This window comes from Paenibacillus sp. FSL H8-0457, from assembly GCF_038051935.1.
Classification (GTDB): Bacteria; Bacillota; Bacilli; order Paenibacillales; family Paenibacillaceae; genus Paenibacillus_AQ; species Paenibacillus_AQ lautus_A.
In genome coordinates, this window is the sequence record NZ_CP150293.1 from 3,600,319 (window position 1) to 3,657,989 (window position 57,671).

Genomic DNA, 57,671 nt, shown 5'->3' on the forward strand with positions numbered 1-57,671 from the left:
ACCGCATTCGAAGAAGACCAGCGTCTCGTGCCGGATATCCCGAATGGAGGCTCTCCCGGCAGCAGCAAGCGGATGATCCTTATATACATAGAGGCGGATGGGATCTTCAAAGAACGGATAGGATTGAAACGCCGGATTCATCAGCTTGCGGACGAAGGCCAGATCGATGTCCTTGGACGAGAGCTTGCCGGCCAGCTCTTCCGTGGGGCCTGTCGTCAGCTTGAAGTTCATCTCTGGAAACCGTCGGTTGAGCACCATAAGCAGATAGGGCATTAAGTAATTGGATACCGAAACCGTGCTTCCGATTCTGAGCTCATTGGGCATGGACGCTTTGGATTGAAGATGGTGTTTCCCTTTTTGGAAGGTTTGGAGGATCTGCTGAGCATAGGGAAGGAATTGTTTGCCTTTGTCGGTCAGATGAATCTGTTTGCCCAAACGGTCAAACAGCCTGCAGTCGAGCTCCCTCTCCAGCGACTGGATGCGTGCAGTCACCGTCGGCTGGGATAGAAACAGAACGTCTGCCGCCTTGTTGAAGCTGCCGTAGTGGTTGATGTAGACAAAAGCCTCGATATTTTCGATGTTCAAGCTAACACCTCCGGGATCATCATTAAATACACTATTCCAATGTATATAGATGGTTTAAAGACCGCAGTTTCCTTATAAATTATCCTTATCTTAATTGGAAAATTATTGTCAATCCAAATATGCTTATAGATTTTTTTAATGAAAGCATTAATATTTTTGTTTTCCAATGTGTTTAATTGGAATAAACTGCTATACTAATCTCACCTTATCAGGATATGGCCGTATCCTCTGAAGTTTAAATGACCGAAAAAAGGAGTGGTAGCGTTGAATTCAATCCAAGAAGTGATCGTACGGGATGCACATGAGTGGGAACGCGAGGCTGTTGCGGCTGTGATGCTGGAATCCTATCAGCAGTATGCCTTCGATCTGTCTGCGGAGCGATGGGAGGAATATCGGAATTCCATTAGGAGTTCGGCGTACAGCCATGCGCCGCATGCCCGGATCGTCGCCGAGTTTGGCGGGGAAATCGTTGGCAGCGTCCAACTCTTCCTCTCCTCGGAGGCCGCTTACGGAAAACCGGAGATGGGGATTCACTCGCCTATTATCCGCCTTCTTGCCGTATCTCCTGGTTCCCGGGGACGCGGGATCGCCACGCTGCTGATTCAAGAGGCTGCCCGCAGATCGATCCAGCTTGGCGCAACCACGCTGAATCTCCATACTTCCGACATGATGGCCTCTGCGGTGAAGTTATATGAGCGGCTCGGCTTTGAGCGGGCGTATGACACGGATATCATCAACAATGAAACACTTGTCAAAGGATACCGGATCGAACTTCCCGGATCCTTGCTGCTACAAAGCGCCTTATGAAAATAGAGGCCCTAATAATCTGCTTCCTTATGTTCAATGAGATTCTCATCTGTATTATATATATCTTTCTGCAGCAACGCCCTTATCCAATTATGAAGCCGTCCTGAGATTTTTCTCGCGAAAGTTTGGCCAATTCGTAACGACTTCATTATGTCTACTTTAAAGCCCTGAAAACTCTTTAATCCCTTGCTTATAAGAAGACCCGCCCTCAAGAAACCGGGCGGGGTCGATCATGAATGGAAGCAAGATCCTCGGGATGTTCCATGATGTATACCTCATACAGTGTGGGATCCAGTATTTTTCGCATAAGATGCATTACGCCGTCGCCGTTCTTGGGGTCGAAGTCCAGTATTGAAGCATAACCGTTGCGCCGATACATGTCAGCCAGCCAGGGATGCCGCGCGGCTGTCGCTAAAGTAACCGCAGGTGCTCGATGTTGTCCGAGAAGGACGGACCGTTCGACCCAATCCATTAACTTCGACCCAAGTCCCCTCGCTTGGAGCAAGGGATCCACCGCAAACCATTTTATAAAAGGCAGGGCCGTCACGTCCCGGACCTCTCCTTCCAGCGAATAGGTGAGCGTCGCCGCGATTTTACCGTCCTGCTCCAAGACATAGCATTCATTGCGCTGGATATTGGACGCAACGAGTTCCGCCGTGGCGTTGGCGGCAGGCCATTTCAGTTCCAACTTCCGAATCGGTTCATAGGCACGGAAAAGGATATCCCTTACCGTCGCAGCATCTTCCGCAGCTGCCAACCGTATGGTATCGCTCATCGAATATACCCCTTCCATTCTTTCATGATAATATTTCGACAGGAGCGGCTTCCGGGCTTGCGTATTTGCCCTCCCACAAATGGCATCGTACGGCGTGACCTTCCCCGACGCTGGACCACCCCGGCATTTCAGACTCGCAGCGTTCGAAAGCATGCAGGCACCGTGACCGGAACGGGCACCCGCTGATATGAGCCGTTGGATCCGGCAAGTCTCCGCTAAGAATGATCTGCTCCCGCTTGGCAGCGCCCCGTTCCGCCGGGATTGACGATACCAGCGCTTGCGTGTAAGGATGGAGCGGCCTGTCATACAGATCGTGCACATCCGCAATCTCGACAATGTTCCCCAGATACATCACGGCGACCCGGTCACTGACATAATGAACCACGTTCAGATCATGGGAAATAAACAGGTAGGTTAAGGACAGTTCATGCTGCAGGGATTTCAGCAGATTCAAAATTTGAGCCTGAACGGAAACGTCCAGGGCGGACACGGGCTCATCCAGCACAACAAATTCTGGATTCATCATGAGGGCTCGCGCAATGCCAACCCTCTGACGCTGGCCGCCGCTTAGTTCATGGGGATACCGGTTCCTATACGAGGCGTTCAGGCCAATCCGGTCCAGCATCTCCAGCACATCGCGCTTACGCTTCAATCGGTTTCCCAGCTGATTGTACTTCAGCGGCTCCTCCAATAAGCGCCCAACGGTAAATCTCGGATTCAGCGAAGTGTACGGATCCTGAAACACATACTGGATTTCCTGACGCAGCTGTCGTAGTGTCCTTCCCCCCGCATCTGTGATATCACTTCCTTTATAGTGAAGCTCTCCGGCACTCGGCTCAAGAAGGCGTGCTGTCATCCGTCCAACGGTGGACTTGCCGCAGCCGCTCTCGCCGACAAGTCCAAGCGTCTCTCCCCTCCTGATGGACAGCGAGACTCCGCGAACCGCCCGGAACTTCTTGCTGCCGGGCCAGGACTGCTGCGAGTAGGACTTCTCTATGTTTCTAAGCTCTAACAGCGGAGCTTCATACGACAGCATTAGCGTTCACCTCCTCGAGCAGGAAACAAGCAGCCGTATGCTGCTTCCCGACTTGGATAAGCGGTGGCTGCTCCTGCCGGCAGCGGTCGGCCGCGTATTCGCACCGGGAAGCGAACCGACAGCCGGCTCCTCTTTCATGGAGGGCCGGGACGGTGCCGGGTATGGAGTACAGTCGATTGCCCTTTTTCGCGGGAGTCGGAATGGAATTGAGCAGCCCTATCGTATACGGATGGCGGGGGTGATCAAAGATCTCCGATGCCGTTCCATGCTCCACCACTTTGCCGGCGTACATGACGATAATGCGATCACACATATCGGCGATCATGCCCAGATCATGGGAAATGAGCAGAATCGCCGTACCGTCATCCTCGCGAATCCTGCGCATCAAGTCCAGAATCTGGGCCTGGATTGTAACATCCAGTGCCGTCGTCGGCTCATCCGCAATCAAGAGACCCGGGTTGCAGGAAATGGCGATCGCGATCATGACACGCTGCCGCATGCCACCCGACAGCTGATACGGATATTCGTGCAGCAGTTTCTCCGGCCGGGGGAGTCCCACCTTGCGAAACAGCATAATTGCGCGCTCCCGTGCCTCGCTCTTGGAACAGCCCAGATGGAGTCTTAGGCTCTCCGTCACCTGATAACCGACCGTCAAGCCATGGTTCAAGGAGCTCATCGGGTCCTGGAATACCATCGATATTTCCTTCCCTCGAACCCTTTGCAGCCTGCGGTTGTCATAAGCGTGAAGCGGCAGCTTATCCTTGTACCACAGTTCCCCCCCGCTGATCCGCATGGCCGGAGGAAGTAAACCCAGCACGGAAAGCGACAGTATGCTTTTGCCGCAGCCCGATTCGCCGACAACGCCCACGATTTCTCCTTTTCTAATCTGAAGGGACACGTCCTCCAGCACATTCACGGCCGTCCTGCGGGACGTTTGCAATTCGATCCTCAAATTGCGGATATCAAGAACCTGTTCATCCTGTTTGGCTCCCAGTTCCATGCCAATCACCTTCATCCTCTCTTATCCCGGACATCGCGGACCCCGTCGCTTAGGAGATTAAAACCGAGCACGGTCAGCGTGATTACCAGCCCCGGTGCGAGGGTAAACCATGGCGCCTTGCCCAGAAAGCTCTGCGATTCGTTCAGCATTCTTCCCCAGCTTGGGTCCGGCGGCTGCACGCCTAGTCCCAAATAACTGAGCGCGGCCTCCACCAGAATCGCGGTCGAGAAGCTTAAAGCTGCCGTAGTGACGATAGAGGACGCTATATTGGGAAGAATTTGAATAAAAATAATGTTCATGTGACCTGCGCCGATGCCTCTTGCGGCCTTCACATATTCCGCCTCGCGATGCTGCAGCACCCCGCTGCGAATGACCCGCGCAAACGACGGAATGGATAATATTCCGATGGCCAGCATCGTCTGGAACATGCTGGGCTGGTAAATCGTGACGAGTAGCAAAGCGATGAGTATGCCGGGGAATGCAAGCAATGCATCGGTCCCCCTCATGAGGAGCTCATCCAGCCATTTGCCCGCGTAACCGGCCAGGGTTCCGATGATCAATCCTCCGGTCAACCCGATTCCGACGGATACGGCTCCAACCATAAACGCGGTCTGGGCTCCGACCATGACGCGGCTAAGCACGTCTCTTCCGAAGTTGTCGGTTCCCAGCCAATGATTCCAGCTCGGCCCTTGCAGCCGGTCCGCAATCTTCATGACGTTGACGGCGTACGGGGTATAAAACAGGCTGATCAGCATGATTGCAAGCAGCAACGATACAAACGTCATCCCCAGCACCAAACTTAAGCTGTATTTTCTATTCATCATAGCTTAGCTCCTACTTTAATCGGATTTGCGGATCCAGCCAGCGGTAGGACAGATCAACCAAGAAATTAATCGTAATGACGGTAAAGGCAATGATCAGTACCAACCCTTGCACCAGCGGATAGTCGCGGTTTCCAATGGCCGTTATGAGCAGGCTGCCGAAGCCCGGGAGCGTAAATACCTGCTCAATGACCAGGCTGCCGGCGAGCAGCTCGCCAAAATGAATGCCGATAATCGTAATGACGGGCAGCAGCGCATTCTTCAGCACATGCCGGTAATGAACGTCTTTCTCAGGCAGCCCTTTGCTTCGAGCAGTCCTTACATAATCCAAGTTCAGCTGCTCCAGCATCGTCGTCCGCAAGTACCGCACCACGATAGCAATCTGCGGAATCGCGAGCGCGATGGCGGGAAGCAGCAAGGATCGCAGGGCGAATAGCGGATTCTCCGACCATCCGACGTACGTGCTGACCGACACCCATTTGAGGGTAAGGCCGAAGACCAAGATCAGAATGATCCCCATCCAGAACGACGGAACGGCTAGACCGATCTGGGTACCTATCGATACAACCATATCCACGAGCTTTCCCTTGGTCCGGGCTGCCAGTATGCCCAGCGGTATGGCTACGCATACCGTAATTGCCATAGCCAGCACAGCCAGGGAAAACGTGACCGGCAGACGGGCTGCGATTAAATCCAAAACCGGCTCGGAGAACCTTAAGGATTCCCCGAAGTCCAATATCGCAATGCCCTGAATCCAGTCGATAAATTGCTCGCCAAGCAGGCGATCCGTGCCGAGCTTCGCCTCCAGCATCGCAATTTGCTCATCCGTGGCCTCTACGCCAAGAATGGTAAGCGCAGGATTGCCGGGAATGATGCGGAACACGGAGAAGGTCAGCACCACAATAAACAGCATCGTCAGCAGCAGCGTGAACGTTCGTCTTGCATAGTAGTTCATCCGGGCACCTCCAGCCCCCTATTCCGTGAAGTAGACACTCGACAGATCTTGGACATAGAGCGGATACTGCTTGTAACCCGCAAGTTTCTTATTGAGCGCCACATTGGAGTTCGGGTCCATGATGTAAATCGCAGCAGCATCTTCGGCTAGAATTTGTTGGGCTTTCTTATACAGCTCCACCCGTTTCGCATCATCCACTTCGGTTACCGCCGAACTGAGGACAGTATCGAATTCAGGGTTGTTATAATTGAAGAAATTGTTGGATGCATCGGAAATATATTTGTTCAGAATCTGATACGGATCCAGCTTGCCGTCAAGGCCAATGATCGTCAGCTCATAATCGCGGCCCTTATAGATCCGTTCGAGCCATACGGCCCACTCCACCGGTTCGATTTTGACTTTCACGCCGATCTGCTCCAGCTGCGCAGCGACGACTTGGGCCGTATCCACATGGAACTGGTAGTTGGAAGGCACGGAGAGCGTTGTCTCAAACCCGTTCGGATAACCCGCTTCGGCAAGCAAAGCCTTGGCTTTCTCCAGATCGGTGGCATATTGATCTTCGAGACCTTCCTGATAATACTTTGCAAGCACGGGGCTCAGGTTCGAACCGATCTTCGTACCGTAACCGAGCGCAACCCCTTGAATGATTTCATCTTTGTTGATGGCATAATTCAAAGCCTGGCGCACTTTTATGTCACTGAACGGTTTCTTGGCGTTATTGAAGGCAACCAGTTGCACCAGATTTTGCGGCGCGCTCAGGGTGGTATAGTCGTTGGCTATCTCCTCCAGCCGCTCCGTCCCGATCCGCGGGAATACATCCACTTCTCCGGATTTCAAAGCCAGCAGTCCTGCTTCCGCATCCGTAATGATCCGGAATTCGACCTTGTCGAGCGAAGGCACATCCTTCACATAATAATCCGGGAACTTCTCGACAACGAGCCGCTGTCCAGGCAAGTACTCCTTAAACTTGAAAGGTCCTGTGCCGATCGGGTTCTTGTTGCTGTCTTCATACCCCTTCGGAATGACCGCAGAGGTCAATGCCGTCAAAAAGGAGGAGCTGTTCTGCTTCAATTGGATCTCGATTGTGGAAGCGTCCTTGGCCTCAACCGACTGAACGTCCTCGAAAGCCGATTGCAGCGGTTTTCCTGTATCCAGCCCAGCCAAGCGGGAATAAGAATACGCCACATCCTCTGCGGTTACCGGGTTCCCATTATGGAATTTTACCCCGCTTCGCAGCTTGAACGTATAGATCAGACCGTCATCCGACACTTCGTAAGATTCCGCAATAGCCGGATTAAGCTCGCCCTCCTCGTTTGGCTTCAGCAGCCCCTCGAACACATTGAACAGCACTTCATTCGTGCCGGCTGCCACCGCCAGGTGAGGGTCGAGGAAATCAAGATCCTGCAAAATAATGACGACAACGTCGCCGCCCTGCACCTTGGCTCCGGAGGATTGCTCCGTCTTGATTTCCGGTGCCGGGGCAGATGACGTGTTGGCAACGCCGTCGCCGCCTCCATTGGTTCCCCCCTCTGGACTGCCGGTTGGAGCGGCAGCGTTGTTATTGCCGCAAGCGGCCGTAAACAGAATCAATAAAGCCATCGTTAAAATACCCATGCCATGACGCAATCTGCGATTTTTTCTCATAGGTATGACCCCTACCTTTCTTATTTAAGAGATGATTTTGGATGAAACGGATAATCGCTGCGGAAGCTCTTGTATCGATGAAATCAGCTGGACCGAATCCAGCTCCTCGATCCCCAGCATACCGAACCGGTTGATCAGGTAACTCTGCATGCCCGCCCGCTCACTCCCGATGACGTCATCGTAATAGTTATCACCGACGTACAGGCTTTCCTCGGGGGATATCCCGGCGCGCTCCAGCGCTAACTGAAATATCGCCCGATCCGGCTTCTCGATTCCCACTTCCGAAGAGATCACGATCTCATCAAGGAGCGGCAGTAAGCCATTTCTCTCCAGTACATCCCTTGCGGTATGATCCCAATTGCTGATAAGGCCCACCCCGTAGGAGTGCTCTTTCAAGGTCTCCAGTACGGGGCGGGTAAATGGAAACGAACGCCAGCCGACGCACTCCAGCTCCCGCTGAACCTCCATAATCCGCCGGTATTGCTTCGTCAGATCAAAATGCAAGCCCAGCGAGTGATTGAGCACGCCCAAGTACCATGGGAAAAAGGTATCGCGTTCCTTGGCCAGCACCCCCGGGTAATCCCTCATGAAATGTTTATCCGCCAGATGGTACGCCTCTTCGATCCGCTCCTGCGGAATGCTCACCCCTTGCTCCGCCAGGTAGCGGACGTAAACCTGTTCCCTGTCCTGATACACTAATGTGTATCCCAGATCAAACCAAATGAAGTTGATCGCCAATTTCCTTGTACCTCCCTGTCTTATTCATGGATGATCGGCAGCCAAAGCTTCGATGGATGCAGCTCATCATGGTATATCGTCTGAGTCGCCGTCACGAAGTCGGCCTCCGTCGCTTCCCCCGGATTCATCACTCGGTTCGGATTGCGGTCAAAGGTCGGAAACAGCGAGCTTGTGACATGAAGGCGGATGCGATGGCCTGGGCGGAACACGGCTGCCGTCGGCCCAAGCGATATTTCGTATCGGTGCACTTCACCCGGCACAACTGCCTCCGGAGCCGATAAACCATGGCGGTAGCTCGCTCTCACGATGCCCTCCGCGATATTATAGGAACGCCCGTCCGGGTACGCATCGACAAGCTTTGCGACAAAATCCGTATCCTCGGCCGAAGTGGAAGCATACAGCTCAACCGTTACCTCCCCGCTAAGAACCAGCTCCTCCTGGAGAGGCTCCGTCGAATAGACCAGCACATCGTTCCGAACCTCATTCGGTATCTGATTGCGAGGACCCATCGGCGTTAAATCGGGCACGGCGCCGGATCGGCCGCCGAGTGCGGGTACCGGGATCGAAGGATGGTACACATACGTGTCCGGATACTCCTCAACCGGCGCGCTCGTGGTCAGCGTTCCGTCACCATGAATCGAGTTCGCTCTCGACGAGCTGTGAAGATAATAAGCCGTATCCTGAGCTTCGGCTGGAGGCCACTGCTCCGCTTCGTGCCAGGTATTGCTTCCCATCCGAAAATAGGTGACCGAGGCCAGTTCATGAAACGGCTCCTTCCCTTTCAGCCAACGGTCAAACCACCGGAGCTGCAGTTGATCTACCCGGTTGGCCGCTTCCGGTCCGAAATCCAGCTCCCCGACATATCTCGACCACGGCATGTGAAACCACGGCTCTATGTACAAATACTGATGTGCCTTTGCGTTCTCCGTGGCCCCCCGCTTACGGATCCCGGTGAAGTTCTCGATTGTCCCGTCAATAAAAATGTCGTACCACCCGCCAATATGAAGCGCAGGCACCTCGACCGATTCATACTTTTCCTTCAAGGAAGTAGCATGCCAATACTCGTCACGGGACGGATGCCTCAGCCATTCCAGATAGTAAGGTGCGAGCTCCTTAACCGACTCGGGCGGATCGTTCAGCGGCAATCGCTTGTAAAAGGAAAACACGTCCCCGTATAACGCCGACAGCTCGGCTGCCCAGTCCCCGCGTCCGCGGCGAAGCGCGGTGTCCTGGGCAGCGAACAACATCCACGATTGCTGCAAGGCCAGGCTCAGGGCACCGTTTCGGTAGGCTTTGCCCTGATAGGAGTCGGAGCCGATCATAGCCGGTGCGATGCAGGCCAGATGAGGCGGCCTGCTGGTGGCCGCCAGCCACTGCATGGCACCCGCGTACGAGAATCCGTACATGCCGACCTTCGGTATGGCGTACGGAAGCGAGGCTGCCCACTCAATGGTGTCATAGCCGTCCTCTGCCTCATGTATGTATGGATGAAACGCTCCCTCCGAGGACCATCGGCCTCTGGCATCCTGCACGACCACTACATATCCATGCCGGGCATACCAGCTCGGATGCGCGTAATTCATCGTCTGCGCATCCTCCCTGTTGTACGGAGTTCGCAGCAGCAGCACAGGATAAGACTTGTCATCATTGGGCCGGTAAACATCCGCATACAGCCGGACGCCGTCCCGCATCGGAACGGGAATGCCCCGTTCCGTTCGGATTGAATCTTGAATGGACATCGATATTTCACCTTTCCGACAGAAAATAAGGATACAAAAAGAGATGCCGCGCTAATCTTCCGATTAGCAGCAGACATCTCCAGTTGACTGGTAAATGGCATTATTCCGACAATGACAATTGGTTTTGTGTGATATCGTAACGCAGTTTGTACGTCTCGTCAATAACCTATTTTCGCTGGCGTGTTTCCTCAAGTCAGCGATTCATATAATGAGCAAGTTACGGGTTGACAACGGCGGCATTGCTTATTAACATTCAGTTAAGCTTATATAGCCCATTATTCCGATCTTGATAATGCCAGATTAAGTCTACCAGTCAACTGGAGACACTTTTCCCCGATCTTTGGAGGAAAGTGTCTTTTTTTATTCATCCATAAGGAGTGAAGACCGTGACCCGGAAGAAAGAAATCAAATTATCGGCTTACCTTGTAGGCACCGGCATCCACGCCTCTTCTTGGCGGCGCGACGATGCTATGCCCAGGGCAAGCATCGACATCGATTATTACCGAACGCTTGCCCAAACTGCGGAACGTGGCAAATTCGACATGGTGTTTCTGGCCGACAGTCTGGCCATTAACGAAGAGTCCCATCCTAACATCCTGAACCGGTTCGAGCCTATCACACTAATCTCCGCCCTGGCGGGCGCGACCTCCCGCATCGGGCTGGTCGCCACGGCTTCCACCTCTTACGTGGAGCCCTTCAACCTGGCGCGCCAGCTGATGTCCGCAGACCATATCAGCAAGGGGCGGGTAGGCTGGAACATCGTCACAACCCGGGACTTATCCGGTAACACGGCACGGAACTTCGGCGCTGCCGAGCATTATGAGCTGGAGCATCGCTACCTTAGAGCTGCCGAGTTCGTAGATGTCGTTCGCGGCCTCTGGGATTCGTGGGAGGATGATGCCTTTGTCTTCGACAAGTCTTCCGGACGCTTCTTCGAGCCGGATAAGCTTCATCGCCTTCAACATCAGGGCGAATTCTTCTCCGTGGAGGGGCCGCTTAACATCGCGCGCTCCCCACAGGGGCAGCCGGTTCTGGTCCAAGCCGGCAATTCCGCTGCCGGTCAGCAGTTTGCCGCAAACGTGGGCGAAGTGATTTTCGCAATTAAATACAATTTCGAAGATGCACGGGAATACTATCAAGCCTTCAAACAGAAGATTGCGGCTTCCGGCAGAAATCCGGATGACGTATCCATTGTCCTTGGGATCTCGCCGGTCATCGGCGCGACAGAGGACGATGCGCTGCGCAAGCGCAAGCAGTTTGAGGAGCTGCTTACGGATGAGACGATTCTGGGTTTTCTGGCGGATTATTTTAAGGATGTCGATTTTACCGGCTTCACGCCTGAAACCACCGCAAAGGAAGCCGGCCTGGACATACTGCAGGCGAGGAATCCGGACTATCCCAAACATCAGCCCGTCATCGCAAGGGAGAATCCTACGCTGCGCGAAATCTATTCGCTCATTATCGGCTCCTTCAGCGGGGACCACTTGGTCGGTACGCCGGAGAAAATCGCGAATACCCTGGAACATTGGTTCAAGGAAGGCGCCGCGGATGGCTTCATGCTCATGGCTCCCGGCCTTCCCGATGGGCTCGAGGATTTTGTGGACGGGGTTGTCCCGCTCCTACAGGAACGGGGACTGTTCCGGCGGGAATATACCGGAACCACGTTGCGGGAGCATTTCGGTCTGACGATCCCTCCCAACCGCTTCCGTACAGCGTCTGAGGCGCAGGCTGCCACGCGTTAAGCGCTAGCGTTGATCGATAGGACCGACAGATAACCTCCATGCCCCGATCGTTGGAGGAGTCATCGCCCAGCATGCTAAAGCGCCCACCCGTAGTGAAACGGGGGGCGCTTCTTTGTACCAGGCCAATGTGATGATACCGTTGGCCGTTTTAATTACTCCATTAGAATAGCCGGACTACACCGGCCCCCTCTGACGGTCCAATTTCATCTTCGTGAAAAAGAAGCCAGTCAGCTTACGGACTGGCTCGATCAGCTTCTTATGATTGCAGCGTTCCTGCCGGTTTCCCGGCTAAACTTCCGGCCTTCTGCAAGGCCTGCTCCAAATCGTCAATAAGATCCAGCGAATCCTCGATGCCAACGGACAGTCGGATCAGATCCGGCGTTATGCCGCCGGAGAGCTGCTGCTCCGGCGACAGCTGGGCATGGGTCGTACTGGCAGGGTGAATGACCAACGATTTGGCATCCGCGACATTGGCCAGATGGGAGAACAGCTCCAGGCTGTCAATAAATCGATTGGCTGCCTCAAACCCGCCTTTTAAGCCGAAAGTAAAGATAGAACCTGCGCCTTTCGGGAAGTAGGTTTGACCCAGTTCATAGTAAGGGCTTGATGCAAGTCCCGGGTAATTGACCCAGGCCACTTCGGGATGCTCGTTCAGATACTGCACGATGCGATTCGTATTGGACAAATGCTTCTCCAGCCGCAGCGACAGCGTCTCGAGTCCTTGCAGCAGCAAGAAGGAGTTGAACGGGCTGATGGCTGCCCCGATGTCACGCAAAAATTGAACGCGCAGCTTCGTAATATAAGCGGTCTCGCCGAATTTCTCCAGGTACCGGATACCGTTATAGCTTGGATCAGGCTCCGTAAGCCCCGGGAATTTGCCGCTCTCCCAATCAAACCTGCCGCCGTCCACAATCAGGCCGCCGATGGTGGTGCCATGGCCCCCGATATATTTCGTCGCCGAATGGACAACGATATCGGCGCCATGCTCAATCGGTCTGATCAGATACGGCGTTCCGAAGGTGTTGTCTACGATTAATGGGATTCCATGTTCATGGGCTATATCCGCAATGCGCCTGAGGTCCGGTACGTTGAGCCCCGGATTTCCAATCGATTCAATGAAAAGGGCTTTCGTATGCTCGTTGATGGCGCGCCGGAAATTCTCGGGATCATCCGGGCTGACAAACGTCGTCCGGATGCCAAGCTTGGGCAGCGTGACGGCAAGCAAGTTGTAGGTTCCGCCATAAAGGGTGTTCGCGGCTACAATCTCATCGCCGGCCCCTGCAATATTAAATATGGAATACGTGACGGCCGTCGAGCCCGAGGCCACAGCGAGCGCGCCAGAGCCACCCTCCAAGGCAGCTATTCGCTGCTCCAGTACCTCATTCGTCGGATTGCTGATTCGGGTATAGGTGTTCCCAGGCTCTTCAAAATTCAGCACAGCGCGAGCGTGCTCCGTATTCTTGAATACAAAGGAAGAGCTTTGGTAAATAGGTACCGCTCTTGCGCCCGTCACCGGATCCGCCTCTTGCCCAGCGTGCACTTGCAACGTATCGAATCTCCATTTTTTCGAAAGGTTCTGCTGATCTGTCACCATGGTTCATCTCCTTTTTCTCCTATACAAACCAAAAGGAGACTGAAGGCATGGTCCCCTAGGGAACCCCTTCAGTCTCCAGTATTTCTGGTCAACTCCGTATACAGCACTTATATCCAATTATTCCTACTTATATAGTAGTTATATTGTACTTCCAACCGTACAACGTGTCAATGTGATGCGTTCAGCGGATCCTTAATCGATTATCATGGCATTCTTAGTATGATCCTTATCCCTTGACCGCTCCTAAGAAAGCACTCTTCACAAAATACTTCTGGAGAAACGGATAAATACACAGAATGGGCATAGTCGCAATCACGATTGTAGCATATTTGATCGTTTCTCCGATGTTTCGAGCTTCTCCTACACCTGCTCCAAAAGAAATGTTATCCGTCCCGTTGTTGATCAAAATCTCGCGCAACACCAATTGTAGCGGATACAATGTACGATCTTGTATGAATAGCGATGGGATAAACCACATGTTCCATTTGTCTGCCGCCGTGTATAGCATAATTACGCTAATGACTGGCATGGACAACGGGATCACTATTTTTAGAAGCACGGTCAAGTGATTGGCACCGTCGATCTGGGCCGACTCCTCAAGTTCAACAGGCAACGACAAAAAGGCGGTTCGCAAAATAATCAGGTGAAACGTATTTACCGCAAACGGAAGGAGCAGAGCCCACATGGTGTTCATGATACCCATATCATTTACTACAAGATAGAACGGTATGAGCCCAGCATTAAAGAACATCGTTACGACAATAAACAACATTAGGAACTTGCCCCATATGAAATTGCGGCGCGATAGCACGTATGCCGCCATAATCGCCATCGTTACATGTAGAATGAGACCTCCGCCAACCAGTCGAAGCGTGTTCCAGTAGCCCGACCAAACCGCCGGATTGCCAAGCGCTCTCTCGTAAGCCAGTGTACTAAAACCGGCCGGTTTCCACAGCAGTCCCTTTCTAGCCATAAGCAGGTCGCCATCGCTGAACGAGGCGAACAAGACGTAGATCAATGGATAAAGCGTAACAGCAACCAACGTGGTCAGCAGAAAGTACATGGCAATGTCAAGTATACGGTCGGATATACGCATAGGGTCCCCTCCTTACCACAGACTGTTTTGGTTTGTTTTTCGGGTTAGCGCATTGGCGATAACAAGCATCAGGAGATTGATTGCAGAGTTAAACAATCCAATGGCCGAACTGAAACTCCAGTCATTGTCGAGTAAGCCTTTACGATAGACGAACGTGGAAATAACGTCCGCCGTTTCATAGATCACTGGATTATAAAGCAATAATATTTTTTCGTACCCTACATCCATCAAATGACCTACCCGCAAAATAAACATGATTGCAATCGTCGGAAGAAGCCCTGGCAGCGTTATACTTCGAATTTGCCGCAAGCGACTTGCGCCATCTATACGCGCTGCCTCGTATTGCGCCTGCGGGATCGTCGACAGCGCTGCTGCATAAATAATCGACTCCCAACCGACCCGTTGCCAGATTTCGGACATCACGTATATGCCGCGGAACAGCCCTGGCTGCTGCAACAAATCCTGTCCATCTCCCCCCGTCAAAAACGTAAAGGCGAGATTCGCGACGCCGCCGCTCTGGGTTAGATCCTTGACCAAGCCGCAAACGACGATCAGCGAGATAAAATAAGGCATGAACGAAACCGTCTGCACGAATGATTTGACATATCGCGAACGAACTTCGTGAATCAAAAGCGCCAGTACAATCGGAGCTGTAAAATCGAACACCAGGGAGTAAAGGCTTAACAGCACGGTGTTCCGAAACAAGCGCCAGAAATAGTGGCTGTTAATAAAAGATCTGAAATGTTCCAATCCGACCCATTCACTTCCCCAAACCCCTTGAATCGGTGAATAATCTTTAAATGCGATAACCGCGCCGTACATAGGCAAATACTGAAACAAAACATAATAGGCGACGATTGGAATAGCGAGCACATAGAGCCATTTGTTACGATTAAAATCTTTGGCGACTCTTCTGATCATCGGTTCAGGAAACGGTCGTAAGCAGCCTGTTGAATTTCTAGCGCGCGTCTGATACCAAGAGACTCCAACTTCTCCGTAAGCTCACGAAAAGCTTCATCCGCCGGTTCTGAACCCAGAATGACCTTTAGTGTGATCTCGTTGACTAGCGTGTCGACATCAGACATAATGCGCGCAAATTCGTTCGATTCCTCAGATGTAATCGACACGGGCGGAAGTACGTGCTTAAGGTTGTCCGTTTTCCAATTGTCGTAATTGTGGTCCTCATTCGTCACGGCCAATTTACCGATCAGCTCCTTAGATTCCACGTACGGACCTGGATTTACGGTATGGGTGTAGAGCGTCAATGCTTCTAGGTAGGACAGATTGTCCGGGTTACTCGTGATTAATTCTGTCAGCTCCGGTTTGCCGCCTTTCCAGTTGAATGACTGTCCTTCGATTCCATAATTGAAAAGCAGGTAGCCCTCTTCTCCGTAGGCGTAATCAAGCACTTGAACGGCAAGCTCTGGATGCTTGCTGCTGGCGGATATCGCAGCAGACGCTTCCGCCCCGTACAACCACGCTTCCTGTCCAAATTTCGGAGTCTCCCCTTTTTGCAGCACGGGATAAGGCGCGAACACGAAAGTCGCTCGCGGATCTCCATCCCTAAGAGCAGCCTCCCATTTGTCGATATTGGCACCCGAGGAGACGGTTGCTCCCGAAGCCCCTGTCATCAGATTCGCATCCTGCGTTTTTCGGTCGTTCTGCGTAAAGTTCGGGTCGAGCAATCCTTCTTCGTACCATTGATTCATTGTTTTCAAAAACTGTATATATCCAGGCTGCAGCGGACCATACAACACTTTCCCGTCTTCGTGATAAAAATCGCGAATGACGCCGAACGCCCCGATAAAAGCTCCATCCAGAAAACCTTGCAGCGCATGGGTTTGGCTGCTGAAAGTCAATGGTGCACGTACGCCTTTTCGCTCCTTGAACGCGATCAACACTTGGTGCCATTCATCGATTGTTGTGGGGACTTCCAAATTTAGTTCCTGAAGCCAATCCTTGCGCAGCACCGGACCTGCCCACTGTGTGGTCATGCCGCCTTCTTTAAGAAACGGAAATGCATAATAGTCTCCGTTGTCCGTTTTCACCAATTTGTCGATATCGGGATGCTCCTGTAAATACTTTTTCAAGTTCGGCGCATGCCGGTCGATGAGTTCGTTCAGTCTTAAAATATATCCGTCTTTCAATGCCTTTTCAGGTCCACCTGACACACCATCCAGCCAATTATATTCGATAATGTCGGGTAAATTTCCTGAAGCAAGCATTACGCTGAACGATTCCTTTGCCTGTGTTGCAGACACCTCAGAAAACCGAATCGGTACCCCGATCCGTTTCTGCCATTCCTGATAAAAAGGAATATCGTTAACGCTCGGTTTGAGCGTCGTCTGGCTTTGCAGCCAGTACGTCAGTTCGGCCCCATTTTGGATTGGGTAGACAGCCTGCCCGTCTACCGTTTCACCGTTCGAAGAACGGCTTGCCGATTCGGTGATTTGATCGGAGACTTCATTCCGTCCCGAGCAAGCTGAAATAAGGATCAATATCACCAGCACAAGCGGCAGAACGGCAACTTTTTTAATGGTCAACATATCTGGTTACTCCTTTTGAGCATGGGTTTCATACTTGAAACGATGGGCTCGGTTTGATAATATTCATATTAAACAGGGATGATTAGTCGATTATAATAACAAAAAAAGAGGGGTATTGAATAGGGACTGACCCCCGTTTGTGAGACAGGGATCAAAACACCTTGCAAGTTTAAGCAGCCAGTTGCCGGAAATGAAGCGGCGACTGGTTGTTTAGTTTTGTTTGAATGCGAATTGAGTTATAGTAAGTAATGTAGTCTCGAACGGTCTGCTCGACGATGGCTGTCGTCGTACAGGTTAAACCTTCGAGATAGAACGTTTCAGACTTTAGCGTGGAATGAAACGATTCAATGGGGGCATTATCAGCGGGCGTACCCTTGCGGGACATGCTCATGGTAATGCCTTTTCCCTTCACAGCTTCTTGATAGGCCTGAGATGTGAAGACGCTGCCCTGGTCGCTATGGAGCATAGTGCCTGGCAGAGTGGGCAGCTGACCCAGCGTGTCCAGGACAAACCCGGTGTCTTGCTTGTCAGAAATACTGTACGCCACAATCTCTCCGTTAAACAAGTCCAAGATACTCGACAGGTATAACGTTTTTCCGCCAAACGGCAAATACGTAATATCTGTAACGAGTTTTTGCATGGGGGCATCGGCTGCAAACTGGCGCTTTAACAAGTGCTCTGCGATATAAGCTGGCTGCCCAGTAGGTTTGCGTTTCTTCACTTTGACACGACATTGGAGCCCCTCGCGCTGCATAATCCGCTGCACGCGTTTATGGTTTATCTTACGCTCCATCCGAAGCAGAGCCGTGATCTTCCGGTATCCATAACGAAATTTATGCTGACTACAGAGTTCTCGAATCGTCTCTACCATGTGATCTTTACATGGGTTCTTGTAGGCGTTCTTCCAGCGATAGTAGGTGGAGCGAGAAAGCCCGATCCATGCACACGCTTGAGTTACACTGATTTCTCCTCGAACAGACTCCACCCACTCCACTACAGCCTTTGGCGACACCTCCTTTGCATTTCCACGAACTTTTTTAGCAGATCTAATTGTTGCTTCAGAAACCGATTTTCCGCCTGTACCTTCTCGAGTTCTGACGTATATTCAGGGCCTTTACCGTAGCTGTATTGTTTACCGACAGGTTGCTCCAACCGGTTCCATTGGCCGCTGCGATACCATCTCATCCAGGTCTCCACTTGTGTCTTATTTCGTATGTTCAGTTGGTCCATGACTTCTTTCACTGGAATGCCATCCAACCTCATTTCAATAGCTTTCTTTTTCACTTCTACTGGATAGCTGACTCTTGTTGCCAACGCAAAAACACCTCCAAAGTTGTCCCCATATCTTACGACATGGTTGCATTCTCTTGAAGGTGTTTTTTAATTTGTCTCACGTTATGGGGTCAGTCCCATATGATCGAATACCGCAATAGCGTTTTTCTTTGTACCTCCGAAATCACGCTCGGATTAATAAGTGGGAAATGGAAGCCTTTGATTTTAAGTCATTTATCGAAACAAACCTACCGGTTCAACGAACTTCAGAAGTTGATGCCCGGAGCTACGCAAAAAATGCTGACGGTGCAGTTAAGAGACTTGGAAAACGACGGATTAATCGCCCGGAAAGTGTATGCGGTAGTTCCGCCAAAGGTCGAATATTCGCTAACCCAATTGGGAGAGGCGCTCATGGTTATATTAATCCAGCTTCGGGACTTTGGGACAGATTATATGCGGTTATTTCCGGACGACGAACTGCCATCCGCAATACAAGAGCATGAGGTTAACGGGTAACAACTTGACGAGAATAGCTTCCATTCAACAGAATTAACCCTCTTAATTTACTACCTGCCAGATGCGGCGCCTCCACTTCATCGGCTTGTTCGTCAATGATTACAACCACATTTAGCGGAAACAGTTTGCCAAGCAGTGCCCACACCACGAGCGGATTGCCTCCAACTGAAATGTAGTGAACGCCGTCATCATCAAAGGCCGCGAGTCCTGTCACCCCCAATATATCCGAAGCAGAGTGTTCGATCCATGCGGAACGGGCCGGCCAGGCTGTACTTTCTGCGGATACGTGGATTTGCTCAGGACGATACATATATCGGTGTCCTCGCATAGCCTGCCCAACATCCACACAATACTCGTAATTCCCATCCGACAATCTCAGATTTAATATAACCCGGCCTTGTTCATTTGCTTCGGGTACGATATCTATTTCGTTTTCGAAACTCACTTCATTGTTATTCTGTTGCTCTGATGTACGGGAACCGATCCAACTGCGGGTGACTGCGTAGTAATCTCCCTCAGCATAATCGATGACAAAGGAGTCTGTCCCCCCGGCCTTCTCATACGGCAATAGATGAGCGGGATGCCAGCAAAGTAAGCTTTTTGTGGCGGTAATCGGTTTTCCGATTGCCGCAGGCAGCACCATCCCGAGACGGTATTGAAATCCGTATCCAACCATGGAGAGTTCAGGGCTTAGGAAACTTTGCGCGAAGCGTACAACCTCTTTGTGTGGCATTCGTTTGACCATCAGTTCTGTGAGAAAGCGATTCCGCGCCGGCTCGATAAATCGAAGTCCCTTCGCTTGATCCCCCTCCACGATCATAATAGGAACTTCCTCCCAGTTCTCAAAAGGCATCAACGCATCTCTCAGGAGGATCAGTTGATGCAGATACTCATTAAACAACTGCATGATTTCGGGGCTACCCTTAGGCCCCATTAAAATGCTCACCACCTCTGGCGTCCACCGATGATTGTCACACTGGCTTCTATGAACAAGCTGGAGTAAGGATTTTTCTCCGTACATCAGCCAAGCCGACTTCTCTAAATAATATTCTCGAGCCCAGCTAGACAACGTGTTTCCGATTTGTTGCGCCTGATCGAGGAACGGGCGTTTCGTTTCATCTCCCGAGGCGATTAAGGCCAACGGCAGCACGGCTTCTCTTCCGGAAACTCCTAAGCTGGATTGGAGATTCCTTAAGAGCGACTCAGCGGCTGCAGAGTCCCCAAGCTGTAAGCAAACCGCCTCGAGTAATGCACTTATTTCGCGGACGATATCTTTTGCGCGGTACACTCCAGCAGGGAGTTCCCAATGCGATTTCTCTTGAGAGTCTACAGAACGAAACGTCGTAGTCTCGATATCAATTCGCGTCCCAAGTCGCAGGCTGCTATCCTCTATTTTGATCCGATATTCCAATTAATCTCTCCCCCTTTCGTTATTTCTGACTCAGTATAAATTCAATTGACATACTTGAGAAGTACGCACTTTTGGGTATGTCAATTTCAATGAAGTGACTTAGTTTCATGAAGGAAACCGTAGTTAACATTAGGATAGAAGATACCCATAAATTAGGGTACACGGGTTTACAAGCCAATCATCATTCCATCCTATAATTGCAAATTGATAAGAAATTTATCTAATCGGTAATCGGACTATGTTCTTGTCCTTCGACATTCGGATTAGTACCTTTTTCGGCTGTTCACTTTACACAGAAAAAAAAACAGTCAGATCTAAATATGTAAGGTCTGACTGTTGAAATTATTCACCTGTCAATTCATCATTCATTCTTTGTATTTCATATAGATATCAATAGCGGCCTATCCAACATCAATTTCGGCCAAATGTTAAAGAATATGCTTGGTCAACTGATATAATTTTAGTGCGTCCTTCTTGCTAAGCGTCGGGAGATCGAGATCAACGGGCTTGGTTCGGTCCCAGGCGATGAGGGGCTGGGATGGAGGATTATCCATCAGCTTAATGATCGGTTGAATACTCCTCTCCACCGGCTGTGCGAAGAGCTTGCCCATTACGCGCAATATTCCCTTGAAAGGCTGGGCCAAATGATTCGTACCGCTATGGGTATATCCGGGATGGTTAAGTATGAAACGCGTCTTCCCGTTCTTGTGGTTCTCAGCATACGCAACCCCCAGCAAATCATTCGCCCGTCCTCCCTGCAGAGTCGCCTTCAACAGACCATACCCCTGTTGAAGTGTAAGGTCATCGTAGTGAACGAATCCCTTCGTCATTCCAGTGCCTCCGATGCTTACAATGACCGGATTGGTCCCCCTCTCCAACAATTCCGTTAAACCATAACTCAGAATAAATCGGCTGACATAATAGAGCGCAAAAGTGCTTTCAAAACCATCTGGAGTCAATTTCCGTTTAGGAAATTGTTGCATCGCTGTAAGCACCAGTCCGTCAAGCGACATATGGTGTTGTTGAACTTCTTGAATGACGCGGCGGTTCTCAGACAATGATAATAGATCAGCTTGAATAAAGAATGCCCGGTCTGCGGCGCCAAGTCGTGCAGCCTCGTCTAGAAATTCCTTACCCCGGAGACGGTTGCTGCCTGTCACCGTCACTCTGCTACCCTGGCGTAAATAATAAATGGCGAGCCCTTTGCCCATCCCGGAAGTACCTCCTGCTACGAATAAGTCCTTCACCTTCCCACTCTCCCACATATGAATTAAGCTATAAATGTTGACTAGTCAACAGTTGTCAATTACCATATTAATAGTAATCTCCAATGCGAATCAATCAGCAAAAGAGCAGATCTGTTGTGTAGACAACAATAGATCCAAATTGTACTCTTCCCGACTACGGATCACGAAACAAGGAGATGGTGTGGGATGGGTTTAGTGAACCCGAATGATCCTCGCGCAAAGCGAACGAGGAAATATATTCAGAAAGCATTTACGGATTTGCTTGTAGAAATGGACTTCGAAAACCTCTCGATTCAGGATATTATGGATCGTGCTGAACTGAACCGAGCCACCTTTTATAACCATTATCAAGATAAATATGAATTGCTTGAGTTAACCATGACCAGCGCATTTACGGAAATTCTATCAACACAGATTCCTACCGGTACGCAAATGCAGGGTACAGAGCTGTTGCGCAATCTAATGCTGGCAGTCTGTGAGTGGCAGATTGAAACGACGAAGCTGCTAAATGCTCGGCGAACCCTTTCGCGGGCGATGGAGGACAATGCCAAGAAACAACTGTACAATGTCATCATCTCTTGCATGGCGCATGTCAAAGACCTCCCGGCGGAAGAGCAGCGAAGAATGGAATGGGTCGCGACGATGATCAGTTGGTCAATTTATGGGGTGGTTGTGAAGTGGAGTCAACGGCAGGAAGAGCCGGCGGAACAATTCATCGAGCATGTGCTGCCCTTCCTGATGTCGAACTTGCGTACGCTTAATCTGCAAGGCTCACAAGAGGAATCGGGGTAATCCAAAAGGGTATTTAAATCTATCCACACCCCCTATTTTTTGCCGGCGCGTATGGTATGGTTCTCCGTGACTAATCTTCAACTAAACTGCTTGCATGGAAACATAGTTAGATACTTATCTAATCGGTAATGAGGCTATGTTCTTGTCCTTTATGGCAATCGGTACAAGTTCTTGTCCTCGAATCGGGGCAAGAATTTGTGCCGATAAAACAAAAAAGCCGCTATTTTAGCGACTTTCAATAGGACCATGTTCTTGTCCTTCGACACCTATGTTTGTTTGCTTGCCTCTTTTTCGGCAATGGCTAAACCATTGGTGTAATTCAAAAGTAATTCTGTAGGGTGATATAATACCCCGGTTCCATATTCCCCCACATGTATAATCCTCTCATTTCTCTTACTAACCATCTCTACTAACTCATTAACAAAAGATTCCTTTCCTTCTTGGTATTTATCTGGGTACTTATTTGCTAATTTCGATATGCTTGCTCCGTAAGTGTCCCTCTAAGTTTCATCTTATCCTTCTTCCCCATGCCCACAATTAAACTAACGTTTCCCTTGTGGTAGATTGCTTGAATAATCAAATACAAAACTGGTTACTGTATGACGATTAAATAGAAGAGCGCTGCTAAGACAAAACGGTATAGAGCAAACCATTCCAATCGAAGTCGCTTAATCAGTTTGATGAACGTCGCTACTGCAATCATTGCCACAAGAAAGGATGTCGTAAAGCCAATTATCATTAGAAAGAAATCCTCAGAATTCAGCAAATCGCGACTATCGTACAAATCCAACAAGCTTGCACCAAACATAACAGGCACGGAAATAAGGAACGTAAAATCTGCGGCGGCTTTTTGGCTAGTACCAAGTAAAAGACCACCTGAAATCGTTGAACCCGATCTCGAAAATCCCGGCCACAAAGCCAAACATTGGAACAGTCCAATCCCGAAAGCTTGTTTATAATTTATCCCATCCATCGTATCAGCGGTTTCAGTTCTCCTACTACGTGCAGCGATGATCATCAACAAGCCACCTGCAACTAGACCGATCAAGACGGGGGTTGGGCCGAATAATTGGCTTTTTATTGTGTCCTTGAAGAGAAGATATATAATTAATGCTGGTAACATAGCCAAAATCATATGAACTACATTTAAGCCTTTACTTTGGGAAAAATCCAATCTAATCAGATTAGCACCAATCTCCAAATATCTTTTCCAATAAAGTATTAGAACTGCCATCACCGCACCCAATTGAATAACGATTTTAAAAGTTATTGCAGCGTCTCCCTCAAAGTTAAGCAAATTGCCTGCTAAAATCAGATGTCCAGTAGACGATACTGGTAAAAATTCTGTTAACCCCTCTATTATGCCAAGTATTATTGCTTTAATTACCTCAGTCATCTGTGGATACCCCCTTTTGGAAATTTGGTTGGTGGCAATAAACTACACCTTGTTTAATAATTTCCAGTATAAGGGGGTCATCTATGTATTCCCATCGAATAACATAACAATATTCAATTTAGTATTACATTATTGTCACATTGCTCATTATTTTAGTCTTAATACCCCCTTTGACTAACTAATGGCAGGAACTGCAATATCCTCCTTTTGAATTCTTGTTTGCTATCCAAGAAACTCATCTTTTGATCAGTTCTACATCCAGTCTTCAAAATTATCATTTAGAAACTCAATCTCACGCTCATAGTGCGCCAAGTGCCCTTCCTCAACCTTTTTTTGATAGGCAGGATTTCCATTGGCAGCACCCTTTCTTCAAAATTCACTTAAAATCATAGTAAAGGCACTAGCAGGTTAGCTTCAATTTTCCATTGTGAGATCTCGCCTTTGGTCACTTCTGCTTTAAAAGTGTTGTACTCCTGGTCATACATCACTACAGCGGCATTCATGACTTCATTAAGATTTACGCTTACCAGGGAATCATTCTCTATTTTATAGATAGATGTTTCCGCTGCTGTACCTGCAGTAGCAACGATTTCCTTTATCCCGTCCTGGTCTACATCAACCTCCACAGTATGTGCTTCTATACACAGCACCTGGGGGGAAGTACTGAGCGACAAATACTTGGAAATAGGTGCGTTAGCTCCAACAGAGCCGGTCACTTTAACGTAAGATTGGCCCAAAACATCAACTGTACTTGTCGAATAGTCGCTGGCCCCTTCATACCCGATCTGTCCTATATCATAGGTTCCGTCTTTGGAATGAAGTACAGCATAAATTTTCTCTACATCATCATTCTTTTTATAAGTTAAAACCTTGGAATCATCAACCGCTTGGCTCTTCAATTGTTTAGATAGTTCTACTGGAGTGACTTTAGTTAGTGGCTCGGCAGTTAAAGACGTTGTATACTTCAACTGGAACTGCTTTGTTTCAGGTGCTACTACATTGGCAGTAGGCTGCTCCGTTACACTGTTAAAATTTGTTGCTGAAGGAGCATCTGAGGACGGGGTGCCACATCCCGTAATTACTCCTAATAAGATTAATGCCAGTACTGTTTTTTTCATTAAAGAGCGCTCCCTACTTTCATATTTGTTCTGATCTCTGACACATATCCCAAGCATTATAGTCGTCTATATAGACGGTAACATTCGCATATTTGTTGTTTAAATATCCAATTTTTTTAAAACGTCCGCTAGCTGCAAAAGCCACTTAAGCCGGATATTCCTGTCTCAATTTTTCGATGATCTCGCAACGAATGGCTTTGCTCGTCACTCCCCGTGTAGATTTGGATACAGCTTTTTTAGGTATGCGGTCTCCGCCTTTAAGTAGGCTATTTCTTCTTCAAAACGGGGAAGCTTTGTCTTCGGCCGTCCTTTATGAAAGGCTTCTTGCTCTATAGCTCTACCTTCTTGATGCCATTTCACCCATACCTCAACTTGTGTCTTATTCCGAATCCCCAGTCGCCTAGCCACCTCTCGATAGGACATGTTCTCTTCGTTCCCATGAATCAGTGAACTCATAACTTCTTCTGTTTTCTTGTGCTGACGGAGAAGGGCCACCCGATAAAAATCGTGCTTCGCAGCCTATGAAAAAACTTGACATAACATAAACCTCACCTTTGACTGCCACACGTTATAGAGTATAGAATACCATTTTGATCGGCGTTTACCCTTCATTGACTGTGCCAAAGGTATAATACGGTTTTATCCCATTTGCAAATAGGCTATCGATCAGCTTGACCAATTCTTCCGACGATAGATCTTTGCCGTTGCGTATCCACAGGCGAAACATAGATAGTAACGTGGATATGTAAAACTCAATGATGTAGGGTGCCAAGACATCGTTTGTGGGAAATTGTACAATCAATCGCTCAAAGGGAATTTCTCTTTTCAGCCGTTCAATAAAATGAACCGCACCATAGTCGCCCAACAGGGCTTTCAGAACTGAAATTTCCTCTGCATTTTCCAGGCATTGCAGCGCATCCTGGAACGTATGGGTAGAAAACTCGCGGCTCGCCATTTCCTCGTGAATGGATTTTAAGACACGCTCTTCAACGAAATCCAACAACGCATAAATATCCGTAAAGTATTGATAAAAGGTGCTGCGATTATATCCTGATTGCTTGGCAATCTCTTGAACGGATATTTTTTCAATTGGTTTTTGGCAATACAAATCGCAGAATACATTAATAAAGGTTTGCCTCGTTTTGTCCGTCATTTCAGGTTGCTTATTCATGATTGGCCTCCATGTTCTGTTTCATCGATTATGCGACAGATCTTAAAAATCTGATGGTTGATGACCCTATTATGAATCTATACAATAACATTATACAACACGTTGTTGGATGATCAACTATTCTAGGGAGGCTAACATGAGAATTTTATTCTTCGGTCGAGGCGTCATATCAACCCAGTATGCTTGGGCATTCGAAAAGGCAGGGCATACCGTTGAGTTTTACGTTAGAAAAGGGAGAAAAGAAACCTTCGGAAGCCATATCGCGCTTGAAATGTGGGACGCACGAAGAGGGAAACAGCTCATAAAAGAAAACTGGAACGTCACACTGCATGAGGAGATAGGGTCAAATTACGATCTCATTATTGCGAGTGTCAACACGGAGCAACTTCCATCAGCAGCACAGCTCCTATCGACTGCCGCCGGGAACACCCCAATCCTCATCTTCAATAATCTTTGGCAAGACTTAAAATCAGCGATCTCGCCATTGTCTATGAACAAGGTGGTCTTTGGATTTCCAGCAGCAGGGGGCGGCATCACGGACAATAAGCTTAGAGGCGGCTTTTTGAAAATGATATTTCTGGAGAAACCACGGGCAGGCACGGAACAGATGAACAACCAGATCAAAGAACTATTTGAAAGTGCCCATTTTAAAATCAGTTGGATCAAGGATATGCAAAGCTGGCTATGGAATCACTTTGCCATGAATGCGGCGATGGAGGCCGAGGTGTTAAAACGCGGAAGCTTTCCAGCACTTATGAATCATAGTGACTCCTTCGCAAATGTTGGTAAGCATATGAGGGAAATGATGCCCATACTTAAAGCAAGAGGCGCAAAGATGGACGCGATTACTCTACTGCTGACCAAGATTCCACCGGCACTTCTCGGCCCGCTTTTTAACAAGGTTATTTTTGCAAAGAGCAGCTTACCGCGACTTTTCGTCGAATACAACAATAGTAAAGCAGGTTTTGCGGTACTTGAAGTTGTGAGAGAAGCAAAAAAGTTAGGCATACCTTTGCCGCGTCTTACGATGGCATTTGAAAATACGGAATATGCAAAAGAAATATAAAGAAGCCTTCCGATGGTTTCGAGCGTAAGCCAAATCTGCTTCTTGGCATAAAAATACACGCTTTAGCATGCATCGGATTACCCATGGGTTTTCCAATGTCTATTCTAAGGGGTGTACTCTGTCGATGCGACGGGCGGCTTAGGCAGTGAGGACGGGAAACGAGGGGTAAAGCTATTAAGGTTTCGGGCGTACACTAAAAGATTTTCACTCAAATCGACTCCAGTTACTTTTGCTCCAAGCTCGGATAAACGGTAGGCTAATTCACCCTGACCACAACCGATGTCACAAATTCTTAGGTCGGCTAGAACAGATAGATTCTTTAGTTGTTGTAAAATATATCTGTAGGAACCCTCTGGCCCTCCCGAGTTCACCATACCGTTATATTGCTCAGCATCACTATCGTAGCTCCCCTTATTCATCCTCCTTTTCTCATCAAATTTAAAGTCCTTAATCCGTTACAAGTCCATTTATATTCCATACTGGTGTTACGTAATCCTGCCCGTTAGTTTAATAAATGGTGTATAAAAAGCCGCTGATTATGCGGCTTCTAATGTTACTATGTTTATGTCACCCGACACTCGCCTACTGTAATGGCCACATTTCCCTTTTTGCGTCCTGTTTCTGCGTATCTGTGAGCCTCGGGGATCTGCTCCAACGGGTAACATCTGTCGATAACTGATTTCAATTTTCCCTTTTCCATAAGCTCTTTGAGGAAGTGCAAATCCTTGGTGCTTACTTTCGCTATGCCCTGACCATCCACGGACACATAGGTTCCATTAGGAGCTAAGACTTTAGAGGATCTCGCTTTTGAAATTTTCCCAACGGCATCAAAGATAACATCATATCGCTCATTTCTGTTCACGAAATTTTCTGTGGTGTAATCAACGACCAGATCAGCTCCCAACGTCTTCACCAAGTCTATATTTGTAGTGCTAGTAACACCGGTAACCTCTGTACCAAAGTGCTTAGCGAGCTGAACTGCCGATGAGCCCACTGCACCAGAAGCTCCATAGATAAGAACCCTTTGACCACTCTGAATGTTCGACTTTTTTAAGAAATACAGGGCCGAAAGCCAACCGAAGGCAAAGGCCGCTGCTTCTTCATAAGTTGAATTTATGGGTTTCATAACTACCATTCCGTCTTCATGAAGACACGTATACTCGGCGTAAGTACCGAAGTTCATTCCTCGATAAGCCATAATCTCATCGCCCTTTTTGAATCGTTTAACGTCTTTACCTACATCTTCAATGATTCCAGACAACTCTACTCCTAAAATGGTTTTTTTGGGTTTTCTGAAGCCGAGCAGAAATCGCATTGGGATCCACAACAATAGAGGAAAGTCAGAGCTGCGAATTCGAACATCCATTGCCGCTACGGACGTTGCGCGAATCCTCACCAGTACTTCGTTCGCCATCGGAACTGGTTTGTTAACCTCTGTCAGTTCAAGAACGTCCGGTGATCCGTATTTAGTGCAGACCATCGCTTTCAAATGGGTTACCTCCTTGGCCACAACTTAAGCCAAGTATATCGGTCGCATCACTGTTCGAGATAGATACTAAAGTATTGTATTTGTGGGGAACTGTTTACAACAGACGGTGCTTACGAACGCGTGCTACAGCCTCGTTCCGCCTGCCTGCTTGACCTGAAGTTTATCAACACGATTTGAAAGACCATGGGCCATGGGCAATAAGGTGTAGAACTTCTAATTCACGCTCGCTAAGTGGTTCGATCAGTGAGTTGTTATACGGACCGCTGTGACGTTCGGATGCACCTTCGCTGTCACGTAGATCGGTTTCAATCTCGGCTAACAATTTTTCAACATAACTAGGCATTATGCTCTGTACCTTAACTTCTAACAGCAAAGTGTAGACAGGCGAACCTTCGTCAAGGAAGATAAGAATGCCCCCGTTCATCACCAAGCCCTTTTCCTCAACTTGGCGTCGCAATGACCACAGTAACGCCAAAGCACGATGGGCGTTTCCCCGTGCGAGGTTGACTCGAATTTGACTGATTGTATGTTGTGCTCTTGCACCTCTGCGGCTTTACTATGTTTATCACCTCCTATCCTCTCAAACATAAGAAAACACAAAAAAAGCCGCCAAATTAGCGACTTCCAATGGAACGATGTTCGTGTCCTTCGACAAATAGCGACTTTCAATGGGACTATGTTTTTGTCGCCCAACACGAATTCCCTGCCCGTTAGCCCAGAAAAAGCTGTCGACCAAAAAGCCGGCTGCCTCTATATGTCTTCATTGAGCTATCGTTTCTACGTTTGCGTAATGCCCTGGCATATGTGATACGGTTCATCTTAACAGTCTATCGGCGAAAAAAAGGAGCTATCTTCGGTAGTTTTTTACAAGTCATAAACTACTCCGGTTAACTTCTCGGATTGTAACCAAAGCTTTTCCGCAAGCTGCACATCCAATGCCTTTTTGGGAAAATCTACAAACTTTGGTTTCTTAGCCTTTAGAGGATTCATTCCTAGCCCTACGTAAACATCTCCGGTGATTGTCGAATCCGTCGCCGCAATAAGTGATGGCCAAGATGATTGATCAGGAGGAGTTCCGAATATTTTCATTAATAGCAGTCCGAATGCTTTGGTTCCCTTCGGTACGTTTCTCCCGATTCCTGTAGGACTCGTACCAGGATGTACTGCTATAGAAGAGATACCTTTCTTCTTCGCACGTCGATTTAATTCTCGGGCAAACAGTAGGTTTGAAAGTTTCGAGCGATTGTATCCTGCCATTGGTCTGTATTTATTATCCATCTTTAAATCAGAAAAATTTATATCACCCATTTGAGCTGACTGTGCGCTAACTGTAACGATTCGACCGTGGTTCTTTTCAATTAACGGCAATAACAGACCCGTCAACGCGAAGTGTCCAAGATGATTGGTTCCGAAGTGCATTTCAAAACCATCGGCCGTCAGTTCACGAGTGGGAACGGCCATTACCCCAGCGTTGTTTATAAGGACGTCTATTCCTTTCACTTTCCCTTGGATCGTGTCGGCAAAGCTTCGAACTGACTTCAGATCAGCCAAGTTTAATGGCTCCACTGTTACATCTATATTCGGTGCCGTTTGTTTCATCTTTATGATAGCTTCTTCGCCGCGCCTAGGATCACGGCTTCCAATGATCACTTTAGCACCGTGCTTCGCTAGCTCTAATGCTGTATAATAGCCTACCCCGCTATTGCCTCCCGTCACGATAGCTGTTTTTCCTATTAAGTTTGGGAGATCGTCAGGCGTCCAGTTTGGTCTCATGATTTATTCCTCCAAAAGGATATATTTTGATATGTAATTGGGTCATTACTACATGCAAAGCTGTTTCAGTCAGTCATGAATAAACGAGGATTGTTTGATGTAACGAGCATGTTCGACTGAATCGATCATGAATCTAGCCACGTCGTCACGAGAAATTTTAGCTAGCATGGAAGGAGTAAAAGCACCGTGCTTATATCGCCCTTTGCCCGGCTCATTGGTGAGCCTTGATGGCTGAACGATAGTCCAGTCCAATCCACTGTTCCGCACAATACCATCCTGCCTTTCCTTATCGTAAAACTCTCGGAACGTTATTAAAGAAACCAGTTTTACAATCATTCTCATCCCAATTCCGAGCTGATTCCTGCTTTCTCTGCTGGTGCCAAATCCCGTAAGAACGACAAGTCTCTTTACTTTATGCCTTCTCATCGCGTTCACAATGGAACGAGTCCCACGTAAGCATAGATCTGAAGGACTTCTTGCTGTCGCTCCTAAAGCTACAAACACCGCGTCTTGCCCCTCAACAGCCGATCCTACATCCTCTTCACTAAATACATTGCCTTCTACAACTGTTAATCCCTCCCGGGTAAACGGGATTCGATCTGCGGCACGTACAAAGGCTTTTACGGTATGTCCTTTGCTGATTGCTTGGTCAATTAGCTGTAAGCCCGTACCCCCGTAGCTCCAAAGATGGTAAACTTCATTGTTCTTTGCCTCCTTTAATCTTCTCTCCATCTTAATAAGTGAACGATCATTTATTATTAGTGGGGAGAAAAGCGATGCCAGGCATCGCTAAAATACTTTGTTATACTCGGGAATTATAGATCATGCCTTAATTGCGTCCCAACTCATCTTGATGGCAGAATCTAATTGTTTACTATTCAATATGCTCCCGTTCTTCAAATGTGCTTTCAACAATTCGGCTATTGGCAAGATGGAGTAAACAACCAGCATGTTAATATCCTCCTTCTTCAATATCCCTTGTCGGATGCCAGCGTCAAACATCTCGAAGATCGGCTGAAACTGACTTGCCGTATCCTCTAGGCACCATTTCTGGGGCAAAGGCGAATTCATGATTTGCTCCAGAAACAAAAAATATTCTTTGTACGATTGAATAAAATCAACATAGTTGCGGATGATAGCTTCAAATCGTTCGTAAACTGTTCGGGTATGATCCACTCCCTGAAACATTTTCTCGCTCATCTTGCCTTTAATCTTCAAGTAAGTCTTGTAGAGCAGATCCTCTTTGTTCTCATGGTAAATATAAATCGTCGCTGCCGATACATTCGCTCTTTTGGCAATTTTTGATATCGACGTTTCAGAGAAACCGATCTCATTAATTAGCTGTACGGTCGCGTCAAATATTGCTTCGACTTTGTTATCATCTCTATATCTCATGAATCAATAATAAATGATCGTTTATTTATTGTCAACAATAAGGTATTGCTAAATATTCGCTCTACTTGTGATACGGTTCACCTCGCATGACCTTAAAGTATCCTGCCCGTTAGTTCAATAAAAAGACGCTCCCGCGCTTTCGCTTGGGGTACGTCCTCATCAGTATATTCCATTTCTAATTACTAATTAAAGAACGTACGCGGGTAGCATTAGTGCTTAAACAGGGGACTTATCTTAACCTAAGCACAAAGAAAATACTTTATTTTATAATTCCAAAAGAATAGGCTGCAGAAGCTATCCGTATGTACAAATTCTTTAATCTCAATGTAAGCTCTACAAATATGGATCTGTTTAGATCTTCATCAACCGGTAATCGGACCATTTTGTTGTCCCTTGACATCGTCGGAAGACAACGTGGATTTCCGTTAACTCTTTAATCACATCACCTTTATGAATGCATAATGCATTGTCCATGTCTCGACTGTTTTTTGAAGGATCTTATGTTCATCACTTGGATAAAAGTTGTGTATGGCAAAATTGTACCATGTCTAAGTTATTTAAGAGACAACCTGTCAGCTCGATACCATTCTATAAACGATCTATAAACGAGAAAATACGAGAAAATACCTGCCCCTCTCCCGGGCAGGTATTAAAGGTGAATCTTATAAATGCTTACCAACATCGATCACTAAATATTAGTCCAGAAGGCTGTAGATCTGAATGCTCTCCACCTTGGCATCCTTGATATGAAACGACATCACATCCACATAATTGGATGGCTCATAACGGAAGTCATCCTCCTCATTAGGGGCTCCATCACCAAGCAGTTTCCCCTCAGGGTAGGCGTTTTTGAGTGTATCCAGGCTATCTCCTGCTTTAATGTTTCGCACTGTCGCGTAATTAGGATCTGTAATTTCGATATGAAAGATGGAGTCTTGTTTCCCCTCCGGTATACTGATTGTTTTAATCTCCAGACCAGGATACGTATAAACCTTTTCTGTAAAACCGATTAACGTATCCATGTTTGTTCCATCGCCAGCACTGTACGTATGAGATTTCAGGTTATCCGGTTTGCCCAGCATCTGTTCCATCTGATCTTCATTCGCTGTATCCGAAATCGCAATGGTGTGCTCATTATAGACAAAAGCAAGCTCCTTCAGCACCACATTGCCTTCCTTCTCCATGGAACCTTCCTTAATAGCTTCAGCACTTTGTCCTTCCGAATTTTCTGAAGCAGGCGCAGTAGAATTGGATGCTCCTTCGCCTTTGGCCTGTTCGTCGGGCGTGTTTTTTTCAGCCGAGTTCTGCGCCGCTTCTGGCGGCTTGGCACCATTGGACAGACAGCCCGTCAGTGCCATCGTTAGTAAAATACTCAGCAGGATAACAGATGTAGCTTTGTTTATCAATTTCATCATGATCCCTCCATAAATGTGTGATTTCTTCTTATGAAGTGATTATAAAAAATGTATCTGTTAGTCTCATAACAGAATTGTATCAATCTTGTAACGTTAACTATTTACGTGCGTGTTTACGCACGGGGTAACACAATCGTAACGGTCGTTCCTTCCCCGATTTGACTTTCCATGTCGATATATCCATTAAACCGCTCTACAATCTCTTTGCAAATCGAAAGTCCAAGACCTGAACCGCTCGCTGTGCTTGCATTTTTCGCCCGGTAAAAGCGTTCCTGCACTCTCTCCAGCTCATCGCCCGCGATACCGATACCTTGATCACGTATCCTTATAACTACCTCGCTTGGCGTATGGTCCAACTTTAATTCGATTAGCGATGGACTGCCTGAATATTTGATGGCATTGTCCACAAGGTTGGCGATCGCATGGGACATCAGCATTGGATTCACGTTGGCGTGAACTCTCGTCATAGGCTTATCCTCCGGTTCCGCTTCCGTCTCCCTGAACATAATCTCGATTCCTTTATCTTTGGCCTTGGCACCCATACTCATTGCGACTTGCTGAATCAGTTCGTTCATTTCCGTCTTCCGGGCTTCCAGTTCGTTAGAACCAGCCTTGTCGAATCGGGATAGCAACAACAGTTCATTAATCAAGCGCGTCAGCCGATCCGATTCCTGCAGAAGATGAGCATAGATTTTTTGCAGCTCCTTGTTCTCGTTCTCCCCTTCAACCAAGTATTGAGAGAAACCACGAATGGCTGCCAATGGTGTTTTTAACTCGTGAGATACGTTGGAGACAAATTGTTTCTGGTACTGAATGTAATCATGAAGCTGCCGCCCCATGGAATCCAGCCCATCTGCCAGCATGCCCAGCTCATCCTTCCGGTTTAGATGAACTCTCCGAAACTCCTGTCTAGAGAAACTTTGCGCAGCCCCAAGCAACAGCTTAATTGGCTTGGTTGTGTTGCGGGCAATCCACAGACTGGATAACGTAATCAGTACAATAAATCCGCCTGCACCCGCAAACAGGATATAACGGATTTGATCCATAATCGCATAAAAGTAGGAAATGTCCTCCACGAACTCATACACATAAGCGTTTTGGTAGTATTGATCCTGAATGGGAGTAGCAAAATAAAGCAGATGATTTTCCGTTACGGTGTAGGCGTAACTGCCGCTCAGGGCTTTCTCAATATTCTTTTCAAAAATAAGAGGTTTGCCATCATTAATGATGATGCCATCCACTGCCAAGCCCAGCAACTGCTTGGAGCTATCATAGATACGTACTTCCTTGCCTGAAGCTTTCAGCTTCTCCAGAGCAAGTCTGACGATTTCTTCTGTCTGCGGTTCTCCTGTCGATGATCTATGCTGTGCCAACACCTCACGGAAGGACAACTCGGACAGATCCGCCTTCTCCATCATCTGTTTTTCAATGGTAATGAAGCTGTAGTAATCGATGGCTTTATTCACCGCAAAAATGATGATGCCAAAGGACAGCACGGAGAAAAATAAATAATTCAGTAGTAACCGGGTTGCATACTTCAGGCCTCGCCACCTCCAAGTTGATAGCCAAATCCATAGATCGTCCTGACATACTTCGGTTCGTCCGCGTTATCCTCCAGCTTCTTCCGTAATCGCATGATGGTCATATCCACACTGCGACTGTCTCCCATAAAGTCATATCCCCATCCGATCTGCAGCAGCTCATCCCGGGTAAAGATTTTGTCTGGCCTTTTGAGTAACGATTCCAGAATTTTAAACTCTTTGGCCGTTAAAGACACGGGTACACCGTTTTTCAGCACCCTTCGGCTTTCGAGATCAAATGTCAGCTCTTCATGAATGATGCGTGTAGATTTCACTTCTGTTCCTTCACTTGATTCCTCCTTGCTCTCGTTTCTTCTCAGAATCACCTTGATCCGAGCGAGCAATTCGCGATTGTCAAAGGGTTTGGTCATGTAATCTTCCGCCCCTAGCTCTAGTCCCAACACCTTGTCGATTACCTCATTTTTGGCAGAGAGCATGATCACAGGAACGGCACGTTTCCCGGTGATTTCCTTGCACAGGTCATATCCGGAGCAGTCAGGCAGCATCAAGTCAAGCACCACCAGGTCCGGCCCAAAAGCATCCAGCAGCTGCAGGGCTATTTTTCCGTTTTCAGCCGTTTGAACGACGTAGTTTTCTCTTCTCAGTACGAGCTCGATTAAATCTCTGATTGCGACTTCATCGTCAATGACAAGTATTTTCTTCAATGTGCACCCCTTCTAGCCTTGTTCCCCAGCTTGAATCATAATTTACCCTCATCTTAGCACAGACACTTTAGATTCCTCCACCAACTGGGAGATGAGGTATATTCCACTGAGCCCAACATAACTAGTAATAAATCCGAAGAATGGAGAACAATCCATGGATCTGCTCTGGGTACTCATTGTTGGTGGGCTTATTGGCTGGTTAAGCGGCAACTTGTTTGGGCGGGACGTACCGAGCGGTGTACTTGGGAACATTATTGCGGGTTTTATCGGTTCCTGGTTAGGAACAGAATTGCTGGGACCAAGGGGGCCGACGATTAGCGGATTCCATATTATTCCATCCATTATTGGCTCGATTATTGCCCTGCTCATCTTCTTCGCTCTGGCACGCGGCGGAGCATTTCCGAAGACGTTAACAAAAAAGAGGCGGAAACCGGTATCGTCGTTCATTAGATATTTTTTATATAGATGCTGCCAGGTCATAAGATGAACACTTACGGTCCTTTTTATATTTTTGTACTGATTATGTCTGCGATTTCAGAGCATAGTCGTGACAATAGCGCAGGATGACGACCATACGAAGTTTGTACGACTTATTAATAAAATGATCGCTAAGTCTTGAATTGAAATGCGAAAACTGTCCTACATAATGCTACTTATGAGGTTTTAATCGCTTTTCATTTAGATACTCATCTAATCGGTAATCGGACTTTGTTCTTGTTCCGGTAATCGGTACAAGTTCTTGTCCTCGGCTTGGGTCAAGAACTTGTACCGAGACCTTCAATGGGACTATGTTCTCGTCCCCGACATCTTAGGCTAGTATTTTTCTGTTTTCTCTGGCCCATTATTTTTCTTGTACCGATAAAACAAAAAAGCCGCTAAATTAGCGACTTTCAATGGGTCCATCAAACGGGTTTTAAAAAAAATTCAATTTTTAAATTTATAGTTCTACCGATGAAGTTCTTGTATATGTAGGAGGCAATAGTTTAATAACCATTTTTAATTATTTCAACAGCTTTCTCAACATACTCGTCCCTACCTTCCATAATTCCTTCAATGGTGGGATCAAGACGAATATCAGGCTGCACTCCTATTCTTTGCGTTGGTTTTTTATCTGGATAAAATATTCCGATTCCACTTATGGCAGTTTTTATATTTCCTGGAAGAGTAATTCTAAATAAATTGCCATCCGCTCCAGCAGTTGGCCTCCCAAGAACTATTGAATTTTCTGTTTTTCTGAGTAACATCGTTGTAAACTCACCGTTACTCATAGTATGCTCATTGATTAAAATCACAACTTTCCCTTTATAAACCTCGTCATCTTTCCGTTGAGGCTTCACTGAGGTAAGAGGTTCAAAATAATATTCACCTGGTACTGCACGATTAGGAAGTGACGCTTTAGCAAACTCTTCCTCAGAAGGGATCAGATATTGGGCCAACTTATAGTCAACTGAGCTAGAAGGGTAGTTTCTAAGATCAACAATCAGACCTTTAGTGTCCCACCATTTTTTCATGATGCTATCAATCTCGCCATCTACCAACAGACCGGCATTAATATAGTAGATCTCTCCGTTCTCCATTGCTTGCGATTTCGTATAAACAAAGTAATTCATCTCTTGTAGGCTGCTCGTCGCACTGATATTCATCGTTTTTCCCTGTCGAATTACGGTAACGTCCATATTCTTTTGATGAGTTCGGAATAATGCATTAAAGAAATGAGCTGACGTGTCTTCTCGTGATTGTGAGATGTATTTTCTTCTATCTTCTAATAATTCATCAATACTCTTGTCACCTACTTTTAATACAATGTCTCCGACCTCAAGTCCACATTTGTTATAGACTGTACTTATAACAATCTGATTGTTAATTTCGACAAAGTTTACGGGAAGTCGATACGTTCCAAAATACTCAGTAATGGACTCTCTATTTTTGCCACCCAAATAAACATGAGAATCGTGTATTCTAGTTGTTAGTTCTGCTAAGGTCATGAAATAGGAATCATAATCAGACCCATCTATCATTTTAGGAATAAACTCTAGCAGCACTTGATCCCAATCCTCTTCGATGACATCTTTATAAGGAAAATAGTATTCGATAATATTCCAATAGCGGAATAAACCAAGCAACCTGTAGCCGGTGTCATCAAATTTCATACTAGTATAAGCGTTTTCATTATGCATAATCCCTAAGGGTGATTGATCATTAAAGCTAACGTATGCATTTTTCCGTTCTGAAATGTTAGAATCTAAAATCTTAGATAATTCAAGACTCAGATCTGTTCCAAGATATTCCTCATCCTTGGACCAATCTGTGGTTGGACTGAGTTGTATGGAATCTTCGGAAAACTGGTATTGCTGTTCAAGATCCCCGGGAATGCTCTCATTACCTAGCGTATGAACCCAATCATAGAGAATTGAATTCACATCCGAATTTTCTTCTAAAATAGAAGGCATCACCCGAAATAGCTCATAGTCCCAATTTATATCCCCAGATACAACCTTAGGATGGTAATATTTCACCATTCCCCATACCTTACCGAGCTTAGCAAAATCCTCGATCTTCTGTTCAGAAAGGCTGGAAAATTTCATTCCACTTCCTTGGTCATACTCCTGCTCCTGCTCTTTCACTTGCTCAAACTGATGAGTCTCTTGTGATGCAAAACATCCTGCAGTCATGAGGATAAACAATACACTGATAAATACAAAGAACATCCGGTTTCTTCTTTTTTTAGTTTCACCGTTTTCCACCTTTCAGCTCAATAATTTATCTTTTTTCTTGTAAATCTTTTAGAATACATTCTCACTCTTCACTCTGTAACCGTTCGTCCCGTCCTTTTTACTTCATATATTACACCAAATAATGGAAAATGTAAAATTCTTCCTGCTACTACAACAAAAGCAGCTGATCACCTTGATCAGCTGCTTTCTTATTTTGATCGTGCTTTCGTTTCCCGTTAGTTTTAATGGAAAATTCAATTTGCCTTCACTGCTTTGTCTGAGATTCCGTTTTTACGGATAACTTTGCTTCCAACGAAGGTCAATCGTCAATTCCATGAATAACTATGTCATTTCGCATAACTGAACAAATTTTAATGAATAAGAGATCCTCTGACTGCCGCTACAGACGGAGAATCCCTATTAAAGTAAAGTGCCCTTTAGGCCGCTGGGTCAACCGCACACTAAGCTGGAACGTAGGTCAACCTGATCACCTTCTCGCCAATTCGATCGCTTGCCACGAGGCGCAGCGGCGGCCGCGGACCGGCGAAGAACGGCTTGCCGTGACCCAGCACGACTGGATGGAGATAGAGTCGATACTCATCAACGAGTCCGAGCTCTGTTAGACTGTGGGCCAACTCCGGTCCGGCAACTTCAATATCCCCTTCATACTGAGCCTTCAGCCCACGTATGGCCGCTGCGAGGTCGCCCTCGATCAGAGAAGCGTTTGGACCGACGGACTTTAACGTCCTCGACACCACCCACTTCGGTTTGCTTTGCCACGCCGCTGCGTATTCCCGTTCCGGCGCATCCCATTCAAAATGGTCTCCGTCCCAATACCGCATGGTCTCGTACATACGACGCCCGTACAGGATGCCCGCGAGGCCGCGCACGTCGTCGATGAAATGACGGAATAGCACGGGGTCGGGCTGAAATGCCATGTGGTCGTGGTCAACGAATCCGTCCAGAGACTGGTTCAATGCGAAAACAATCTTTGCCATGCGATTGACTCTCCTCCCTGGTTTTCTCGCACATTCATCATCAAGATTGCACGTTTCATATGCAGCCTCCTTTATGTCTACATTTTATCATCCAACAGTATGTCCGGTTTCTCATGGATTGCTAAGTGCACAGTTCTGGCCTGACTGAATACAAATTTAATTTAACGAAGGATGGTAAATTAAACAATTCTGCCCATTAGTTTAATCAAAGGACGTCTACCACCGTCGATGAAATTCTTTCCGGCATGTAACCATGTTCTTGTCATCAGTCGGGAATGTTATCAAGTTCTTGTCATTGTGTATTGACAAGAACTTGATAACATAAATATAAAAAGCCGCATAATTAGCGGCTTCTAATAGATGTTAAAATACGTTTCTCTGTTTGGTTAATATGATGCAGTTGCACGTTGATTGTTTGTTGTTATATCAGGATGAGGTGGAAAACACCCATCAACTACTGCGATAGCAATGTTTTCTCCTGTAAGATGCGATGGGACATCGAGGAAATCTCTTATGGATGGCCATTCCATGTTCTTAGCTCACTTCTAAAAATACAATCGATCAGCACAATTTACTTATTTAATTCCTATCATTTAAAGGCTCTTTGATGTGTGTCCTCGTGTTCTTGTCTTTCGATATATGTCATTCCACATATATCCCCCTCAGATCATCACGATTTTCTCAACCGGCTTCATGAATTGTGGAGGCGTAACACTTTTCATCTTTTTTTTATTACTTTCCTCCAACACATTTTCGCTCCTTTCCCACTCTTCCCTCTGTAACCGTTCGTCCCGTCCTTTTCACTTCATATAAATCTTTTATTATGATATTAATATTTCAACACTGCTTGACATGTGAATGAATTACCGATATAGTGTGAATCAATTCACGACTCACATAAAGGAGTAATCTATGCCAAAAAGTACTTTCTTTCGTTTAGATGAAGCAAGGCGCGCGGAAATATCTAATAGCGCTATGCATCTTTTTGTTGATCATCTTTACGAGGATATAACTATGAAGATGGTTTTGGATCGTTTGTCCATGCACCCCGGAACATTTTATCGGTATTTTGAAGACAAAGATGACCTATATTGTCTCTTAATACGTAATGTGACCCAGAAAAGAGCTGCGTATTTTAATAACAGTAATGAAGATTCCCTCCTCCAGTTTTTCCTTACTGGCTTATTTGGTAGCGTAAATGGCATTGTGACCGAGCCGCTGAACGAGTTGGAAATCAAACTCACTGAAACACTTTTATACATTCCTGAGAACATTTTGCTTAAAATATATCTGAATGTGCTAAAGGGCGAGTCATTCCCCTTAATCAAGGATATTTTACGCCGAATGAGGGTTGATGGATATCTCCGACCTGATATTGACGACGACCTGATTTCTTTTATGTTTGAGTCGATGCAGTTTAATTTAGTCATGTTTTTTAGGGAATTCGATATTAAGGACTCTAAGCTGCAACATAAGATTAGCAAGTATTTTGCTGACTTTATGAGTCATGGGCTGCTTGAAGATCATAAATATGCTGAAATGCTTAACGATCTCAAGAAAGCCAAGGAGTAGAAGTAATATGTATTTCACATTCGCCACTTTTATTAATTAAGGGGAACAAGAAAATGAAAACTTATGACGCATTTCCGGAACCAATTGGCAACTATGCTGTCGGTCGAACCCAGATGGATTTTGAGTATACGGCATCAGATCATTCAAAAAGAGAACTGACGGCGTTTGTGTACTATCCGTCCGACAGTAGCGAAGGTAAGACTACATCAACGTACATGTTTCCAGAATTCTACGAAATGCTTGATGAGCAGCCACTTCTCGCTGCGTTGAAGGATGCTTACTCTATAGATATCAAGACCCAGTGTTACGACGATCTTGCTCTCTCCAGGAAGGAAAAGCGCTATCCGGTGTTATTCTATGTTTGCGGCGGGGGCGGTTCTCCAGAATGGGGTACCGTGATCTGTACTGACTTGGCAAGCATGGGATATGTTGTGGTAAGCATCGGGCATCAGAATAGCACGATGTATAAGCGTAAAGATGGGCGCCTGTTTAATGTATCAAAGGATTTTTCGGATGTCATTATGGCGTTTTCTGAAGATCCGGAGATGGTGGCGTTGGCTGGTAAGATGGAGATGCGGCCTGACGATGAAACAGCCATTGAGATGTGCCAAAACGTGCTTACACTGCCGATACTTGCCAAGTTAACAAAGTATAGCGAATTACAGGCAGAAGATGTAAGGTATGTAGCCGATTATCTTTACAAACTGGACTCTGGAGAGCTGAATTCCATCTTTAAGGGCAGATTGTTGCTTGACATCGGCATGGGCATAGTCGGACATTCTTATGGAGGGCCTACTACGGCGATGGTTTGCCGGGACGACGATCGGTTCGCCTGCGGGATTGGCTTGGATAGCGGTGCGTTCGGCCTTCAGGGCAGCGACCTTAAGAAACCCTTCTTGCTACTGTTTTGTGAACCAAACTATAACATGAATGCGATAATTGGCGCTAACAATAGCATGGAAACCTATTATTTCTCTGTTGATCGTGTTGCGCATTTAGATTACTGCGACATCGTGTTTACCAGTGTTAATGAGGAACTCAGAGGCGAACGGGATGCTATGGAGATGCGAAATCTTGTTACAGACTACACGAAGAACTTTTTTGATCATTACATACTGCAGAAGGCTGCAAGTGTGGAAAGTTTGGCATACGATGGCGTGGACTTGATCAAGAAGACCAGCAACAAGTGACATAACCAAGAGGTTGCTGATAGTCGCATGTCAAAGAGCTAGTCGTACAGACACAGAGCCGATAACCCTATTACGCGGTTATCGGCTCTCTCATATTTCAGGGTTTGTTTTCTATTTGAGATGGTAAGCGGTGTTTTCAGCGTTGAAAAAAACACTTGAAGATGTTAGTAATTGGCTGAATTCTAACAGACATTGAGATTACAAACCAAAGCTTCTCCTTTGTATTAAATTTATTTTTGTGTATACATGACAACTAAAACATTTACCTTTCTTCCTGAAGAGGCATGGGACCATCGAATGGGAAGAGCTAACCAAGATAGGATGAATTGAATCGAAGGTTTGAACCATAATAGTGAACTCCACATAAGGACTTGCTTTATGTGTGTCCGTTTCGCGGTATCGAACCCAGTACGTTCCGGTCGGCAGATTGGCAAGTGTATCACCTTCTACATTTAGCCAGGTGCCGCCATGATCTGAAGACCATTCCATGGAATCATTCACCCCGGTGATGCGTCCATCATTGGCGCCAGCCGCTGTTTCATCGACTTTCCCAAGACCCTCTGGCGCTGCCTATGGTCCTCCTATGACCATAGCTTTGAAATCATCAAAATCGATGGAGGCATTGGCGTATCCGTCGATACCGAACCGTTGTCCGATCAGCTTGTCACCGCCTGTATGGCGGAAATTGTAATCCGTAGCTACCGGAACATCGTCGAGATAGACGGTGTAGGTTTTGTTATCCCAGTTGGCCACCATTTTGATTTTGTACCATGTATTGTAGGACACGTTTTTGACTGCTTTCTTGGATCCGCCGTTCTGTACAATAAACTTACCGGTATCAAAAGCAGTGACCATCGAATAATTGCCGGTACCGCTGTCGTTTCTCATCATGGCGCCATTCGCGTATGGGAAGCTGCTGTTTAATCTGGCGCGGTATTCGATGACGATGCGCTGATCCGCCCCAGCCTTTACCTCGCCTGTATATGGCAGGAATAGGTTTGCCTTGCCCGAGGTAGCGGTCGTGGTCAGTCGAAGAAAGTTATTCCCGTCCTCTTCCTTTACCGTTGCGGTAGCTCCATTGGTCAGATCTTCGGTGGTGATACCGTAAGGGTATTTGCCTACCGTATCGCCGGAGAAATCCCGGTAAGCGTTATAGACAACGCCATCCTGTACGAGGTTAAGTGAAGCTAACAGAGCCTCTTCCGCTTGAGCGAGATTATCCAGCTGCCCGTCAAACTGCTCTTTGCTCAGATCGGGGTTGGAGGCCATCTCCTCCGCTTTATCCACCTCGGCCACAAAAGCGTCATACTTGGATTGGCTATAGTTGCCTAACCCCGTGCCCAACGGATAAGAGAAATTCGCCAGTCTATTGCGGAGCTGGTCCACAATGTCATCAAGGCCCCATCCTGCAACAATTTCTACGGATACAGTGGAAGGAATATCTCGGCCATCCACCTTCAGAATGACTGGCACCTGAACCGTACCAAGAGAGCTGAAGTCCATTCCCTCCGGCTTCCAGCTGACAACTTCCGCCGTCATCGACTCGCTATTGTATACAACATCCACAACGCTGGGCGAATCAGGAGTCACTCCGGAAGGAGTCCTCAATTCGGAAACCACCTGAACCGCGTCAGAAGCCTTGATTACCGTCAAATGGATTGCCGTTTTGCTGCCGTTGTATTCGGCTGTAATAAGAGCTGTACCCGGTTTATCTGCATATACCGAAGGGGTGACCGAGACAGTATCAATCCGGGCCACCCCGGGATCGCTGCTGGTATATTGAGCATCAGCTGTCACATTCTTCATTTCATAATTGTTATAGCGAGCAGTTACCTGTAATGGGAGGCTTCGCTGTCCGCTGGTAAGAACGCTGTCCAATCCGCTCATGTCAAGTGACTGCACCGATCTGGGCTCTGCGACAACGGTTACCGCAGCCGTTGTTGTTTTCCCATTATATGTTGCGGTAATTGTCGTACTGCCCGCCCCGACAGCTTGAATCTGATCCCCTTCATCAATAATGGCTACCTTCGTGTCGGAAGAACTGAAGGTAGCTCCTGTATCGATAGCGGTATAGGTAGCGCCCGTTACCGTATACAGGGGCAAACTGCGGGTTTCGTTCAACCCCAGGGTGAATCCCGGGAATTCAAATAAAATTTCCGATGTATCCAGCTTAAATAGATCCATACTGTCGATTTCGGCCAGATTGCTCCCTTTCGAGAAGCGGATGATGTTGTCGCCTCCCTTAAGGAAGACTTTCGCCGTGCAGGCTCCCCAACGATTCGGACCAGAATAGACGATGTTCAATTTGGCACCGGAACTGCCGTTGACCGACAATATATGGGAGGCATCCGCCGCATTGGGGGAGCCGTTGGCATTGCGCACGGACAGGTTATAGAATCCCGCCTCCTGCACATTTACTGTAAACTGGGCATAATCATTAGCGTTCTTAATTCTCGCGACTTTCATCCCGCCTGATGCCGTGCTTTCCCGCCGGACAGCCGGAGAAGTTTCTCCAATCGGATCCTTCACCAGCAACGCATGTTCCGCTTCATAGCGCTTCCGCATCGGCTCGCCGGAAGGTATGGCAATCGGTATGTTCGGATCTACCGGCTCTCCCAGGTTCGGCGTCATGTCGTCTTTCCAAGTGAATTTCTGTGCATAGACTTTGCGGGTCCAGCCTGACCCCGGCCAGCGGGCAGCATGGTAAATAATCCAGTTCTCCGCGCCATCAGGAGATGAGACGATACTATGGTGGCCGGGGCCGTAAACACCATTGGCGCTAGAAAAGATCGGCTTATCCCGCTTTACCCAGGAGCCAGGGTTCATTAAATCGTCGCTAATCTTGGCCGTGATCAACCCGAGGGAGTAACTGTCTGTCCAGCTTCCGTTGGCCGAATAGATCAGATTGATGGTGTCGCCCTTTACAGTGACCTCCGGCCCTTCATTGATCCTCCCCGGGGAAGTTTCCCAGTCATATTCAGGCGTTGAAATCAGAACCCGTTCCGAACTGATGGTCCGTGGATCGCTCAGCTTTGCGATATATAAATTTTGAAAGCTTCCGTCGTTTTCCTCCCAGCCGGACCAAATAAAATAGTGATCCTCATTTACAGTCAGCACTGTGCCGTCAATTGCCCAACGGTCGGTGGAATCGGTAATTTTCCCTTTGAACTCCCAGGTTCCCGTCATTGGATTATCACTGGCGTTCTCCAGCACGTACATGCGATGGTTTGCATTGGTTCCGTTGTCGGCTGCGAAGTAAATATACCATTTGAATTGGCCATCGTTATCTCTGAGATAGTGCATCTCAGGCGCCCAAACATTGGAACTGTACATGGTACCTTTAACCGGTGTCCAGGCTAAGCTTCTCTCGCCCGCATCAATGCCGGTAATCGTCTTCGCTCTGCGGATCATGATACCGCTGGCATTGACAAACACATTGTAGTAGTAGCCGTCCGTATGCTTGTAAACCCAAGGGTCGGCCCCTGTCTGCATGATAACATTGTAGAAATCAGACATATCCTTTCCCTCCTGTCGGGATGCCAAATCCGCCCTATCTGGCGGTACCCCTGCCGCCATAGCCGCTCCGTTCCATTGCGGCAGCATCAGCAGCACTGCGAGACAAAACAGCAAATACCTGAATCTTTTCCTATCCCATAAAACCGCTTTCAACTTCATCCATCCCCCTGTCATTGATTTTTTCAGCCATGTCCTCATTCTACTTTCAGAGAAAATTTAAAAAATGTACTATCTTAAATTGTTTTGGTAACCGTTTTAGAAAAAGTGTCTTGACCTTCGGATTATGCTTAATCCTCTCAACGTCTGATTGTTATCGCCGGGAATCCGAAGAAAAAAAAGGACACAAACCCCAATTAAGGGATGTGTCCTGAAGAAAAACATTACATTGTAGGTAGTGTGTCTGACGTATCGACATAACCTTACTCTTCCGAATGTTTGCGGTTGTTTAACAGCTTTTGAATCCTCACGGTCACGGTCGTCCCATGGCCGATCTGGCTTTCTATGGCGATCCCGTAACCCTCTCCGAACAATAGCCGAAGCCTGTTATGGATATTGGAAAGTCCGATGCTTGTAGCAGGTTGGCCATCTGGTGCAGGTTCCGGGGATGCCATGCCCAACTTAGCCTGAAGGGAAGCCAATTGCTCCGGGTCCATTCCCTTCCCGGTATCCGTGATTTGGAAGCACACGTCCCCATGCGCATCTATGCTCCCGGTAACTTGAAGCCGGCCCCCTTGATCCATCCGCTCAAGCCCATGATAGACCGCATTCTCCACAATGGGTTGGAGAATCATCTTGGGGGTTTGCATCTCCAGGAGTCCCTCGTCCACATCGATCTCGATGATAAATTTATTTTCATACCGGATGGCGATAATGTTCATATAAGCCTGAATACAGTCCAGCTCTTCCCTTATCCGTACAAGATCATCTTTTCTTATACTGTACCGGAATATTTTGGACATGCAAGATGCAATTTGCGCGATCTCCCTGCTTCCGTATTCCAATCCGATGCTGCTGATGCAATTGAGCGTATTATAGAGAAAATGGGGGTTGATCTGGCTTTGCAGGGCAGCAAACTCCGCCTGTTTCTGACTCAGCTCAGATTCATATAATCTGGCCTGGGTCTTGATCATATCTCTTGCCATCTGTTCCCTTTCATTGATTACCCGGTTAATGTCGCAGGCCAGCATGCCTACTTCATTGGTAGACCGGACTTTAATGCGGAAGTCCATGTCCCGGCTCCCCACTCTCTTCATATCCAGAACAAGTCCCATCACCGGACGCATCAGATTGTTCATAAAGAAACTGCCCATGATAAGCATGCTTAGAATCATCCCAATCCCCACGATAATGCTGACTTTCCGTATAGGGTTCATGTCCGCAGTAAGCTCTTGCACTGGAATCATACTCACAAGCCGCCATCCGTCCGCCTGCTCCAAACCCTTAACCTGGACAAGAATATCTTCCCCATCGATAGTTGTTTTGACCCCTTTAAGCAGGAGGCCCTTATCCATAGACAGAACATCTCTGAATAACGCACCTCGGGCATTGGAATTGGTGGAAGCAATCACCTCATCCCGGCTATTCAGAATGTATAAGGTAGAGTTGGGCGTTAATTCCGTATTTTCTACAAGCCCCTGCATTTTGTCCATATTGACCAAAACGGTACAGTAACCCGTAATTTGGGAGAAATAGATTCCCCCGATGGCCTCCACAATCGGCGCTATATAAAAGAACTGTTCCGTTCCTGTTCTGTCGTCTTTTAGAATCGAAGTGAACATCCCCTTGTCCCGCAGCGAGGGATCTTCCTTATACTTCTGGATAAAGGTATCGTAGCGATTGAGAAAAAAAATATCTCCGCTTGCTGATGCCAAACTGTAAAGCCGTCTTCCCTGTATATCATTAATTACAATTCCGTTCACATACGAATTAAAGGATCTCATATATTCCATGAGATCCAATGCATTTGGACCGCTATTAAACGCCCTTTTGTAATCATCATCCACTACAGAAAATTCCTGAACCCGTCTGCTATTGACCGCAATGCTGGTGCTGACTCTGATATCACTAAATGCAGAATCAATTTTGCGGCGTGTTTGTTCTATCATCTGGTTACTGTAATGGGCGGCTCTCTTCTGAGTCAAATTAGAGAAACTATAATAATAATAAAATTCCATGACAGTAAATATGATGATGGAGAAAAAAAAGATAAGCCATATCTGATGCTTCAATTTCAGTTTACTGATCTTCATGGCCCGCCGCTCCGTTCATATCAACTTTTTCTGAATTTGGTGGGGGTCATCCCGCAATGCTTCTTGAACACTTTATTGAAATAATAATAATCGACATACCCGGCCTTAATGGCCACTTCTTCAATGGACAGATCCGTCCGCTTCAGGAGCTCACGGGCTTTCTTAATTCTCAGCTCCGACACATATTCAGAGAAGGTTTTGCCCAGATTTTTTCTGAATAATTGACAGCAATACACCTGGTTAATGAAGAACTGGGCAGATAGATCCTTCAAATACAATTTCTGCTCAAAATGATGGTTGATATAATTGATCATCCTGTTGAAGCAGGACTGGATGTCCCCTTCCTGCAAAGAGCGGCTGTTTCCTATCCTGATGGAGTCGAGAACCTCATGTAAAAAGCTGCATAGCGACTCAAAGTGTTCAAATCGTTCCTTGATCTCGGAATAATTCAGGAATTCCAGTTCCATATCCTTCAATTCCTCAGAATATGCTTTGATAAGGATCCCGACGGCTTGATTCCACAGGTAGACAACCTCAGACATGCCCAGATGATGATCCCTGAAATATGCCTGCAGCCCTTTAATGTACGCTTCCACATCGTCAAATTGATTTCCCTGAAGGATGTGGTGGATTTCATCGATACATGACTTCACCAGATGAAGCTTCGGCTCGTAGTGAACGACGCCCCCAGCTTCTTCAAGAAAAACCTGGGAAGCGGACAGGTCTGCTTCTTTAATGAGCTTGCTCATATGCTTTAGTTGATTAGAGATGCTGCTGACGCCCATAACATGGATGCCCGTCTTATTCAGAACCCGCTTATCCGAATGTCCTTCCAGACAATCCCTATGCTCCGTCATCAGGACAACTAGCATTTTTCGGGCTCCAGCTTCAACTTCCACAACATGAACAGGCTTTCCCTCCAAAGAAAGCAGGTTCCTAATATTTTTATGTTCTCCCTCGAAATAGATGGTCAACACCTGATAATAGTACACAGCTGCATCATCGGGAAGCGGTAGGAAGCTCTTTATCGCGTCCTCATTCACCGAGGTCAGCGCATCCAGAAGGAGTTGGTTGCGTGCTGTGCTTCTCCTGGAGAAGTGCATGGCCAGTTTCGCGATGAAGGGGTCAGCCTTATCGATATCCAAGGGTTTCAGGAAATAATCCAGTGCGCCATAGCGCAGCGCTTCCTGGGCATATTCAAATTCCGCATATCCGCTTACGATGACAAACTCAATGTCCAGCCCTTCTACTTTGGCTCTCTTCATCAGATCCAGTCCGGATATTTCAGGCATACGGATATCCGTAAATACCAAATCGGGTTCATTCGCTTTTATGGCATCCCATGCAGTGTAAGCGCTTTTAAATTGTCCGATAATTTCAAATCCATATTTATCCCAATCGAAGGCGTTGCGGATTCCTTTAATTGCCCACGGCTCATCATCTACAATCATGACCTTGTACATGGGTATCCTCCTGAACATATGGATTCTCCCGAATAATAGCAAAATTATTCGGGAACAGCAACGAAATAAGGATAAACCACAGACTGGTTTATCCTTATGCCATGGATTACTTGCTCTGTGCTTTGATATCTCTATAATTCTTTATATTCTCATCCTGAACAGCCTGACCGCCGGCATCCATATATTCTTTCACCAGCTTGTCATACAAGGCGTCGAACTCTGCCGGCTTGGCAACGACCAGCCTGTCACTCATCTGCTTGTTCATGTCACCCAACGTTTTGCCGTACTTGATACTAGCTTCGTTCGAGACGCCGTAATAGAAGCCTGTATAACCATCCGTCGTATTGATCTTGTATGAATCTACAGCCAGTTTTTCATAGCTCTGATCTCCGGCTGCTAAGGCTGCTGCGTACGTTCGGACATTCTTTTCGGTATCGCCCAGCTCTGCACCGTTTACAATTAGAGTATAATCCATATTCAGATTGCTCGTTTGCATATTTTCGCCGGTTTGCGCAATCCCTTGCGGGATGCCGTTTACAAGGTTATGGTTGACGCCTTCTTCGCCAAACTGAAGGAAGAACATCACCTCCGGATCAGCCATCCAGTTCAGATACTTTATGGCCAGTTCCGCATTCTTGCTGCTTTTCGGGATGAAGGAGAAAATCCCGTTTTCATTGTACATCTCTTTCAGGTATTTCCCCTCATCGTTTTTGAAGGTATCTACAGCAACATAGTTGGCATCAGGTGCATTTTGCTTCAGTGGTTCACGAATTTTTTGTGAAAGTGGATAATCCCAGTTGGCAGCGTAGAAGCCTACCTTGCCATTGGTCACATCGGCATCCGCTTGTTTGGTTGTTTTATCCAGCGCAAAGTCGGGGCTGATCAGCCTTTCATTGTACAGTTTGTTCAGCCATTTATAAGCATCCTTGGTACCGGGCTTCAGCCAATTGGTGGTGGTAACGAATTCCTCCTCCGACATCGGACCCCAGAACGAAGGAATCAGGTTGCCAAAGGTGTAGTTCATGCCGGATGCCGCAGTTGCCCACGGAATGACACCATCCACATTACCCGGGTTCTTGTCACGGAAAGCAACGAGGGTATTATATAATTCATCCCGATTCGTTGGAACAGGCATTCCCAGCTTATCCAGCCAATCCTTGCGGATAAACATGCCGTTCCAAGCGATCAGAGTCCGCTTGCCTGGGATCGAGATTTGTTTGCCCTCATATTTCCCGTAGGAAAGAACTTGCTCGCCCAGATAAGACTTTAATTGCTGGCCATGCTTCTCCAACAATTCATCCAGTGTATAGAGGCCACCGCTTTTTGCGAAACGGGTTACGGTATTCCCGTCATAAGTGAAGGAAATATCAGGAGCCTCGTTGGCAGCCATCAACACATTCAGCTTGTCGACTTCTTGGGAACGGGGGACAGGAACAAATTTTACAATGGCGTTATTAGGCTTCCCGAATTTTTCATTGACATATTTGGTCCACGTGTTGTTGTTCAAGTCCGGTTGTCCCTGAATACCTCTGTCAAACACTTCCACTGTCAAGGTTACTGGGGAACCGGAGCCCGTTTCCGATGCGTTGGACCCTTTTGATACCGTCTCCCCATTGTTATTGCCTGCGCCACCACAGCCTGCCACTCCTACGGCTAGAAGCACTGTGCTAAATAGAATTGCTGCTTTCTTCTTTATGCCCTTATACACTTTAACCACCCTTTCGTTCTTGTGATTGATTCTCTTAAATCATCCGCGAGGCCGGGATCCCCCCTTCATCATAATCTGTTTCCCCATCAACCCTTGATAGCCCCAGTCATCACACCATCCACGAAATATTTCTGCAGTTTAGGATAGATCAGCAAAATCGGAATCGTTGTAAACATGACACTGGCCGCTTTCAATGACTCAGGGACAATATAGGAGCCGACACTTCCTTCTCCTCCCTGTTGGCTATCCAACTGCTGATTGGCCGAAATGATCTGATATAGCTTCATCTGCATAGGGTACAGCTCTTTTTTCGTAATGTAGAACAGCGCATCCTGGAATCCATTCCATCTGTCCACCGCATAGAAAAGGCTTAACGTGGCGATCGATGGCAACGAAAGGGGGAGCACAATCTTGATGAGAATGCCCAGATCCGAACACCCGTCAATGGCTGCCGATTCCTCCAGGCTCTCCGGAAGATTGCTGAAGAAGGTTTTCAGGATGATCATATTAAACACGCTCATGGCACCCGGCAAAACCAAGCTCCAAATCGAATTCATCATGCCCAGGTTTTTAACCAGAATATAGGAGGGAATTAAGCCGCCGCTGAAATACATGGTGAAGACCAACGCCGTCAAAATAAAGTTTCTTCCCTTCAGCCGCTTCTTCGTTAACGGATACGCTGCACATATGGTCAGGAACATGCATACCAAAGTGTAAAATATCGTAAGCACAATACTATATCCAAGCGTATATAGCATATCCATATCGCTCAATATGGTTTTGTACGTTTCTGCTGTGAAGTCTACTGGCCACAGTCCTACCTTTTGAGAAATAATCGCTTCGTTGGAACTGAAAGAAAGCGCAATCATGTACAGAAACGGTACGATACATGTGAAGGACAATGCCACGATAAATACAATGATGGCAATATCCGCTACAGTCATTTTTTTCTTCTTGCCCCTATTGCTCGCCACCCTCACCATATCCCATCCTCGCCTAATTTTTTCGCAACAAAGTTTGCAGATAACAGCAGGATCAGGCCGACCACGGATTGGAACAATCCTACCGCCGTTGCCTGGGAGAAATCACCCGAACTAATACCAACTCTATACACGAAAGTACTGATAACATCAGAGTAATCGCTAACCAGTGAATTCCCCATCACAAAGGGACGGTCAAATCCGATAGAAACCATTCTGCCTATTTGGAGAATCAACAAAATATTGATGGTTGATTTAATGCCAGGCAGTGTAATATGCCACATTTTGCGAAGCCTGCTGCAGCCATCAATATCGGAGGCCTCATACAACTCCCTATTGATTCCGGTAATGGCCGCCAAATAAATGATGGTGCCCCATCCGATATTTTGCCATACGCCAACGGCAATATAAGTAATCAGCCAAGGTGTTTTCCGCGACAGAAACTCAATCTTCTCCAAACCAAAGCTCGACAGGAAATTGTTGATCATGCCGCCGTTAGAAAACATCAGATAGACCATACCGCCAATAATAACCCAGGACAAAAAGTGGGGCAGATACAACACGGTCTGGGTCATTTTCTTGAATTTTGCTTGTCTTACTTCATTGAGCATAATCGCCAGAAGAATGGGCGCTGGAAAACCCGCGATCAAGTCCAGAACATTCAGGACCAGCGTATTCTTCAATGCACGGTAGAAGCTGTCCTGCTCAAAAATAAACCGGAACACATCCAGTCCTACCCATTCGCTCCCTCTAATTCCTTCAAAAATGTTGTAATCTTGGAATGCCATCACAAGGCCATAGATGGGTGCATACTTGAAAATCAGGATATACGCCATAGGCAGCAGCAAAAGAAAATATAACAGACCGTCTCTTTTGATGTAGTACAGAAAGTTATTTTTCCTTTTTGTTGCGCCGTACTTTCGGGAGCTGTCTAAAACCGCTTTCATTTTTCCCATCCCTCCGACTGTAATAAGGAGCTCTCATGTTTATCATTTTACCTTCAGGATTAAATAAAAAAATGTACTCCCTTAAATCAATTTGGTAATAACTTAAAAAGGTAGTTGTATGTAAACTGTAGAGTGCGGAATTAGTCAGGTAAACAAAATAAAGAACCAGAGACCATTTGGTCCTGATTCATTTAAAAAGGTATCATGCCTCCAAAAATACATAAAATGAATTTTTAATACATGTAACATGGTCGGCTTCCCCTCGCAACAAGAAACCCCATCTTTAACTGTTTTGGAATCCAAAAAACAGTGAAAAGTGGAGTTGCCTCGGGAAACTATTGATTTACGGTTTAACTTTAGATTAAACCTCGACATTGTAAAAAGTAGAGCCCTGAAGGAACGCCTCTAATTGGTCGGTCTACCGTTATTTGTGCTCATAGTGGCAGGCAGCTCGAATCGGCTGTAGCCCTCCATCCGGAACAGCCGGGTCGGCGTCGCCCAAGGAAGCGGATATTCACTGTACAGTTGCCGCTTCGATGCCGCGTCTCTCATCTTCTCGGACAAGCTGGGCAGCAAGCGCACCGTGGAATCTCCATCCTCCCGCTCGGTCACGAACCGGCCGGGAATGGCACGAACGGCGCGAGCCGACTCATAGGCGCCGTTGGATACCAGCACGAAGCTTCGGCTTGCCTTGAGCGGCGAGAAGAGTGGTTTCCCAGGGTTTTCAATCGCTTCCATCAGATTCAGATACATGCTGCACATCAAATCGGTTGGACCAAACGCCAAATCCTCTTCGGCGTCCTGTGCGCGAATGGTCAGCTTGTTCTGGTAATTCCAATGCGCTTCCCCTCGCGTTCCGTACACGGCAATCGAAGGCACTTCGCTGACTTCGTGACAAAGCATGGCGTAAAAATGAACGCTCACACCGTTAGCCATAACGGCGCGAAAACAGGAGACATCGTCCCCCTCGATGTCATTGACGTGGTAAAGCTCGGCCTGCACCGATTCCGGGTACAAGTCTGCGGCGCCTCCTCCGGCCGCCAGCAAGCTATGGTGCAGCAAGTGGGCGAACGGATTGTTGAACGTCCCGTCCAGCACATACTGGCCGTCGCTGACTAGTTTGCCAGCCCAGCGGGTTCGATCGTAGTAAGAGCGAAGCCGTTTCCACATGCCAATGCCGACCACATGCTCCACCTGCCCAAGCACACCGGAGCCGATCCTTTCCAGCAGCGCTCGGAACGCCTGGCCCGACGTATTCTGGAAGTTCACCTGGCACAAGCGCCCGGTCTCCAGCTGCACCGCGATCATCTCGTCCAAGTCCTGGATCGTTACCGCCGGGGGCTTCTCCACCAGCACGTGAAAGCCCATCCGCATCACCTGGATGCACATCGGCTTGTGGGAGGAGATCGGCGTGACGATTACGACGAAATCGATATCCGGATGCAGCGTGAGCATCTGCACGTAATCCATATAATGGACGGCCCCAAGCGCGGTCAGCTTGCCGTAAGACTCCTGATGAGCGTCGACATTCGGCTCCGCAAAAGCAACAACCTGCAGGCTACCTTCTTCGACCAGCTTCTGCATGATATTCACATGTTCAGCGCCGAATCCCCCGATCCCGATCAGCGCGGTGCGACAAATCTTCACATTCCTTCCCTCCAAAGCTATGCCTTGACGAGCCGGGAACGATTCTCCCAGCCCGCCAAAGCTGCAAATTTATAATTCATACATGCTGCAAATAACGTTCCTTGATGAGCGTGAGCGCCTCGTCTCCCGGCATATCCCATACCTGCCGGTTGAAGATTTCCACCTCGATCGCCCCCACGTAACCGGCCGCTTCAACGGCATGACGCATCCGGCGCAACTCGATAACGCCGTCCCCCATCATCCCTCTGCCCATCAGCAGGTCGGGTACCGGCACGATCCAATCGGAGACGTGAAAGCCGAGGATACGCCCCCTGGCCCGCTCAATTTGCGCGTACAGCTCGGGGTCCCACCAGACGTGGAACGCATCGACGACGACACCGACGTCTTGCGGGTCGTGCTGCTCCGCGAGCGTGTTGGCTTGCGCCAGCGTATTGATGACGGAACGTTCAGCGGCGTACATCGGGTGCAAAGGCTCGATGCCGAGCTTGACTCCGTGCGAGCGGGCGAACGGCACAAGTTCCGCGATCGCTTCTTCGACCGTCTTGCGGGCGAAATCGATATCTCGGTCTGGCGCCGGTCCGCAAACGAGCACGAGCACATCGGTGCCGAGCTCGGCCGCTTCCTCGACAGCGCGGCGATTGTCGTCCATCCGCTCTTTGCGCGCAGGCGCGGTGGCCGCCGGAAAATAACCCCCACGGCACAGGCTGGAGACGCGCAGGCCCGCGTCCCGCACAAGCCGCTTGCTCTCGGCCAGGCCGGTCTCGGCCACTTTATGCCGCCACAGCGCGATCCAAGGCACTTCGGCGCGAACGCATGCTTCCACGGCCTCACGCATATTCAGCCGATCGGTCGTAATCTGGTTCAAGCTGAGTCTGTCTATAGAACGAAGCGGTTCCATACTGATCCCTCCCGGATTTCAAACATCTCTATAAATGATTACGGCCAAATACCCGCCAGCACCAAGACAGGCTTCATCCGTTCGGCGGCAAGCTCCGGATCGGCCAATAGCCCGGCCCTGTCGGCAAGCACGAACAGCTCGGCCAAATGGACGATCGAGCGCGATCCCTCCGCGCCCCCGATCATGCGGAAATGCGGTTGGCGGCCGTTCAAGTAGGCCATGAACACAATTCCCGTCTTGTAGGCGTACGTCGGCTTCTGGAAAATATGACGCGACAAGGCAACGGTAGGCTCCATAATTGCCTCATAACTGACCAGATCGCCTGCGTCTAGCGCATGAAGCGCCTGGGCGGCGGCTGGCGCGATCGCGTCGAATATGCCGAGCAGCGCATGGCTGTAGCCCTGCCCATCACCCTTGATCAGTTCCGGGTAGTTGAAATCGTCGCCGGTGTACATTTTGACGCCTTCCGGCAGCAGCCGGCGCATCTTGATTTCTTTGCCGGCATCGAGCAGCGAGATTTTAATCCCGTCGACCTTGTCCGCGTTTGCCCGAATGACGCGCAAACAAACGTCCATCGCCTCGTCCAGATCGTCCTTGCATCCCCAATAGCCGGCCAGAGCGGGGTCGAACATGTCGCCAAGCCAATGCAGAATGACCGGCTGTTTCACCTGTCCCAAAATGCGCCCATACACCCGCTGGTAATCCTCGGGCCCTTTCGCGCAGGCGGCAAGCGCGCGGCTCGCCATCAGAATGACTTGACCGCCCTCGCCTTCGATGAAGCCGACTTGCTCTTCATAGGCAGCTTCCACGTCGGCGATCGTGACCGACGGGCCCGGAAACAGATGGTCGGTTCCCGCACCGCAGGCGATTTTGCCACCGACCGAGCGCGCTTCCGCGATCGAAGCGCGGATAAGCTCCTTCGAGCGGTTCCAGTCGAGGCCCATGCCGCGCTGCGCGGTATCCATCGCTTCCGCCACGGCCAGACCGAGCGACCACAAATGGTGCCGGTAGGCGAGCGTCGAGTTCCAATCAATCTGCGAATGAAACAGCGGATCTGCGTCCGCAAACGGATCGCAGACGACATGGGCGGCCGAGAAGGCGATGCGGCCCGTAAACGGCTTGGCCGGCACGGAGTACGAGCCTGCTTTGCCCGGAGTATATTCATACAACGCTCCCCCTGCGCGGGGGAGGAGCAGCGATTGGGTCATCTGTACTCCCCTCCTTAAGAGGTAATTAAAAAATCGGCTTTTGATCACGAAGTATAGCTATGAAGCTTACTCGACGTCGAATCTTGAATTCAGCCGGGCCTTCCGCTACTCACGTAGGCTCACCTACGCTGCGTTGCTCAGTCCCTAGCTTCATCCAACATTCTCGGTGCTGAAAAGCCGATTTTTTTAGTATTTATTTTTACAGGCTCAGCTTCGGCACGTCGATCCAGCGGCGTTCCTGCCACGACTGCAAGCTGAGATCGGCAAGCTGGGTGCCCTTCGCGCCTTCGAGCAAATCCCACGGAAACGGCGTGCCGATGACGACATGCTTCAAGAAGAGTTCCCATTGCACCTTGAACGCGTTGTCGTACGACGCGTTGTCCGGCACCTCCACCCATTGGTCACGGAACTGGAACGGGTTCGGAATGTCCGGATTCCATACCGGCTTCGGCGTATTGACCCGATGCTGCGTCTTGCAGTCCCGCAAACCCGCCACGGCGCTGCCTTCGGTGCCGTCGACCGTAACCGTGAGCAGATCGTCGCGGTCTACGCGCACCGCCCAGGACGAGTTGGCCTGCACGATAATGCCGCCTTCCAGCTCAAACATGGCGTACGCCGCATCGTCCGCCGTGCATTCGTACGGAACGCCCTGCTCATCCAGACGTTTCGGAATATGCGTAGCGGCAAGACAGGAAACAGCCTTCACTTCCCCGAACAAATTCTCGAGAACATAGCGCCAGTGTGCAAACATGTCGACGATAATGCCGCCGCCGTCTTCCTTGCGGTAGTTCCACGATGGCCGCTGACCCTGCTGCCAGTCGCCCTCGAACACCCAATAGCCGAACTCCATCCGCACGGACAGGATACGCCCGAAGAAGCCAGAGTCGTTTAAGCGTTTCAGCTTGAGCAATCCTGGTAAAAACAGCTTGTCTTGCACGACGCCGTTTCTCACCCCGGCCTCAGCGGCGATGCGAGCCAGTTCAAGAGCCCCTTCAAAATCGACGGCCGTCGGCTTCTCGCAATAAATATGCTTTCCCGCGGCGATCGCCTGCTTGATGCTTTCGGCGCGGCGCACCGTCGTCTGGCTGTCGAAATAGATTTCATAGTACGGATCGGCGAGGCATGCTTCAAGATCGGTACTCCAACGTTCGACGCCGTGGGCGGCGGCCAGCGCCTGCAGCTTGCTCTCCTGTCGTC

The 57,671-nt window shown here is 48.0% G+C and carries 47 protein-coding genes and 1 pseudogene (2 of these 48 only partly in view); 8 read left to right on the forward strand and 40 right to left on the reverse strand.

The features are described from left to right. A protein-coding gene (locus MHI43_RS15880) for a LysR family transcriptional regulator (protein ID WP_036662914.1) crosses the window boundary here: on the reverse strand, nucleotides 1-585 show its 5' portion. The gene continues 294 nt to the left of window position 1, outside the view; the window shows 585 of its 879 coding nt (coding positions 1-585); it begins with the start codon at nucleotides 583-585; the stop codon falls past the left edge of the window. A 264-nt stretch (nucleotides 586-849) separates the two neighbouring features. Between MHI43_RS15880 and MHI43_RS15885 the strand changes: the two genes are divergently transcribed. After that, nucleotides 850-1,392 carry a GNAT family N-acetyltransferase gene (locus MHI43_RS15885; protein ID WP_036662913.1) on the forward strand — a complete coding sequence of 181 codons (543 nt, stop codon included), beginning with the start codon at nucleotides 850-852 and terminating at the stop codon, nucleotides 1,390-1,392. Between the two features lie 208 nt (nucleotides 1,393-1,600). Here the strand turns inward: MHI43_RS15885 and MHI43_RS15890 are convergent, their stop codons facing one another. From MHI43_RS15890 to MHI43_RS15925, 8 genes are read right to left on the reverse strand one after another with little or no spacing between them, the layout of a single operon-like run. Beyond that, nucleotides 1,601-2,167, reverse strand: a complete 567-nt coding sequence (locus MHI43_RS15890; RefSeq protein ID WP_036662911.1) for a GNAT family N-acetyltransferase — start codon at nucleotides 2,165-2,167, stop codon at nucleotides 1,601-1,603. A gap of 22 nt (nucleotides 2,168-2,189) precedes the next feature. After that, nucleotides 2,190-3,203 carry an oligopeptide/dipeptide ABC transporter ATP-binding protein gene (locus MHI43_RS15895; protein ID WP_036662910.1) on the reverse strand — a complete coding sequence of 338 codons (1,014 nt, stop codon included), beginning with the start codon at nucleotides 3,201-3,203 and terminating at the stop codon, nucleotides 2,190-2,192. Next, the gene (locus MHI43_RS15900; protein ID WP_235201780.1) at nucleotides 3,190-4,218 is read right to left on the reverse strand and encodes an ABC transporter ATP-binding protein; all 1,029 of its coding nucleotides are present in this window, start codon (nucleotides 4,216-4,218) and stop codon (nucleotides 3,190-3,192) included. The genes MHI43_RS15895 and MHI43_RS15900 overlap by 14 nt, the downstream gene beginning before the upstream one ends. After that, nucleotides 4,215-5,024, reverse strand: a complete 810-nt coding sequence (locus MHI43_RS15905; protein WP_036662948.1) for an ABC transporter permease — start codon at nucleotides 5,022-5,024, stop codon at nucleotides 4,215-4,217. The genes MHI43_RS15900 and MHI43_RS15905 overlap by 4 nt, the downstream gene beginning before the upstream one ends. Nucleotides 5,025-5,037: 13 nt before the next feature. Continuing rightward, nucleotides 5,038-5,979, reverse strand: a complete 942-nt coding sequence (locus MHI43_RS15910) for an ABC transporter permease (protein ID WP_036662908.1) — start codon at nucleotides 5,977-5,979, stop codon at nucleotides 5,038-5,040. An 18-nt stretch (nucleotides 5,980-5,997) separates the two neighbouring features. After that, complete coding sequence (locus MHI43_RS15915) at nucleotides 5,998-7,623, reverse strand: ABC transporter substrate-binding protein (RefSeq protein ID WP_036662906.1); 1,626 nt, start codon at nucleotides 7,621-7,623, stop codon at nucleotides 5,998-6,000. Between the two features lie 24 nt (nucleotides 7,624-7,647). Beyond that, a complete protein-coding gene (locus MHI43_RS15920) occupies nucleotides 7,648-8,361 on the reverse strand; it encodes an HAD-IA family hydrolase (RefSeq protein WP_036662903.1) in 714 nt (237 codons plus the stop codon). Between the two features lie 20 nt (nucleotides 8,362-8,381). Then, complete coding sequence (locus MHI43_RS15925) at nucleotides 8,382-10,100, reverse strand: CocE/NonD family hydrolase (RefSeq protein ID WP_036662901.1); 1,719 nt, start codon at nucleotides 10,098-10,100, stop codon at nucleotides 8,382-8,384. Nucleotides 10,101-10,486: 386 nt separating this feature from the next. On the opposite strand from MHI43_RS15925, the gene MHI43_RS15930 reads away from it, so the two are divergent. Next, nucleotides 10,487-11,842, forward strand: coding sequence for an LLM class flavin-dependent oxidoreductase (locus MHI43_RS15930; protein WP_036662899.1), 1,356 nt, complete (start codon nucleotides 10,487-10,489; stop codon nucleotides 11,840-11,842). Nucleotides 11,843-12,098: 256 nt separating this feature from the next. On the opposite strand, the gene MHI43_RS15935 is transcribed toward MHI43_RS15930, so the two are convergent. The 5 genes from MHI43_RS15935 to MHI43_RS15955 form a co-directional block, all read right to left on the reverse strand. Next, nucleotides 12,099-13,436: an O-acetylhomoserine aminocarboxypropyltransferase/cysteine synthase family protein gene (locus MHI43_RS15935; protein ID WP_015735356.1), complete on the reverse strand. Its 1,338-nt coding sequence runs from the start codon at nucleotides 13,434-13,436 to the stop codon at nucleotides 12,099-12,101. A 226-nt stretch (nucleotides 13,437-13,662) separates the two neighbouring features. Continuing rightward, nucleotides 13,663-14,532: a carbohydrate ABC transporter permease gene (locus tag MHI43_RS15940; protein WP_036662897.1), complete on the reverse strand. Its 870-nt coding sequence runs from the start codon at nucleotides 14,530-14,532 to the stop codon at nucleotides 13,663-13,665. Nucleotides 14,533-14,544: 12 nt separating this feature from the next. Next, complete coding sequence (locus MHI43_RS15945) at nucleotides 14,545-15,453, reverse strand: ABC transporter permease subunit (RefSeq protein ID WP_036662896.1); 909 nt, start codon at nucleotides 15,451-15,453, stop codon at nucleotides 14,545-14,547. Continuing rightward, nucleotides 15,450-17,078 carry an extracellular solute-binding protein gene (locus tag MHI43_RS15950; protein WP_036662894.1) on the reverse strand — a complete coding sequence of 543 codons (1,629 nt, stop codon included), beginning with the start codon at nucleotides 17,076-17,078 and terminating at the stop codon, nucleotides 15,450-15,452. Before MHI43_RS15950 ends, MHI43_RS15945 begins: the two co-directional genes overlap by 4 nt. Before the next feature lie 169 nt (nucleotides 17,079-17,247). Further along, nucleotides 17,248-18,392 (reverse strand): IS3 family transposase gene (locus tag MHI43_RS15955; protein ID WP_085982516.1). Its coding sequence is split into 2 segments (ribosomal slippage): nucleotides 17,248-18,119 and nucleotides 18,119-18,392, totalling 1,146 coding nucleotides; the frame shifts between segments, so codons are not numbered across the junction. Nucleotides 18,393-18,491: 99 nt separating this feature from the next. Between MHI43_RS15955 and MHI43_RS15960 the strand changes: the two genes are divergently transcribed. Next, nucleotides 18,492-18,866 (forward strand): helix-turn-helix domain-containing protein, encoded by a 375-nt coding sequence (locus tag MHI43_RS15960; RefSeq protein ID WP_036660404.1) that lies wholly within the window; start codon nucleotides 18,492-18,494, stop codon nucleotides 18,864-18,866. On the opposite strand, the gene MHI43_RS15965 is transcribed toward MHI43_RS15960, so the two are convergent. Continuing rightward, complete coding sequence (locus MHI43_RS15965; protein WP_051425294.1) at nucleotides 18,856-20,277, reverse strand: hypothetical protein; 1,422 nt, start codon at nucleotides 20,275-20,277, stop codon at nucleotides 18,856-18,858. The two genes, MHI43_RS15960 and MHI43_RS15965, sit on opposite strands and share 11 nt — an antisense overlap. 428 nt (nucleotides 20,278-20,705) lie before the next feature. Continuing rightward, complete coding sequence (locus MHI43_RS15970) at nucleotides 20,706-21,524, reverse strand: SDR family NAD(P)-dependent oxidoreductase (RefSeq protein ID WP_015735362.1); 819 nt, start codon at nucleotides 21,522-21,524, stop codon at nucleotides 20,706-20,708. 186 nt (nucleotides 21,525-21,710) lie between these two features. Here MHI43_RS15970 and MHI43_RS15975 point away from each other — a divergent pair, with 186 nt between their 5' ends. After that, nucleotides 21,711-22,316 carry a TetR family transcriptional regulator gene (locus MHI43_RS15975; protein WP_036660408.1) on the forward strand — a complete coding sequence of 202 codons (606 nt, stop codon included), beginning with the start codon at nucleotides 21,711-21,713 and terminating at the stop codon, nucleotides 22,314-22,316. Between the two features lie 592 nt (nucleotides 22,317-22,908). Here the strand turns inward: MHI43_RS15975 and MHI43_RS15980 are convergent. The 4 genes from MHI43_RS15980 to MHI43_RS15995 form a co-directional block, all read right to left on the reverse strand. Then, nucleotides 22,909-23,712 carry an undecaprenyl-diphosphate phosphatase gene (locus MHI43_RS15980; protein ID WP_015735364.1) on the reverse strand — a complete coding sequence of 268 codons (804 nt, stop codon included), beginning with the start codon at nucleotides 23,710-23,712 and terminating at the stop codon, nucleotides 22,909-22,911. Nucleotides 23,713-24,098: 386 nt separating this feature from the next. Next, complete coding sequence (locus tag MHI43_RS15985; protein ID WP_015735365.1) at nucleotides 24,099-24,830, reverse strand: hypothetical protein; 732 nt, start codon at nucleotides 24,828-24,830, stop codon at nucleotides 24,099-24,101. A 204-nt stretch (nucleotides 24,831-25,034) separates the two neighbouring features. Further along, nucleotides 25,035-25,286 (reverse strand): helix-turn-helix domain-containing protein, encoded by a 252-nt coding sequence (locus MHI43_RS15990; RefSeq protein ID WP_049788704.1) that lies wholly within the window; start codon nucleotides 25,284-25,286, stop codon nucleotides 25,035-25,037. 145 nt (nucleotides 25,287-25,431) lie between these two features. Continuing rightward, nucleotides 25,432-26,001, reverse strand: a complete 570-nt coding sequence (locus tag MHI43_RS15995; protein ID WP_015735367.1) for a TetR/AcrR family transcriptional regulator — start codon at nucleotides 25,999-26,001, stop codon at nucleotides 25,432-25,434. Nucleotides 26,002-26,137: 136 nt separating this feature from the next. Between MHI43_RS15995 and MHI43_RS16000 the strand changes: the two genes are divergently transcribed. Further along, complete coding sequence (locus MHI43_RS16000) at nucleotides 26,138-27,067, forward strand: 2-dehydropantoate 2-reductase N-terminal domain-containing protein (RefSeq protein ID WP_015735368.1); 930 nt, start codon at nucleotides 26,138-26,140, stop codon at nucleotides 27,065-27,067. Nucleotides 27,068-27,171: 104 nt separating this feature from the next. On the opposite strand, the gene MHI43_RS16005 is transcribed toward MHI43_RS16000, so the two are convergent. The 8 genes from MHI43_RS16005 to MHI43_RS16040 form a co-directional block, all read right to left on the reverse strand. Beyond that, complete coding sequence (locus tag MHI43_RS16005) at nucleotides 27,172-27,486, reverse strand: methyltransferase domain-containing protein (RefSeq protein ID WP_036660411.1); 315 nt, start codon at nucleotides 27,484-27,486, stop codon at nucleotides 27,172-27,174. Between the two features lie 143 nt (nucleotides 27,487-27,629). After that, the gene (locus MHI43_RS16010) at nucleotides 27,630-28,556 is read right to left on the reverse strand and encodes an NAD(P)-dependent alcohol dehydrogenase (RefSeq protein WP_036660413.1); all 927 of its coding nucleotides are present in this window, start codon (nucleotides 28,554-28,556) and stop codon (nucleotides 27,630-27,632) included. A gap of 864 nt (nucleotides 28,557-29,420) precedes the next feature. Further along, the gene (locus MHI43_RS16015) at nucleotides 29,421-30,329 is read right to left on the reverse strand and encodes an oxidoreductase (protein ID WP_036660421.1); all 909 of its coding nucleotides are present in this window, start codon (nucleotides 30,327-30,329) and stop codon (nucleotides 29,421-29,423) included. A gap of 69 nt (nucleotides 30,330-30,398) precedes the next feature. Next, on the reverse strand, nucleotides 30,399-31,061 hold the full coding sequence (locus MHI43_RS16020; protein ID WP_036660424.1) for an NAD(P)-binding oxidoreductase: 663 nt from the start codon (nucleotides 31,059-31,061) through the stop codon (nucleotides 30,399-30,401). A 90-nt stretch (nucleotides 31,062-31,151) separates the two neighbouring features. Next, the gene (locus MHI43_RS16025; protein ID WP_036660427.1) at nucleotides 31,152-31,724 is read right to left on the reverse strand and encodes a TetR/AcrR family transcriptional regulator; all 573 of its coding nucleotides are present in this window, start codon (nucleotides 31,722-31,724) and stop codon (nucleotides 31,152-31,154) included. 695 nt (nucleotides 31,725-32,419) lie between these two features. Next, complete coding sequence (locus MHI43_RS16030; protein ID WP_036660430.1) at nucleotides 32,420-33,136, reverse strand: hypothetical protein; 717 nt, start codon at nucleotides 33,134-33,136, stop codon at nucleotides 32,420-32,422. Between the two features lie 116 nt (nucleotides 33,137-33,252). Beyond that, nucleotides 33,253-34,635, reverse strand: a complete 1,383-nt coding sequence (locus MHI43_RS16035) for a HAMP domain-containing sensor histidine kinase (protein WP_036660434.1) — start codon at nucleotides 34,633-34,635, stop codon at nucleotides 33,253-33,255. 41 nt (nucleotides 34,636-34,676) lie between these two features. Next, nucleotides 34,677-35,384 (reverse strand): response regulator transcription factor, encoded by a 708-nt coding sequence (locus MHI43_RS16040; RefSeq protein WP_015735377.1) that lies wholly within the window; start codon nucleotides 35,382-35,384, stop codon nucleotides 34,677-34,679. A gap of 154 nt (nucleotides 35,385-35,538) precedes the next feature. Between MHI43_RS16040 and MHI43_RS16045 the strand changes: the two are divergent. Beyond that, nucleotides 35,539-35,754 (forward strand): annotated as a pseudogene (locus MHI43_RS16045) (GlsB/YeaQ/YmgE family stress response membrane protein); the annotation flags it as partial. Nucleotides 35,755-36,367: 613 nt separating this feature from the next. Here the strand turns inward: MHI43_RS16045 and MHI43_RS16050 are convergent. Both MHI43_RS16050 and MHI43_RS16055 read right to left on the reverse strand, forming a co-directional pair. Then, nucleotides 36,368-38,128 carry a S41 family peptidase gene (locus tag MHI43_RS16050; RefSeq protein WP_235201630.1) on the reverse strand — a complete coding sequence of 587 codons (1,761 nt, stop codon included), beginning with the start codon at nucleotides 38,126-38,128 and terminating at the stop codon, nucleotides 36,368-36,370. Nucleotides 38,129-38,559: 431 nt separating this feature from the next. Continuing rightward, nucleotides 38,560-39,096: a dihydrofolate reductase family protein gene (locus tag MHI43_RS16055; RefSeq protein ID WP_015735380.1), complete on the reverse strand. Its 537-nt coding sequence runs from the start codon at nucleotides 39,094-39,096 to the stop codon at nucleotides 38,560-38,562. 912 nt (nucleotides 39,097-40,008) lie between these two features. On the opposite strand from MHI43_RS16055, the gene MHI43_RS16060 reads away from it, so the two are divergent. Next, the gene (locus MHI43_RS16060; RefSeq protein ID WP_015735381.1) at nucleotides 40,009-40,668 is read left to right on the forward strand and encodes a TetR/AcrR family transcriptional regulator; all 660 of its coding nucleotides are present in this window, start codon (nucleotides 40,009-40,011) and stop codon (nucleotides 40,666-40,668) included. Between the two features lie 53 nt (nucleotides 40,669-40,721). Beyond that, complete coding sequence (locus MHI43_RS16065) at nucleotides 40,722-41,858, forward strand: choline esterase (RefSeq protein WP_015735382.1); 1,137 nt, start codon at nucleotides 40,722-40,724, stop codon at nucleotides 41,856-41,858. A gap of 570 nt (nucleotides 41,859-42,428) precedes the next feature. Here MHI43_RS16065 and MHI43_RS16070 read toward each other — a convergent pair. From MHI43_RS16070 to MHI43_RS16115, 10 genes are all read right to left on the reverse strand, one after another. Continuing rightward, on the reverse strand, nucleotides 42,429-45,374 hold the full coding sequence (locus MHI43_RS16070; protein ID WP_235201631.1) for a family 43 glycosylhydrolase: 2,946 nt from the start codon (nucleotides 45,372-45,374) through the stop codon (nucleotides 42,429-42,431). Between the two features lie 419 nt (nucleotides 45,375-45,793). Then, entirely contained in the window at nucleotides 45,794-47,293 is a 1,500-nt protein-coding gene (locus tag MHI43_RS16075) for a histidine kinase (RefSeq protein ID WP_341283126.1), read from the reverse strand. 350 nt (nucleotides 47,294-47,643) lie between these two features. Further along, nucleotides 47,644-49,086 (reverse strand): response regulator, encoded by a 1,443-nt coding sequence (locus MHI43_RS16080; protein WP_015735384.1) that lies wholly within the window; start codon nucleotides 49,084-49,086, stop codon nucleotides 47,644-47,646. 106 nt (nucleotides 49,087-49,192) lie between these two features. Next, nucleotides 49,193-50,731, reverse strand: a complete 1,539-nt coding sequence (locus tag MHI43_RS16085; protein ID WP_341283127.1) for an extracellular solute-binding protein — start codon at nucleotides 50,729-50,731, stop codon at nucleotides 49,193-49,195. 149 nt (nucleotides 50,732-50,880) lie between these two features. Continuing rightward, nucleotides 50,881-51,738 (reverse strand): carbohydrate ABC transporter permease, encoded by an 858-nt coding sequence (locus MHI43_RS16090; RefSeq protein ID WP_341283128.1) that lies wholly within the window; start codon nucleotides 51,736-51,738, stop codon nucleotides 50,881-50,883. Nucleotides 51,739-51,770: 32 nt separating this feature from the next. Continuing rightward, entirely contained in the window at nucleotides 51,771-52,721 is a 951-nt protein-coding gene (locus tag MHI43_RS16095) for an ABC transporter permease subunit (protein ID WP_015735387.1), read from the reverse strand. A gap of 405 nt (nucleotides 52,722-53,126) precedes the next feature. Next, nucleotides 53,127-54,368, reverse strand: coding sequence for a Gfo/Idh/MocA family oxidoreductase (locus MHI43_RS16100; protein WP_036660439.1), 1,242 nt, complete (start codon nucleotides 54,366-54,368; stop codon nucleotides 53,127-53,129). 76 nt (nucleotides 54,369-54,444) lie between these two features. Then, nucleotides 54,445-55,266, reverse strand: coding sequence for a sugar phosphate isomerase/epimerase family protein (locus MHI43_RS16105; RefSeq protein WP_015735389.1), 822 nt, complete (start codon nucleotides 55,264-55,266; stop codon nucleotides 54,445-54,447). 38 nt (nucleotides 55,267-55,304) lie between these two features. Then, nucleotides 55,305-56,474, reverse strand: coding sequence for a dihydrodipicolinate synthase family protein (locus tag MHI43_RS16110; protein ID WP_015735390.1), 1,170 nt, complete (start codon nucleotides 56,472-56,474; stop codon nucleotides 55,305-55,307). 199 nt (nucleotides 56,475-56,673) lie between these two features. Then, nucleotides 56,674-57,671: the 3' portion of a Gfo/Idh/MocA family oxidoreductase gene (locus tag MHI43_RS16115; protein WP_015735391.1), read on the reverse strand. Its footprint extends 154 nt past the window's final position; the window shows 998 of its 1,152 coding nt (coding positions 155-1,152); its start codon lies beyond the right edge, outside the window — the gene reads right to left on this strand; the stop codon is at nucleotides 56,674-56,676.

What these genes read in the sequence shown, in the direction of transcription:
- MHI43_RS15890 (WP_036662911.1), bottom strand. Translation starts at nt 2,167, where the DNA reads ATGAGCGATACCATACGGTTGGCAGCTGCGGAAGATGCTGCGACGGTA.
- MHI43_RS15895 (WP_036662910.1), bottom strand. Translation starts at nt 3,203, where the DNA reads ATGCTGTCGTATGAAGCTCCGCTGTTAGAGCTTAGAAACATAGAGAAG.
- MHI43_RS15900 (WP_235201780.1), bottom strand. Translation starts at nt 4,218, where the DNA reads ATGAAGGTGATTGGCATGGAACTGGGAGCCAAACAGGATGAACAGGTT.
- MHI43_RS15905 (WP_036662948.1), bottom strand. Translation starts at nt 5,024, where the DNA reads ATGAATAGAAAATACAGCTTAAGTTTGGTGCTGGGGATGACGTTTGTA.
- MHI43_RS15910 (WP_036662908.1), bottom strand. Translation starts at nt 5,979, where the DNA reads ATGAACTACTATGCAAGACGAACGTTCACGCTGCTGCTGACGATGCTG.
- MHI43_RS15915 (WP_036662906.1), bottom strand. Translation starts at nt 7,623, where the DNA reads ATGAGAAAAAATCGCAGATTGCGTCATGGCATGGGTATTTTAACGATG.
- MHI43_RS15925 (WP_036662901.1), bottom strand. Translation starts at nt 10,100, where the DNA reads ATGTCCATTCAAGATTCAATCCGAACGGAACGGGGCATTCCCGTTCCG.
- MHI43_RS15935 (WP_015735356.1), bottom strand. Translation starts at nt 13,436, where the DNA reads ATGGTGACAGATCAGCAGAACCTTTCGAAAAAATGGAGATTCGATACG.
- MHI43_RS15940 (WP_036662897.1), bottom strand. Translation starts at nt 14,532, where the DNA reads ATGCGTATATCCGACCGTATACTTGACATTGCCATGTACTTTCTGCTG.
- MHI43_RS15945 (WP_036662896.1), bottom strand. Translation starts at nt 15,453, where the DNA reads ATGATCAGAAGAGTCGCCAAAGATTTTAATCGTAACAAATGGCTCTAT.
- MHI43_RS15950 (WP_036662894.1), bottom strand. Translation starts at nt 17,078, where the DNA reads ATGTTGACCATTAAAAAAGTTGCCGTTCTGCCGCTTGTGCTGGTGATA.
- MHI43_RS15960 (WP_036660404.1), top strand. Translation starts at nt 18,492, where the DNA reads ATGATCGAATACCGCAATAGCGTTTTTCTTTGTACCTCCGAAATCACG.
- MHI43_RS15975 (WP_036660408.1), top strand. Translation starts at nt 21,711, where the DNA reads ATGGGTTTAGTGAACCCGAATGATCCTCGCGCAAAGCGAACGAGGAAA.
- MHI43_RS15980 (WP_015735364.1), bottom strand. Translation starts at nt 23,712, where the DNA reads ATGACTGAGGTAATTAAAGCAATAATACTTGGCATAATAGAGGGGTTA.
- MHI43_RS15985 (WP_015735365.1), bottom strand. Translation starts at nt 24,830, where the DNA reads ATGAAAAAAACAGTACTGGCATTAATCTTATTAGGAGTAATTACGGGA.
- MHI43_RS15990 (WP_049788704.1), bottom strand. Translation starts at nt 25,286, where the DNA reads ATGAGTTCACTGATTCATGGGAACGAAGAGAACATGTCCTATCGAGAG.
- MHI43_RS15995 (WP_015735367.1), bottom strand. Translation starts at nt 26,001, where the DNA reads ATGAATAAGCAACCTGAAATGACGGACAAAACGAGGCAAACCTTTATT.
- MHI43_RS16000 (WP_015735368.1), top strand. Translation starts at nt 26,138, where the DNA reads ATGAGAATTTTATTCTTCGGTCGAGGCGTCATATCAACCCAGTATGCT.
- MHI43_RS16005 (WP_036660411.1), bottom strand. Translation starts at nt 27,486, where the DNA reads ATGAATAAGGGGAGCTACGATAGTGATGCTGAGCAATATAACGGTATG.
- MHI43_RS16015 (WP_036660421.1), bottom strand. Translation starts at nt 30,329, where the DNA reads ATGAGACCAAACTGGACGCCTGACGATCTCCCAAACTTAATAGGAAAA.
- MHI43_RS16020 (WP_036660424.1), bottom strand. Translation starts at nt 31,061, where the DNA reads ATGGAGAGAAGATTAAAGGAGGCAAAGAACAATGAAGTTTACCATCTT.
- MHI43_RS16025 (WP_036660427.1), bottom strand. Translation starts at nt 31,724, where the DNA reads ATGAGATATAGAGATGATAACAAAGTCGAAGCAATATTTGACGCGACC.
- MHI43_RS16030 (WP_036660430.1), bottom strand. Translation starts at nt 33,136, where the DNA reads ATGAAATTGATAAACAAAGCTACATCTGTTATCCTGCTGAGTATTTTA.
- MHI43_RS16055 (WP_015735380.1), bottom strand. Translation starts at nt 39,096, where the DNA reads ATGGCAAAGATTGTTTTCGCATTGAACCAGTCTCTGGACGGATTCGTT.
- MHI43_RS16060 (WP_015735381.1), top strand. Translation starts at nt 40,009, where the DNA reads ATGCCAAAAAGTACTTTCTTTCGTTTAGATGAAGCAAGGCGCGCGGAA.
- MHI43_RS16065 (WP_015735382.1), top strand. Translation starts at nt 40,722, where the DNA reads ATGAAAACTTATGACGCATTTCCGGAACCAATTGGCAACTATGCTGTC.
- MHI43_RS16070 (WP_235201631.1), bottom strand. Translation starts at nt 45,374, where the DNA reads ATGTCTGATTTCTACAATGTTATCATGCAGACAGGGGCCGACCCTTGG.
- MHI43_RS16080 (WP_015735384.1), bottom strand. Translation starts at nt 49,086, where the DNA reads ATGTACAAGGTCATGATTGTAGATGATGAGCCGTGGGCAATTAAAGGA.
- MHI43_RS16090 (WP_341283128.1), bottom strand. Translation starts at nt 51,738, where the DNA reads ATGACTGTAGCGGATATTGCCATCATTGTATTTATCGTGGCATTGTCC.
- MHI43_RS16095 (WP_015735387.1), bottom strand. Translation starts at nt 52,721, where the DNA reads ATGAAAGCGGTTTTAGACAGCTCCCGAAAGTACGGCGCAACAAAAAGG.
- MHI43_RS16105 (WP_015735389.1), bottom strand. Translation starts at nt 55,266, where the DNA reads ATGGAACCGCTTCGTTCTATAGACAGACTCAGCTTGAACCAGATTACG.
- MHI43_RS16110 (WP_015735390.1), bottom strand. Translation starts at nt 56,474, where the DNA reads ATGACCCAATCGCTGCTCCTCCCCCGCGCAGGGGGAGCGTTGTATGAA.